At 64.9% G+C, this 53,803-nt stretch carries 63 protein-coding genes (1 of these 63 running past the window's edge); 25 read left to right on the forward strand and 38 right to left on the reverse strand.

Annotated elements, in window-relative coordinates:
* Positions 1-442, reverse strand: partial view of a COQ9 family protein gene (locus I8N54_RS17255; RefSeq protein WP_140196710.1) — the 5' portion only. The gene continues 260 nt to the left of window position 1, outside the view; only the first 442 of its 702 coding nucleotides appear in the window; it begins with the start codon at positions 440-442; the stop codon falls past the left edge of the window.
* Positions 443-555: 113 nt separating this feature from the next.
* On the opposite strand from I8N54_RS17255, the gene rpsU reads away from it, so the two are divergent.
* The gene (gene rpsU, locus I8N54_RS17260) at positions 556-762 is read left to right on the forward strand and encodes a 30S ribosomal protein S21 (RefSeq protein WP_007255353.1); all 207 of its coding nucleotides are present in this window, start codon (positions 556-558) and stop codon (positions 760-762) included.
* A gap of 88 nt (positions 763-850) precedes the next feature.
* Here the strand turns inward: rpsU and I8N54_RS17265 are convergent, their stop codons facing one another.
* The 4 genes from I8N54_RS17265 to I8N54_RS17280 form a co-directional block, all read right to left on the reverse strand.
* Complete coding sequence (locus I8N54_RS17265; RefSeq protein WP_140196712.1) at positions 851-1,276, reverse strand: hypothetical protein; 426 nt, start codon at positions 1,274-1,276, stop codon at positions 851-853.
* Positions 1,236-1,805, reverse strand: a complete 570-nt coding sequence (locus I8N54_RS17270; RefSeq protein ID WP_140196714.1) for a copper chaperone PCu(A)C — start codon at positions 1,803-1,805, stop codon at positions 1,236-1,238. Before I8N54_RS17270 ends, I8N54_RS17265 begins: the two co-directional genes overlap by 41 nt.
* Positions 1,806-1,870: 65 nt before the next feature.
* On the reverse strand, positions 1,871-2,476 hold the full coding sequence (locus I8N54_RS17275) for an exopolysaccharide biosynthesis protein (RefSeq protein WP_140196716.1): 606 nt from the start codon (positions 2,474-2,476) through the stop codon (positions 1,871-1,873).
* Between the two features lie 71 nt (positions 2,477-2,547).
* Positions 2,548-3,102, reverse strand: coding sequence for a thioredoxin family protein (locus I8N54_RS17280; RefSeq protein ID WP_140196718.1), 555 nt, complete (start codon positions 3,100-3,102; stop codon positions 2,548-2,550).
* 117 nt (positions 3,103-3,219) lie between these two features.
* Between I8N54_RS17280 and yghU the strand changes: the two genes are divergently transcribed.
* Complete coding sequence (gene yghU, locus I8N54_RS17285; RefSeq protein WP_140196720.1) at positions 3,220-4,050, forward strand: glutathione-dependent disulfide-bond oxidoreductase; 831 nt, start codon at positions 3,220-3,222, stop codon at positions 4,048-4,050.
* A gap of 47 nt (positions 4,051-4,097) precedes the next feature.
* On the opposite strand, the gene mscL is transcribed toward yghU, so the two are convergent.
* On the reverse strand, positions 4,098-4,532 hold the full coding sequence (mscL, locus tag I8N54_RS17290; protein WP_140196722.1) for a large conductance mechanosensitive channel protein MscL: 435 nt from the start codon (positions 4,530-4,532) through the stop codon (positions 4,098-4,100).
* Between the two features lie 135 nt (positions 4,533-4,667).
* Here mscL and I8N54_RS17295 point away from each other — a divergent pair, with 135 nt between their 5' ends.
* Positions 4,668-5,369, forward strand: coding sequence for a glutathione S-transferase family protein (locus I8N54_RS17295; protein WP_140196724.1), 702 nt, complete (start codon positions 4,668-4,670; stop codon positions 5,367-5,369).
* 81 nt (positions 5,370-5,450) lie between these two features.
* Here the strand turns inward: I8N54_RS17295 and pheT are convergent, their stop codons facing one another.
* The 10 genes from pheT to pyk form a co-directional block, all read right to left on the reverse strand.
* On the reverse strand, positions 5,451-7,850 hold the full coding sequence (pheT, locus tag I8N54_RS17300) for a phenylalanine--tRNA ligase subunit beta (protein ID WP_140196726.1): 2,400 nt from the start codon (positions 7,848-7,850) through the stop codon (positions 5,451-5,453).
* A 120-nt stretch (positions 7,851-7,970) separates the two neighbouring features.
* Positions 7,971-8,252: a YrhK family protein gene (locus tag I8N54_RS17305; RefSeq protein ID WP_140196728.1), complete on the reverse strand. Its 282-nt coding sequence runs from the start codon at positions 8,250-8,252 to the stop codon at positions 7,971-7,973.
* 58 nt (positions 8,253-8,310) lie between these two features.
* Positions 8,311-8,718 carry a hypothetical protein gene (locus I8N54_RS17310; protein WP_140196730.1) on the reverse strand — a complete coding sequence of 136 codons (408 nt, stop codon included), beginning with the start codon at positions 8,716-8,718 and terminating at the stop codon, positions 8,311-8,313.
* 74 nt (positions 8,719-8,792) lie between these two features.
* Positions 8,793-9,863 carry a phenylalanine--tRNA ligase subunit alpha gene (gene pheS, locus I8N54_RS17315; protein ID WP_140196732.1) on the reverse strand — a complete coding sequence of 357 codons (1,071 nt, stop codon included), beginning with the start codon at positions 9,861-9,863 and terminating at the stop codon, positions 8,793-8,795.
* A gap of 256 nt (positions 9,864-10,119) precedes the next feature.
* Positions 10,120-11,490 carry an aminotransferase gene (locus I8N54_RS17320; protein WP_140196734.1) on the reverse strand — a complete coding sequence of 457 codons (1,371 nt, stop codon included), beginning with the start codon at positions 11,488-11,490 and terminating at the stop codon, positions 10,120-10,122.
* Positions 11,491-11,684: 194 nt separating this feature from the next.
* On the reverse strand, positions 11,685-12,299 hold the full coding sequence (locus I8N54_RS17325) for a DedA family protein (RefSeq protein ID WP_140196736.1): 615 nt from the start codon (positions 12,297-12,299) through the stop codon (positions 11,685-11,687).
* 108 nt (positions 12,300-12,407) lie between these two features.
* Complete coding sequence (gene rplT, locus I8N54_RS17330; protein WP_140196738.1) at positions 12,408-12,770, reverse strand: 50S ribosomal protein L20; 363 nt, start codon at positions 12,768-12,770, stop codon at positions 12,408-12,410.
* Between the two features lie 14 nt (positions 12,771-12,784).
* Positions 12,785-12,985 carry a 50S ribosomal protein L35 gene (gene rpmI / locus I8N54_RS17335; RefSeq protein WP_140196740.1) on the reverse strand — a complete coding sequence of 67 codons (201 nt, stop codon included), beginning with the start codon at positions 12,983-12,985 and terminating at the stop codon, positions 12,785-12,787.
* A gap of 110 nt (positions 12,986-13,095) precedes the next feature.
* Positions 13,096-13,320 carry a hypothetical protein gene (locus I8N54_RS17340; RefSeq protein ID WP_140196742.1) on the reverse strand — a complete coding sequence of 75 codons (225 nt, stop codon included), beginning with the start codon at positions 13,318-13,320 and terminating at the stop codon, positions 13,096-13,098.
* A gap of 34 nt (positions 13,321-13,354) precedes the next feature.
* On the reverse strand, positions 13,355-14,800 hold the full coding sequence (gene pyk / locus I8N54_RS17345) for a pyruvate kinase (RefSeq protein ID WP_140196744.1): 1,446 nt from the start codon (positions 14,798-14,800) through the stop codon (positions 13,355-13,357).
* Between the two features lie 128 nt (positions 14,801-14,928).
* On the opposite strand from pyk, the gene I8N54_RS17350 reads away from it, so the two are divergent.
* Complete coding sequence (locus tag I8N54_RS17350) at positions 14,929-15,669, forward strand: N-formylglutamate amidohydrolase (protein ID WP_140196746.1); 741 nt, start codon at positions 14,929-14,931, stop codon at positions 15,667-15,669.
* A gap of 78 nt (positions 15,670-15,747) precedes the next feature.
* Complete coding sequence (locus I8N54_RS17355) at positions 15,748-16,059, forward strand: DUF1244 domain-containing protein (RefSeq protein WP_140196748.1); 312 nt, start codon at positions 15,748-15,750, stop codon at positions 16,057-16,059.
* Here I8N54_RS17355 and I8N54_RS17360 read toward each other — a convergent pair.
* The gene (locus I8N54_RS17360; protein ID WP_140196750.1) at positions 16,056-16,619 is read right to left on the reverse strand and encodes an NADPH-dependent FMN reductase; all 564 of its coding nucleotides are present in this window, start codon (positions 16,617-16,619) and stop codon (positions 16,056-16,058) included. The two genes, I8N54_RS17355 and I8N54_RS17360, sit on opposite strands and share 4 nt — an antisense overlap.
* Positions 16,620-16,766: 147 nt before the next feature.
* Between I8N54_RS17360 and I8N54_RS17365 the strand changes: the two genes are divergently transcribed.
* On the forward strand, positions 16,767-17,264 hold the full coding sequence (locus I8N54_RS17365; RefSeq protein ID WP_140196752.1) for a superoxide dismutase family protein: 498 nt from the start codon (positions 16,767-16,769) through the stop codon (positions 17,262-17,264).
* 235 nt (positions 17,265-17,499) lie between these two features.
* Entirely contained in the window at positions 17,500-17,787 is a 288-nt protein-coding gene (locus tag I8N54_RS17370; RefSeq protein ID WP_198571735.1) for a hypothetical protein, read from the forward strand.
* Positions 17,788-17,989: 202 nt separating this feature from the next.
* Here the strand turns inward: I8N54_RS17370 and I8N54_RS17375 are convergent, their stop codons facing one another.
* The 5 genes from I8N54_RS17375 to ubiA form a co-directional block, all read right to left on the reverse strand.
* A complete protein-coding gene (locus I8N54_RS17375; RefSeq protein WP_140196756.1) occupies positions 17,990-18,847 on the reverse strand; it encodes a D-amino-acid transaminase in 858 nt (285 codons plus the stop codon).
* A gap of 95 nt (positions 18,848-18,942) precedes the next feature.
* Positions 18,943-19,338, reverse strand: coding sequence for a rhodanese-like domain-containing protein (locus tag I8N54_RS17380; protein ID WP_140196758.1), 396 nt, complete (start codon positions 19,336-19,338; stop codon positions 18,943-18,945).
* Between the two features lies 1 nt (position 19,339).
* A complete protein-coding gene (locus I8N54_RS17385) occupies positions 19,340-19,669 on the reverse strand; it encodes a hypothetical protein (protein ID WP_140196760.1) in 330 nt (109 codons plus the stop codon).
* Positions 19,662-21,587, reverse strand: coding sequence for an OmpA family protein (locus tag I8N54_RS17390; protein ID WP_140196762.1), 1,926 nt, complete (start codon positions 21,585-21,587; stop codon positions 19,662-19,664). The genes I8N54_RS17385 and I8N54_RS17390 overlap by 8 nt, the downstream gene beginning before the upstream one ends.
* A 61-nt stretch (positions 21,588-21,648) precedes the next feature.
* Entirely contained in the window at positions 21,649-22,608 is a 960-nt protein-coding gene (gene ubiA / locus I8N54_RS17395; RefSeq protein ID WP_140196764.1) for a 4-hydroxybenzoate octaprenyltransferase, read from the reverse strand.
* 12 nt (positions 22,609-22,620) lie between these two features.
* Between ubiA and I8N54_RS17400 the strand changes: the two genes are divergently transcribed.
* From I8N54_RS17400 to I8N54_RS17420, 5 genes are all read left to right on the forward strand, one after another.
* Complete coding sequence (locus I8N54_RS17400) at positions 22,621-23,337, forward strand: 16S rRNA (uracil(1498)-N(3))-methyltransferase (protein WP_140196766.1); 717 nt, start codon at positions 22,621-22,623, stop codon at positions 23,335-23,337.
* Entirely contained in the window at positions 23,334-24,173 is an 840-nt protein-coding gene (locus I8N54_RS17405; RefSeq protein ID WP_140196768.1) for a GNAT family N-acetyltransferase, read from the forward strand. Before I8N54_RS17400 ends, I8N54_RS17405 begins: the two co-directional genes overlap by 4 nt.
* The gene (locus tag I8N54_RS17410) at positions 24,166-24,684 is read left to right on the forward strand and encodes a hypothetical protein (RefSeq protein WP_140196770.1); all 519 of its coding nucleotides are present in this window, start codon (positions 24,166-24,168) and stop codon (positions 24,682-24,684) included. The genes I8N54_RS17405 and I8N54_RS17410 overlap by 8 nt, the downstream gene beginning before the upstream one ends.
* 96 nt (positions 24,685-24,780) lie before the next feature.
* Entirely contained in the window at positions 24,781-26,151 is a 1,371-nt protein-coding gene (locus I8N54_RS17415; protein WP_140196772.1) for a glutamate--cysteine ligase, read from the forward strand.
* A gap of 93 nt (positions 26,152-26,244) precedes the next feature.
* Positions 26,245-26,514 carry a hypothetical protein gene (locus tag I8N54_RS17420; RefSeq protein WP_140196774.1) on the forward strand — a complete coding sequence of 90 codons (270 nt, stop codon included), beginning with the start codon at positions 26,245-26,247 and terminating at the stop codon, positions 26,512-26,514.
* Between the two features lie 62 nt (positions 26,515-26,576).
* Here I8N54_RS17420 and I8N54_RS17425 read toward each other — a convergent pair whose 3' ends face one another.
* Positions 26,577-27,584 carry a membrane protein insertase YidC gene (locus tag I8N54_RS17425; protein ID WP_140196775.1) on the reverse strand — a complete coding sequence of 336 codons (1,008 nt, stop codon included), beginning with the start codon at positions 27,582-27,584 and terminating at the stop codon, positions 26,577-26,579.
* 29 nt (positions 27,585-27,613) lie between these two features.
* Positions 27,614-28,084, reverse strand: a complete 471-nt coding sequence (gene greA, locus I8N54_RS17430; RefSeq protein ID WP_140196777.1) for a transcription elongation factor GreA — start codon at positions 28,082-28,084, stop codon at positions 27,614-27,616.
* Between the two features lie 193 nt (positions 28,085-28,277).
* On the opposite strand from greA, the gene I8N54_RS17435 reads away from it, so the two are divergent.
* The 3 genes from I8N54_RS17435 (at position 28,278) to I8N54_RS17445 (ending at position 32,627) form a co-directional block, all read left to right on the forward strand.
* Positions 28,278-29,927 (forward strand): electron transfer flavoprotein-ubiquinone oxidoreductase, encoded by a 1,650-nt coding sequence (locus tag I8N54_RS17435; RefSeq protein WP_140196779.1) that lies wholly within the window; start codon positions 28,278-28,280, stop codon positions 29,925-29,927.
* Positions 29,928-30,058: 131 nt separating this feature from the next.
* On the forward strand, positions 30,059-31,762 hold the full coding sequence (locus I8N54_RS17440; protein WP_140196781.1) for a tetratricopeptide repeat protein: 1,704 nt from the start codon (positions 30,059-30,061) through the stop codon (positions 31,760-31,762).
* Positions 31,746-32,627, forward strand: coding sequence for a 4-(cytidine 5'-diphospho)-2-C-methyl-D-erythritol kinase (locus I8N54_RS17445; protein ID WP_140196783.1), 882 nt, complete (start codon positions 31,746-31,748; stop codon positions 32,625-32,627). The genes I8N54_RS17440 and I8N54_RS17445 overlap by 17 nt, the downstream gene beginning before the upstream one ends.
* Here the strand turns inward: I8N54_RS17445 and I8N54_RS17450 are convergent.
* The gene (locus I8N54_RS17450) at positions 32,620-33,618 is read right to left on the reverse strand and encodes a polyprenyl synthetase family protein (protein WP_140196785.1); all 999 of its coding nucleotides are present in this window, start codon (positions 33,616-33,618) and stop codon (positions 32,620-32,622) included. The two genes, I8N54_RS17445 and I8N54_RS17450, sit on opposite strands and share 8 nt — an antisense overlap.
* A gap of 50 nt (positions 33,619-33,668) precedes the next feature.
* On the opposite strand from I8N54_RS17450, the gene I8N54_RS17455 reads away from it, so the two are divergent.
* From I8N54_RS17455 to I8N54_RS17465, 3 genes are all read left to right on the forward strand, one after another.
* Complete coding sequence (locus I8N54_RS17455) at positions 33,669-33,878, forward strand: putative signal transducing protein (RefSeq protein ID WP_140196787.1); 210 nt, start codon at positions 33,669-33,671, stop codon at positions 33,876-33,878.
* An 88-nt stretch (positions 33,879-33,966) separates the two neighbouring features.
* Complete coding sequence (locus I8N54_RS17460) at positions 33,967-34,641, forward strand: tRNA1(Val) (adenine(37)-N6)-methyltransferase (protein WP_332872146.1); 675 nt, start codon at positions 33,967-33,969, stop codon at positions 34,639-34,641.
* Positions 34,642-34,767: 126 nt separating this feature from the next.
* Positions 34,768-34,932, forward strand: coding sequence for a YdcH family protein (locus I8N54_RS17465; RefSeq protein WP_140196791.1), 165 nt, complete (start codon positions 34,768-34,770; stop codon positions 34,930-34,932).
* A gap of 312 nt (positions 34,933-35,244) precedes the next feature.
* Here I8N54_RS17465 and phbB read toward each other — a convergent pair whose 3' ends face one another.
* From phbB to I8N54_RS17485, 4 genes are all read right to left on the reverse strand, one after another.
* A complete protein-coding gene (gene phbB, locus I8N54_RS17470; protein ID WP_140196793.1) occupies positions 35,245-35,970 on the reverse strand; it encodes an acetoacetyl-CoA reductase in 726 nt (241 codons plus the stop codon).
* A gap of 25 nt (positions 35,971-35,995) precedes the next feature.
* Positions 35,996-36,832, reverse strand: coding sequence for a patatin-like phospholipase family protein (locus I8N54_RS17475; RefSeq protein ID WP_140196795.1), 837 nt, complete (start codon positions 36,830-36,832; stop codon positions 35,996-35,998).
* Between the two features lie 54 nt (positions 36,833-36,886).
* Complete coding sequence (locus I8N54_RS17480) at positions 36,887-38,062, reverse strand: acetyl-CoA C-acetyltransferase (RefSeq protein ID WP_140196797.1); 1,176 nt, start codon at positions 38,060-38,062, stop codon at positions 36,887-36,889.
* A gap of 142 nt (positions 38,063-38,204) precedes the next feature.
* A complete protein-coding gene (locus tag I8N54_RS17485; RefSeq protein WP_140196799.1) occupies positions 38,205-38,999 on the reverse strand; it encodes an EAL domain-containing protein in 795 nt (264 codons plus the stop codon).
* Between the two features lie 82 nt (positions 39,000-39,081).
* Between I8N54_RS17485 and I8N54_RS17490 the strand changes: the two genes are divergently transcribed.
* Positions 39,082-39,648, forward strand: coding sequence for a DNA-3-methyladenine glycosylase I (locus I8N54_RS17490; RefSeq protein WP_140196801.1), 567 nt, complete (start codon positions 39,082-39,084; stop codon positions 39,646-39,648).
* 3 nt (positions 39,649-39,651) lie between these two features.
* On the opposite strand, the gene I8N54_RS17495 is transcribed toward I8N54_RS17490, so the two are convergent.
* The 9 genes from I8N54_RS17495 to I8N54_RS17535 form a co-directional block, all read right to left on the reverse strand.
* Positions 39,652-40,092 (reverse strand): molybdenum cofactor biosynthesis protein MoaE, encoded by a 441-nt coding sequence (locus tag I8N54_RS17495; protein ID WP_140196802.1) that lies wholly within the window; start codon positions 40,090-40,092, stop codon positions 39,652-39,654.
* Complete coding sequence (moaD, locus tag I8N54_RS17500; RefSeq protein WP_140196804.1) at positions 40,092-40,340, reverse strand: molybdopterin converting factor subunit 1; 249 nt, start codon at positions 40,338-40,340, stop codon at positions 40,092-40,094. The genes I8N54_RS17495 and moaD overlap by 1 nt, the downstream gene beginning before the upstream one ends.
* Positions 40,337-40,915 carry a CDP-diacylglycerol--glycerol-3-phosphate 3-phosphatidyltransferase gene (pgsA, locus tag I8N54_RS17505; RefSeq protein ID WP_140196806.1) on the reverse strand — a complete coding sequence of 193 codons (579 nt, stop codon included), beginning with the start codon at positions 40,913-40,915 and terminating at the stop codon, positions 40,337-40,339. The genes moaD and pgsA overlap by 4 nt, the downstream gene beginning before the upstream one ends.
* Before the next feature lie 48 nt (positions 40,916-40,963).
* Positions 40,964-42,829, reverse strand: coding sequence for an excinuclease ABC subunit UvrC (uvrC, locus tag I8N54_RS17510; protein WP_140196808.1), 1,866 nt, complete (start codon positions 42,827-42,829; stop codon positions 40,964-40,966).
* Between the two features lie 270 nt (positions 42,830-43,099).
* Positions 43,100-43,894 carry an SDR family oxidoreductase gene (locus I8N54_RS17515; RefSeq protein WP_140196810.1) on the reverse strand — a complete coding sequence of 265 codons (795 nt, stop codon included), beginning with the start codon at positions 43,892-43,894 and terminating at the stop codon, positions 43,100-43,102.
* Positions 43,891-44,853 (reverse strand): calcium/sodium antiporter, encoded by a 963-nt coding sequence (locus I8N54_RS17520; protein ID WP_408635375.1) that lies wholly within the window; start codon positions 44,851-44,853, stop codon positions 43,891-43,893. Before I8N54_RS17520 ends, I8N54_RS17515 begins: the two co-directional genes overlap by 4 nt.
* Before the next feature lie 171 nt (positions 44,854-45,024).
* The gene (locus I8N54_RS17525; protein WP_140196817.1) at positions 45,025-45,816 is read right to left on the reverse strand and encodes a S49 family peptidase; all 792 of its coding nucleotides are present in this window, start codon (positions 45,814-45,816) and stop codon (positions 45,025-45,027) included.
* 55 nt (positions 45,817-45,871) lie between these two features.
* Positions 45,872-46,633: an ABC transporter permease gene (locus I8N54_RS17530; RefSeq protein WP_140196819.1), complete on the reverse strand. Its 762-nt coding sequence runs from the start codon at positions 46,631-46,633 to the stop codon at positions 45,872-45,874.
* Positions 46,630-47,559, reverse strand: coding sequence for an ABC transporter ATP-binding protein (locus tag I8N54_RS17535; protein ID WP_140196821.1), 930 nt, complete (start codon positions 47,557-47,559; stop codon positions 46,630-46,632). Before I8N54_RS17535 ends, I8N54_RS17530 begins: the two co-directional genes overlap by 4 nt.
* A 177-nt stretch (positions 47,560-47,736) precedes the next feature.
* On the opposite strand from I8N54_RS17535, the gene I8N54_RS17540 reads away from it, so the two are divergent.
* The 6 genes from I8N54_RS17540 to I8N54_RS17565 all read left to right on the forward strand — a co-directional run bounded on the left by I8N54_RS17540 (position 47,737) and on the right by I8N54_RS17565 (position 53,784).
* The gene (locus I8N54_RS17540; RefSeq protein WP_140196823.1) at positions 47,737-48,426 is read left to right on the forward strand and encodes an HAD family hydrolase; all 690 of its coding nucleotides are present in this window, start codon (positions 47,737-47,739) and stop codon (positions 48,424-48,426) included.
* On the forward strand, positions 48,423-49,379 hold the full coding sequence (locus tag I8N54_RS17545; RefSeq protein WP_231592713.1) for a sugar-binding transcriptional regulator: 957 nt from the start codon (positions 48,423-48,425) through the stop codon (positions 49,377-49,379). Before I8N54_RS17540 ends, I8N54_RS17545 begins: the two co-directional genes overlap by 4 nt.
* 181 nt (positions 49,380-49,560) lie before the next feature.
* Entirely contained in the window at positions 49,561-50,877 is a 1,317-nt protein-coding gene (locus I8N54_RS17550; RefSeq protein ID WP_140196825.1) for an ABC transporter substrate-binding protein, read from the forward strand.
* A 171-nt stretch (positions 50,878-51,048) separates the two neighbouring features.
* Entirely contained in the window at positions 51,049-51,924 is an 876-nt protein-coding gene (locus I8N54_RS17555) for a carbohydrate ABC transporter permease (protein WP_140196827.1), read from the forward strand.
* Between the two features lie 12 nt (positions 51,925-51,936).
* Positions 51,937-52,767 (forward strand): carbohydrate ABC transporter permease, encoded by an 831-nt coding sequence (locus tag I8N54_RS17560; protein WP_140196829.1) that lies wholly within the window; start codon positions 51,937-51,939, stop codon positions 52,765-52,767.
* A 12-nt stretch (positions 52,768-52,779) separates the two neighbouring features.
* Complete coding sequence (locus I8N54_RS17565) at positions 52,780-53,784, forward strand: ABC transporter ATP-binding protein (protein WP_140196831.1); 1,005 nt, start codon at positions 52,780-52,782, stop codon at positions 53,782-53,784.
* Positions 53,785-53,803: the final 19 nt, after the last annotated feature.

Consider the following 53,803-nt stretch of genomic DNA (forward strand, 5'->3'; position numbering starts at 1 on the left):
ACATGCGCTTCGTGTACCAGTTCAGATCGTCGGAACTGTCGCCAAGCGTGGTCCAGATCATGTCCGCCGTACCCCAGATCAGCCGGGAGCCTTCAAGCGCGAGATGCGGCAGCGAGAACATCGCCGTTCCGCGCCGGACCGCCTCCTTGTCGGTGATCGCGTCGATTCGCACCCGGACGGCGCGGGCCACCTTGTCGCGGAACCGCAGCGTCGACAGGTCCTCTTTCATGAGGTCTGCGCGCGCAGCCTCATCGCCGCGGCGATGATAGTCGGCGGCGAGGTCCACGGCACCCTTTGGGCAAAGCCGACGCGCTTCGGCCGGGGTAACACCGACGGTCGAGATCGCTTCTCGGAAGGCCTTTTCGGACCAGCCGTCGAAAGCGACGTGGGGCAGGATAGCGTCGAGGAGTTCGACGCGTTTCGGGTCTGGCGGGGCGTTCATCTGAGACGTCCTTTCGTCATCCGGCTCTTGCTGGACAAGCTAGGTCTTCGTTGATATATGGCCACCTCCTGCAAGTCCTTGCAACTTCAACCCAGAAAGGTGGTGACAACCACATGCAGGTCAGTGTTCGCGACAACAATGTCGACCAGGCGCTCCGCGCCCTGAAGAAGAAACTTCAGCGCGAAGGCGTTTTCCGCGAAATGAAGCTCAAGCAGCATTTCGAGAAACCGTCGGAGAAGAAGGCGCGCGAGAAGGCTGAGGCGATCCGCCGCCAGCGCAAACTCGCCCGCAAGAAGGCCCAGCGCGAAGGGCTTCTCTGAGCGTACTGCTGGAACACTTCTAGTGTTTTGACGACCCCCGTGGCACTTGCCCGGGGGTTTGTCGTTTCAGGGGTCCGCGTTCGGCGGATCAGTTCGTCAGGACGGGACGCGCACCGACCAGCCGGACGGCCTGATAGGTCTGGGGATCGTCCACCAGTTCGAGCGTGCCGGTGACCGAAACTTCGGTTGCCTCGGGCACGTCGGGCATCGGCTCGTCGAGAAACACCTCGAGCGTGACGCCATAGCCGCCGGATCCGCAGAACGGGCAGTCAGCGGGATCGGGCACCAGCAGGAAGTTGGTGGTGTAGGCTTCCGCTTCGATCGGAACGTAGAAGCCGCTGATGGTTAACTGGCCGCCGGCCGCATCGACGAGTGCCGCCGGCACTTCCTTGATCACCGTCCACTCACCGTCGTTCTGTTCCTCGAGATACCTGATCTCGTTGATAAGGTCCCAGCTGTCGGCGAGCGCCGCACTACTCGTGCATGTGGCCAGCATGAGAATGCTGCTGAGCATTCTCCGCTTCCACGTCGACATTGACGTGAAGATGTCCAAGCTCTTCGAACTCCAGTTCCACTTCGAAGGCATCGCCTTCGGCGAACGGGCCGTCGATGCCTTCAAGCAGAATGTACACAGTGTCGGGACGCATGTCGAACATGGTGCCACCGGCGACCTCGAGCATCTCGAGCGGCAGCGGATCACCGCCGGCGTTGATCGGAGCGCCGACAAGCGAGGCGGAGTCGGCCATCTCGGCCTCAGCACCGGACAGGACGGCGATCTGTTCGCCGTCATTGTCGATGCTCATGAAGACGAGCGCGTCCGGCCCGGACGTCGCGCGGGACCAGGCGTGGAGCACGCGAAGATCGCCGAGTTCGGAGACGTGACCGTCGTCGTCATGCGCGTGGTCTTCCTGATGGTCATGGGCATCGTCCGCCGCGTGGGCTTCCTCATGCTCATGGTCATGATGCTCTTCCTCATGCTGATCGTCCTGCGCGAAAGCGACGACGGGTGACAGGAGAAGGGCGACGGCGAGAAGATGGCGCATGGGACAGATCCGTAACTGAGTTCGAGACGTCGTGTAATGTTATAACGTCACAGATCTATGACAGGTCACTGAGCCACCATCAACCAGATGAATACCGGCACCAGCGACGCCAGCGCCATGAAGGCCATGCCGCCGATCACGTAGAAGCCGTCCCGGGCAAGGAAGCTGACCGAGAAGAACAGCACGGCCATACCGAGGATCGAGGAGGAAAACGGAAGCAGCTCCAGCATCGGCATCGACGCGCCGCAGATCATCGCCAGCGCCTGCGGGATCTTCACGCCGGGGTTTGTGCAGAGGAACAGGAGCCGGTCCCGGCTGTGTCCGTCGATCCAGTCCGCGACCCGCGCGATCCGTGACATGGCCCGGCCGAGCTGCCAGCCCCTGATGCTGCGCCGCATCAGGACCTCCGGCAGCCAAAGGTGCTCGCGATGCAGGATCATCTGCAGGGCCACCAGCGCGATGGTTATCCCGCAGACGGACGAGAAGAACGGAATCCCCGACAGGGGCGACACCACGAGGATGGCAGGGATCATCAGTCCGGGAACAAAGGAGGCGGCGCCGAAGGCCTCCAACAGGTCCCCCAGCGACAGCCAGTCGCGCTCGGAGGCCGCCTCCAGCCGCTCAACGATGTCCCGCACAGGGTGCTTCGACTGAAACGTGAAATCCGACACGCGGGGACGTCCTTGATGACTTCTCCGCTAGATGTGCCCAAACCCCGTCACTTGCAACGGCGCAGCCTCCGTCAGGCGGCTTTCCACTTGATCGAACAGCCCATCGAGGGGACCTGCTCGCGCGGGCCCTGCCCCGTCTCGGCGACCTGCTTCATCGCTTCGAACAGGTCGCGGCGCAGGTCTTCGGGGCCCGCCTTGTTGCGCGACGCGTCGAGGCGACCGCGATACTGAAGCTCCAGGTCCTTGTTGAACCCGAAGAAGTCGGGCGTGCAGGCCGCGTCGTAGGCGCGGGCGACCGACTGATCTTCGTCATGCAGGTAGGGGAAGAAAAACCTGTTCTGCTTCGCGAAGGCCTGCATATTCTCGTAGGAATCGTCCGGGTGGCTTTCGGGATCGTTCGAACAGATCGCCGCGAAGCCGACGCCCAGTGGTGCGAGGTCCCCGGCATCGCGCACGATCCGGTCAATGACCGCTTTCACATAAGGACAGTGATTGCAGATGAAGGCCAGAACGAGCCCGTTCTCGCCCTTCAGATCGTCCAGCGAATAGAAGTGCGTGTCGGTCGCGACGAGCCGGAAATCCGGCGCCTTCCAGCCGAAGTCGCAGACGGGCGGTGTGGCGGCCATGGTCTCTCTCCCTCATTGCCTTGGTTCGGGCGCACAGGTAGTGCGCCGCTCCCCGGTTGCCACGGACGCAGGCAGGCATAAGGTGCCCCCGAACCGATGATCCCCGAGGAGTAGGACATGAGCGATACCTATACGCCCCCCAAGGTCTGGACGTGGGACCGCGAGAATGGCGGCCAGTTCGCCAGCATCAACCGCCCGATCGCCGGGCCGACGCACGACAAGGAATTGCCGGTCGGCGAACATCCGTTTCAGCTCTACTCGCTCGGCACGCCGAACGGGCAGAAGGTCACGATCATGTTCGAAGAGCTGCTCGCCGCCGGTCACACGGGTGCCGAGTACGATGCGTGGCTCATCAACATCGGCGAGGGTGACCAGTTCGGGTCGGGCTTCGTCGAGATCAACCCGAACTCCAAGATTCCCGCGCTGCTCGACCGGTCCGGACCGGAGCCGGTGCGGCTGTTCGAATCCGGGTCGATGCTGATCCACCTCGCCGAGAAGTTCGGCGCGTTCCTCGCCTCCGACGGCGCGGCGCGGGTCGAGACGATCAACTGGCTGATGTGGCAGATGGGCAGCGCCCCGTTCGTCGGCGGCGGCTTCGGCCACTTCTATGCCTATGCGCCCGAGAAGTACGAATATCCGATCAATCGGTACGCGATGGAGACGAAGCGGCAGCTCGACGTGCTCGACCGGGAGCTCGCGGACAAGCCCTACATCGCTGGCGACGAGTACACGATCGCCGACATGGCGATCTGGCCGTGGTACGGAAACATGGCGCTTGGCGGCGCCTACAACGCGGGCGAGTTCCTCGACGTTGCGAGCTACACCAACCTCGTGAAGTGGGCGGAGAAGATCCGGGACCGTCCCGCTGTCGAGCGCGGCCGCCGCGTGAACAAGGGCAATCCCGAGGAAGGCATCAAGGAGCGGCACTCGGCCGCCGACCTCGACTGACGGCGACAGGTAGGATGGGGGTCTGCCCCCATCCTACGCCAGAGGGCTCATGGCTTGCTGAGCGAGTCCCGGATCTCGATCAGAACATCCAGCTCGGACGGGCCGGTCTTCACCTCGGGCACCACATCGTCGGGCTTTTCGGCCGCGGACTTGATGCGGTTCACGCTCTTCACGAGCATGAAAACCACGAAGGCTATGATCAGGAAATTGATGCAGGCGGTGATGAAGGCGCCGTAGGCGAAGACCGCCGCGCCGCTCTCGCGCGCGACCTCGAGACCCGGACGCGGATCAGGGACATCGCCGGACAGCACGACATACATCGAGGTAAAGTCGATCCCGCCAAGGATCAGGCCGATCACCGGGTTGATCAAATCGTTGACCAATGACTGCACGATCGCAGTAAAAGCCGCCCCGATGATGATACCGACCGCAAGGTCCATCACGTTGCCCTTGGCGATGAAGTCCTTAAATTCCTTGATCATTCCTATGCCCCGCTGGTTGTCATGATCCTGTTACCCTGCACATCCGCACAGGCGGGTTCATCCTGTTCACAACCCGGCGGCTTTATCAATTGACATGGCTGCCTACGTGAAGGGTTCCCCTAACCGGAGTTCGTCATGTCCGACCTTTCAGATTTCGCCGTCACTTCGAAGTGGCCCGTGGACGATCCGTCCAAACTGCAGCTCTTCTCCTACCCGACCCCGAACGGTCAGAAGGTGTCTATCCTTCTCGAAGAGCTCGGCCTGCCTTATGAGCCGCATCTCGTCCCGCTCGGCGACGACTACGTGAAGAGCGCGGAGTATCTGTCGCTCAACCCGAACAACAAGATCCCCGCGATCATCGACCCGGACGGCCCGGACGGCAAACCGCTCGGCCTCTGGGAAAGCGGCGCCATCCTGATCTACCTCGCCGAGAAGACCGGCAAGCTGATCGGCAAGACTCCTGCCGAGAAAGCCGAGATCATCCAGTGGGTGATGTTCCAGATGGGCGGCGTTGGTCCGATGTTCGGGCAGCTCGGCTTCTTCTACAAGTTTGCCGGGGCCAAGATGGAGGACAAGACCGCGCAGGATCGCTACATCGGCGAGGCGAAGCGCCTGCTGGCCGTGGTCGAGAAACAGCTTGAGGGGCGCGACTGGCTCTGCGGCGACTACTCGATCGCCGACATCGCGCTGGCGCCATGGCTGCACGCGCTCGATTTCTACGGTGCCAAGGACGTCACCGGCTACAACGAGCTGACCAATGTGCCGGCCTATGTCGAGCGGTTCTACGCCCGCCCCGCAGCCGCCAAGGGGCGCAATATTCCAGACCCCAAGGGCTGAGAGGGCGCGAGGGGGCTGTCTGCCCCCTCCTGGCCTGCGGCCAGTTCACCCCCGAGACGTATTTCCGGCCAGATGACGGGCTCACCCGCGCAGGGTGCCGCCCGTCGCCTTCGTGACCTTCTCGACGACCTTCCAGCCGACGGCCTCGATCTCGGCCTCTGTCAGGGTCGACTCGGTCGGCTGAAGGCGCACGGTGATGGCGAGGCTCTTCTTGCCGTCGCCGAGGCTGCCGCCGACGAACTCATCGAAAACGCGGACCTCGTCGATCAGGGCCTTGTCGGCCCCGGCGGCGGCGTTCACCAGCGTCAGGGACTCGACGTCGGCATCCACCACGAACGCGAAGTCACGCTCGACCGCCTGAAGATCGACGGCGGTCAGTGCGCCACGGGCATGGCCGGTCTTGCGCGGCTCGGGCACCTCGTCGGGCCAGAGGGTGAAGGCCACTGCCGGACCCTTCACGTCGAGTGCCTTCAGGACCTTCGGGTGCACTTCGCCGAAGATGCCCAACACCTTCTTGGGCCCAAGGCAGATCTTGCCGTGCCGGCCGGGGTGCCACCAGTCGTCTGCGCCGCGCAGGATCTGCACCTTGGCGGGCGCGCCGATGGCGGCGAGCGCGGCTTCGGCGTCGGCCTTCACGTCGTAGAGGTCGACCGCGCGCGAGGCGCCGTGGACGTCTTTCGGTCCGGTACGTCCGACCAGCAGGCCGGAGACCTGCAGGCCCATGTCCTCTGGCTCGCCCCCGGCAAATGTGGCGCCGACTTCGAAGAGCGCGAGGTCCGTCGCGCCCCGCGCCTGGTTGCGGGCGGCGGCCTGCAGCAGACCGGCCAGCAGGGTCGGTCGCATGTGGCTCATCTCGGAGGAGATCGGGTTCTCCAGCCGCGTGTCGTCGGTGCCGCCACCGAACAGCGCAGCAGAGCGGCTGTCGATGAAGCTGTAGGTCACGCACTCGTTGTAGCCGAGTGCAGCGACGGTGCGGCGCACGATCTGCTGGCGCTTCTGGCTGGTGGTGAGGATCGGCTTCGGCACGCCCGGTTCGGTACGCGGCAGGGGCTTGCCCTTCAGCCTTGTCAGCGAGGCGATGCGGGCGACTTCCTCGACGAGGTCGGCCTCACCCAGCACGTCGGGACGCCACGTCGGCGCGTAGGCCATGTCACCTTCCATCCGGAAGCCGAGCGCTTCGAGCGAGGCGCGCTGCTGCTCCGCAGGGATTTCCATGCCGACGAGGCTTTCGACCCGCGCGGTGTCGAGCCGGTAGCCCCGCGTCGTGTCGGGCACTTCACCCGCGACCACCACTTCGGACGCTTCGCCACCGGCAATGTCGACGATCATGCGGACCGCGCGTTCCATCCCCTCCGGCGTGAAGGCGGGGTCGATGCCGCGCTCGAACCGGTAGCGGGCGTCGGAATTGATCTTCAGCGCGCGGCCCGTGTAGGCGGTCCGCACGGGATCGAAGTAGGCGGCCTCGACGAAGACGTTCACCGTCTCGGGCTGACAGCCGGTGCGGGCACCGCCCATCACGCCGGCCATGCTCTCCACCCCTTCGGTGTCGGAGATCAGCGTCATGCCGGGCTCGAACGTGTAGTCCTTGTGATCGAGCGCGGTCAGCGTCTCGCCCCCTTCGGCGCGATGGATGCGCAGGGAGGACCCGCGCAGCTGGTCAGCGTCGAATACGTGCAGCGGGCGGTTCAGGTCGTAGGTGAAGAAGTTCGTCACATCGACGAGGAAGCTGATCGGGCGCAGACCTATCGCGCGCAGACGGTCCTGCAGCCATTCCGGCGAAGGGCCGTTCGTCACGCCGCGGATGTAACGGCCATAGAACACCGGAGCCTGCCCGAGCGTGTCGCCGTCGATCGTCACGGTCACCGGGTTCGGGAAGGCCGCCGGGACCATGTCGAACGGGATCGGTTTCAACGTGCCGAGGCCACGGGCGGCGAGGTCGCGCGCCACGCCGCGCACGCCGAGCGCATCGGCACGGTTGGGCGTGATCGCGATCTCGATCACGGGGTCGACCTTGGAGGGCTGGTTCGCGGCGAGCCAGTCTGTGAACCGCTCACCCACCTCGCCGGACGGCAGTTCGATGATACCGTCATGTTCGTCTGACAGCTCCATCTCGCGTTCGGAGCACATCATGCCGTAGCTCTCGATCCCGCGGATCTTGCCAACGCCGATGGTCGTGTCGATGCCAGGCACGTAGGTGCCGGGCTTGGCGACCACGACGGTAATCCCTTCGCGCGCGTTCGGGGCACCGCAGATGATCTGTGTCTCGCCCTCGTCGGTCAGGACCTGGCAGACCTTGAGCTTGTCGGCGTCCGGGTGCTTCTCGGCCTTCACCACCTTGCCGATGGTAAAGTCGGACAGGCGTCCGGCCGGGTTCTCGACGCCCTCGACTTCGAGCCCGAGGTCGGTCAGCGTTTCGAGGATGTCGTCGAGCGAGGCCTCGGTTTCGAGGTGGTCCTTCAGCCAGGACAGCGTGAATTTCATCTTGGTGCTCCGGTCGCCGGATTGGTCGCCGGCCTCTTAGCCCATCGCCGGGGCAGGGAAAAGCAGGAGCGCGCCTCGCAACCGTGACTGACGTTTACCGCCCTGCCCGCACGGCGCCGGTCAGTTGCCGTAGCGGTCGGCGAGGTCCTCGTCGTCGCCGAGCCGGGCGAGCTTGATTTCCCGCGCGAGGCGCAGGGACGGTTTCACACCGAACAGGATGGAGCCGAGCACGAAGAACCAAGTCGCCGAGAACATCAGGCTCTCCCAGAAGAACATGATCGAGCCCACCAGGAAGAACATCGCCGCCGTGAAGTCGACGGCGGTGTAGACAAGTTCGAACACGGCGTAGATATGCCGCGACTTCTGGGATTTCTCGCGGTTGTAGTGTCGGAAAAGGGCCATCGGTCATTCCTTCTGTCGGGGTCCGACATCCGGAATGCCCTATTCCATCGGCAGAGATCTACCCGGCAGCGAGGCTGGCGCGCAGGATACCGTCCGGATCCGCCATGCAATTCCCCATCAGGGCGGTCCATCCGGTCGGATATTCCGCGCGATCAAAGACGAGCTCGACACGACCCCAGCTGTAGCTCGCCCGGCCATCGGGACCGGACAGTGCCGCGCCGCAACCGGTGGAGGTCGGCCCGCCGATCCAGAAGCCGTCGTGCATCGAGCGTTCGTAGTAATTGCCCGCGAGTTCGGGGAAGTAGAGGTACACGTCCTCACCGTTCCAGGGGGCTGAGAAGATCGCGAAGCCGTCCTGCTCCGCCTGGTAGACGAGCTGGTCACCGGTCGGGCTGTACCAGACCTCGTCCGCAATGGCCGGCAGGGTTGTGAGCGCGACGAGCGCGGCTGTCATGATGGTGCGCATGGGTGTCCTCCCCGTCTCATGCCGGACAAGGAGACACTGCGCCTTTACCAAAGGTCAAGCGCGGTCGTGGGCCGTCAGCCGGCGGTGCCGCCGCGCAGCGTCGGCACTTCCATCGGGCCGAAGCCGTAATGGCGCAGCCAGCGCAGGTCGGCATCGAAGAAGGCGCGCAGATCGGGGATGCCGTATTTCAGCATCGCGATCCGGTCGATCCCCATGCCGAAGGCGAAGCCCTGCCATTGGTCCGGATCGACCGAAGCGGCGGCCAGCACCTTCGGATGCACCATGCCGGAGCCGAGAACTTCGAGCCAGTCGTCGCCCTCGCCCACCTTCACGGTGCCACCTTCGAACGAGCATTGGATGTCGACCTCTGCCGACGGCTCGGTGAAGGGGAAGTGGCTGGCGCGGAAGCGGGTCTTCACGGTCGTGCCGAAGTAGGCGGTGAAGAACTCTTCCAGCACCCACTTCAGGTTTGCCATCGAGATGTCCTTGTCGATGGCGAGGCCCTCGACCTGATGGAACATCGGCGTATGGGTCTGGTCGTAGTCGGCGCGATAGACGCGGCCCGGCGCGATGATCCGGCAGGGGGCTCCGTGGGCCTCCATGTGACGGATCTGGACGGGCGAGGTGTGGGTGCGCAGCACGTGGGGCGGGCGATTGTCGCCGTCCTTGCGGTGCATGTAGAACGTGTCCATCTCGGCCCGCGCCGGGTGGTGACCGGGGATGTTCAGCGCGTCGAAGTTGTACCAGTCGGTCTCGATCTGGGGGCCTTCCGCGACAGAGAACCCCATGTCGGCGAAGATCGTCGTGACCTCTTCCCAGACCTGGCTGATCGGGTGGATCGTGCCCATGCGACGGGTGCGGCCGGGCAGCGTCACGTCGAGCCACTCGGCCCGCAGGCGCTCGTCCAGCGCGGCATCCTCGAGGCCCGCCTTCTTGGCGGCGATGGCCGAGGTGATCTCGTCCTTCAGTGCGTTCAGCCGGGGGCCGGCCTCCTTGCGCTCTTCCGGAGTCATCTTGCCGAGCTCGCGCATGGCGAGGCTGACTTCGCCCTTCTTGCCGATGGCCTGCACGCGCAGGTCTTCGAGCGCGGATTCGTCCGCGGCATCGGCAATCAGTCCAAGGTACTTGTCGCGAAGATCGTCCATCGCCAGCCTCTTTGTCTGCTCGCGCACGCGTTACGAGATTGGGGGGATGGGTGCAAGCGCGGGGCGGGTCGGAGAGGGACGCCAAGTAGCCGGATCTGGCGCGGCGCGACGAGCCCCGGGCCGCCCCCGCCTCTCCTCCCGGGAGCGCGCATTTCACCGTCGAACACCGAAAAGACGTCGTCCGATAGCGAGAGATAATGCGCTCAGCGGCGGTGTCGGGAGCGCCCGCCCGAGGGTCGGGCGCGTCCCTGTTTTCTCAGCTCCCGAAGGTGCCCTTGATCGCCTTGGCGGTCTTCTCGGCCACTTCCTCGGCCTCCGCCTTTGTCAGGCAGAGCGGCGGTGCGAAGCCGATGGTGTCGGAATGTGGCATCGCCCGGCCGATCACGCCGTCGGCAAGTAGGCGGGCGACGGCGGTCACGGCAGGCTTCTGATCGTCCCAGCCGGCACGGGTCTCCCGGTCGGAGACAAGCTCCACCGCGCAAAGCATCCCCTCGCCCCGAATGTCACCGACGTTCGGGTGGTCACCGATCGCATCGGACATCGCCTTGCGCAGGTGCGCCCCGACCGTGGCGGCGTTCTCGAGCAGGCCGAGGTCATCGACCAGCTTGAGGTTCGCGACACCCGCCGCGGCACCGATCGGGTGCGCGGAATAGGTCCAGCCGTGGCCGATCGGCCCCATCTCGTCGGTCCCCTGCTCGAGCGCGGCCCAGACCTTCTTGCTCACGATGGATCCGGAGAGCGGCGCGTAGGCCGAGGTGAGCCCCTTCGCGATCGTGATGATGTCGGGCTTCATCCCGTAGTGTTCGGAGCCGAACATCGAGCCGAGCCGCCCGAAGCCGGTGACGACCTCGTCAGCCACCAGAAGGATGTCGTACTTGTTCAGGACTTCCTGGATCGCGGCCCAGTAACCTTTCGGCGGCGGTACGATGCCGCCGGTGCCGAGCACCGGCTCACCCCAGAAGGCGGCGATCGTCTCGGGCCCCTCCTTCAGGATCATCTTCTCGAGTTCGGAGGCGCAATAGGCGCTGAACGCCTCTTCCGACATGGAGACGTCCGGGCGGCGGTAGTAGTAGGGTGCCTCGGTGTGCAGGATCGGCACGAGCGGCAGGTCGAAGGCGTTGTGGAACGCCGCCAGCCCGGTGAGCGACCCCGACATCAGGCCGGAGCCGTGGTAGCCGCGCCAGCGGGAGATGATCTTCTTCTTCTCGGGCCGGCCGAGGATGTTGTTCATGTACCAGATCAGCTTGATGTTCGTCTCGTTCGCGTCCGACCCGCCAAGGCCGAAGTAGACCCGGCTCATGTGGTCGGGCGCGCGGTCGAGGATCATCTTGGCGAGCGTGACGGACGCCTCGGTGCCGTGGCCGACATAGGAGTGATAGTAGGCCAGTTCCTTCGCCTGAGCGGCGATGGCATCGGCGATCTCCGTCCGACCGTAGCCGACGTTCACGCAATAGAGTCCCGCGAACGCGTCGAGCAGGCGCTTGCCCTCGCGGTCGACGATATGGCTGCCTTCACCGGACGAAATGATCCGATGCACCGCCTTGCCCCGCGCGAAATCGGCCCAGTGGGTCGACGGATGCAGGAAAGTATCGCGGTCCCATTGCTCGAGCGGATCGTTCTTCAGCATGGCGTCACTCCTGTAAACCTATGGAGCAGCCCTATCGCAGTCTGCCCCAAGCGAACAGGGGGCTGCCGTACTGCTGCACGGCGACGAGCCGGCAACGGGGAGCGCACGGGCAAGGCCTCCGTCAAAAATGCAGGACGATGTTCGGAGCGCGTTATGAAACCTGTCGCGAAGCTACGGCGAAGACCATGGCCCGGCTACTCAGTCTCGCGGCGCAGGCGTTTGCCGAAGGTCGCGACCCGGTAGAGGTACAGCGCGACGATCAACAGGACGACGCCGGTGGAGACCGGATTGAGCCAGGCCTCGACAAGGTCGTACTGGCTGCCGAGCAGATAGCCCGCCGCGGCAAGCAACGCTGTCCAGATCGCGGTGCCGATCAGGCTGTAGATCAGGAACTTCGGCACCGGCATGCCGGCAACGCCGGCGGGGACCGAGATGAAGGTGCGCACCGTCGGAATCAGGCGGCCGAAGAAGACGGCTTCGCCGCCGTGCCGGCTGAACCAGTCGGCAGAGCGTTCAAGCTCGCTGGGGGTCAGGGTCAGCCAGCGGCCATGATTGCGGGCGAGCTTCTTCAGCCGCCTCATCCCGATGGCTGCGCCGATCCAGTACCAGAGGGCGGCCCCGGCGACCGACCCGACGATCCCGGCGAGTAGGACGCCGATGAAGGACATGTCGCCCTGCTGTGCGTTGAATCCCGCGAGCGGCATGATGAGTTCCGAAGGAATGGGCGGGAAGACGTTCTCGAGGAACATCAAAAGGGCGACCCCGACCGGGCCGACCGCGTCGATGATGTTTGTGATCCAGTCGAACATATGTCTCGCCTCTTGCTTTCCCGCTTCAACGTTCCGGGCCGCGGACGGTTCGGGAAAAGAAAAAGCCGCCCCGTGGGGCGGCTCTCGATCGTGTCACCTGGCCTGAATTCAGGCCGGCAGCGCGGCTTTCGCCTTTTCGACGATCGTGCCGAACGCTTCGGGTTCGTTCACGGCGAGGTCGGCCAGCACCTTGCGGTCGACTTCGATCCCGGCAAGGCCGAGCCCGTTGATGAACTTCGAATAGGTCAGCGACTCGTCGTGCGACCGGACAGCAGCGTTGATCCGCTGGATCCAGAGCGAACGGAAGTTGCGCTTCTTGTTGTGACGGTCACGGGTTGCGTACTGGTTGGCCTTGTCGACGGCCTGCTTGGCAACCTTGAAGGTCGTGGACCGGCGGCCGTAGTAGCCTTTGGCCGAATCGAGGACCTTCTTGTGACGACGATGGGTGACGGTTCCGCCTTTGACTCGCATTGATCAGGCCTCCTTCAGCGCGCGTAGGGCATCATCGGCTTGATGATCTGCTCATCAGCCTTGGACAGCACGGTCGTGCCGCGAGCGTCGCGGACGAACTTGTTGGTGCGCTTGATCATGCCGTGGCGTTTGCCGGCCTGACCGGCCTTGATGCGGCCGGAGGCGGTCACCTTGAACCGCTTCTTGCAGCTCGACTTGGTCTTCATCTTGGGCATTTCGGTCTCCTTTACGGGAACGTGCGAACATTCGGAAAGGCATGCCACATAGCCCGCCCGAACGGATTGGAGCCGGCCGTATAATTCCGGCCGGCTCCGCTGTCCAGAGATTAGTTGATGTAGCGCCCGACCACCCGGACGAAGACGTCCGGAATCTCGGCAATGTCATAGCCCGCGCCACTTTCGGAGATAGCAAGGGCGAGGAGTCCGCCGCCGATCATGAACATGATGGCCGCCGTGCGGGGCGGCCGTCCGTCCGTGAACGCCCCGATCACCGCAGGCACCGCGAAACCGGAGACAAGCAGCCCGATGAGAAATATGAGATCAGTATCCATGACGTAGCGTCATAGACACCGAATATGACCTCAGTTAGCCGGGTTCCTGTCGGAATATGAGCCGTTCTTCGCAAGGGGCGACGCGCAGGATGTTGGTGGAGCCCGGCGTGTTGAACGGGACACCCGCGACGACGATGATGTTGTCCTCATCCTTGGCTTCGAGCTCCGCCTTGGCGGCGCGGACGGCGTAGACCACAGCCGTCTTGAAGCGGTCGATGTCGCCGGTCAGCACCGTCTGGATGCCCCACGACAGACAGAGGCTCCGCGCCGTGTGAGTCGAGGTCGTCATCGTGATCGTCGGCACCTTGGGCCGCTCGCGCGCGATCAGCAGCGCGGTCGTGCCGCTTTCGGAGAAGCAGCAGATCGCCAGAACGTCGGTGCTTTCCGCGATTTCGCGGGCAGCGGCGACGATACCGTCGGCGACGCTGGTGCGTTCGATCGCGCGGCTGGCGACCATGATTCCGCGGTAGTTCGGGTCGTTCTCGACCTCGATCGCGACGGCGTTCATCGTCGTCACCGCCTCTACGGGGTAATCCCCGGCGGCACTTTCGGCGGACAGCATGATCGCGTCGGTGCCCTCATAGATGGCAGTGGCGACGTCGCTCACCTCGGCCCGGGTCGGCATCGGGCTTTCGATCATGCTTTCGAGCATCTGTGTCGCGACGATCACCGGCTTGGCGGCCGCGCGACACTTGCGAACGAGCTGCTTCTGGATCGGCGGGACGTTCTGCACGGGCAGTTCGACGCCGAGGTCGCCACGGGCGACCATGATGCCGTCGGACGCTTCGAGGATCTCGTCGAAGGACTTCACTGCTGCCGGCTTCTCGATCTTCGACAGGATGTCGGCACGGCCCTTGGTGAGTGCGCGCGCCTCTTCCACATCCGCGGCACGCTGCACGAAGGACAGGGCCAGCCAGTCGACGCCAAGCTCGCACACGAACTCCAGGTCCCTGCGGTCCTTCTCCGACAGCGCGGCAAGCGGCAGCACCACGTCGGGCACGTTCACGCCCTTGCGGTTGGAGATCGTGCCGCCGACGGTCACTTCGCAATCGGCGAAGTCCGCGCCACAGTCTTTGACCTTCAGACGAATCTTGCCGTCGTTGACCAGAAGCGACGCGCCGGGTTCGAGCGCGTCGAAGATTTCCTTGTGCGGCAGCTGGACGCGGCTGTTGTCGCCGGGTGTCTCATCGAGATCGAGCCGGAACATCTGGCCGATCTCGAGCTCTTCCTCGCCGTTGGCGAACTTGCCCACACGGAGCTTCGGCCCCTGAAGGTCGGCGAGAACACCAATCGGGCTGCCGACATCCTTCTCAACCTGGCGGATGATCTTGTGACGCGCCTCGATCTCGGCGTGATCGCCGTGGCTCATGTTCAGGCGGAACACGTCGGCCCCGGCTTCATGTAGCTTGCGGATCACCTCGTAACTGCTGGAGGACGGCCCCAGTGTTGCGACAATCTTTACGCTGCGTTGACGTTTCATTGCGGCCCTCCGTCTGCTCGGCTCGCCGTGCGGGCGTTACCGCTAACTGCTTGGTCGGCGCCCTTATTGCGTAATTCACTTCCGCCGACAACTAGCCTAAGCCCCGTGAAAAATGAATGACAGGAATTATGACCGAGCCGTCTTTCGAGATCGTGAACCCGGGCAGCAACAGCCGATGGCTCCTGACATGCGACCACGCGAGCAATTTCGTCCCCCTCGACGTCGCCGGAGGTGACCTCGGCCTGCCCCCGGGCGAGATGGCACGCCACATCGCCTATGATGTGGGCGCCGCCGGAGTGACGCGGCGGCTCGCCGACCTGCTGGACGCGCCGGCGGTGCTGTCGCGATTCTCCCGGCTGGTGATCGATCCGAACCGGGGGGCTGACGATCCGACGCTTCTGATGAAGCTTTACGACGGCACGATCATTCCGGCGAACCGTCATGCCGACGAGGCCGAGAAGGTGCGCCGGCGCGAGATGCTCTACGAGCCCTACCACGCCGCGATCGATGAGTTCGCGGATCGGCGGGACGACATTCTCTACCTCGCGATCCATTCCTTCACGCCGCGCCTCGTCGGGCGGCGGCCGAGACCCTGGCACATAACGGTGCTGCACGCGTGGGACGAGCGGCTGTCGCGCCCGCTGATCGACCGGTTGTGCGAAGAGCGTGACCTCGTCGTCGGCGAGAACGAGCCCTACCCCGGCCACCTGCCGGGCGACGCGGTCGATCGCCACGCGCTGCGCGCGGGCCGTCACAACGCGCTGATCGAGATCCGTCAGGACCTCATCGCGACTGAAAGCGGTCAACGCGAATGGGCCGAGCGGCTTGCGCCGATCCTCGAGGATGCCCGAAAGCGGCTGGAAGACTGACGAATCCTGCGCCCAGCGCTTGATGCGGGCGGGCGGGCGCAACATCTCTAGCGACAGACGCACCGAATGGAGGCTCTCATGGACGACCAGACCCGCACCGAACTGGAGGCCGCCGCCTTCCGCCGCCTGCGCCAGCACCTGATGGAAGAGCGGCCCGACGTGCAGAACATCGACCTGATGAACCTTGCCGGGTTCTGCCGGAATTGCCTCAGCCGCTGGTATCAGGAAGCCGCGAATGAGCGCGGCATCGATATGACGAAGGACGAGGGGCGCGAGATCTTCTACGGCATGCCCTATGACGACTGGAAGGCGCGCCAGCCCGAAGCCGACGCGGACAAGCAGACGGCCTTCGAGAAGAGCTTCGCCGAGAACGTCGCCCGCAAGATTTAGCCGCGCATCGGCTTCAGCGCCTCCGCCCAGCGGAGCAACTCGGCCAGCATGATCCCGGCGCCTTCCGACATCGGCTCGGTGGGCGTGAAGGTTTCGCCCTCGATATGCGTGGCGAAGAAGGGCAGCGGGACGGTCTTGGTCAGCGGCACCATGTCGACGTTCGCCAGCAGCGTGCGCAGCACCTGCGTCGCCCTCAGACCGCCGGACACACCGCCGTAGCTGACGATTCCGGCCGGCTTCTTCGACCATTCCTTCAGCAACGTCTGGACCGCGTTCACCACGACGGCGGGCGGAAAGTAGTTGTATTCGGGAATCACGAAGACGAAGGCGTCGGCGTCCGAGACGATGTTGCTCCAGCTTTTCGTGTGAGCGTGCTCATAGTTCTGCATCGCGGGGTGCGCGGCTTCATCGAGCAGCGGCAGGCCAACGTCGGCAAGGTCCACGAACTCGACATCGAAACCGTCGACGTCTCGCGCCAGACCCTCGATCCACCTGGTAACCGGCAGGCCCTTGCGACCGGGACGTGTGCTGCCGTGTATGATCTTCAGCTTGAGAGCCATCGGTGGGTCCTTTCCTTCGCCATCAGAAAGCCCCGAGGTAATCCCGGCCCCGTTACCTGCAAGAAGTAACCCCGATGTAATCACCCCCCCGTCGGAACACAGGGTTCGCGTCGCAGGTTGGTCGGAGAGGATAGAAAGGATCATCCCATGTTCATCCGCACCGCCACCGCCATCGCCTGCCTGTTGCCTGTCGCCGCCTTCGCTGCGGAGGCCGACGCTCCCGTGACCAGCGTGGACGGGGCCGAACTCGGCATCGTCCAGGTGATCGACACGCCCTCCGGCGTCGCCCATGTCATCATCAGCCTGACCGGCATCCCGGAGGGCGTGCATGGCATTCACCTACACGAGACCGGCGATTGCTCGGCCGAAGACTTTTCTTCTGCTGGTGGCCACATTGCCGGGGATGCCGAGCATGGCATCATGAGCGAGAACGGCCCGCATCCGGGGGATCTCCCGAATGCAACAGTCCAGGCCGACGGAACGCTTCAAGCGGAATATTTCCTGCCGGACTTCTCGGTCGAGGAATGGCTGGCCGACGATGACGGCGCCGCTTTCATCGTCCACGCCGGGTCCGACGATTATGAGAGCCAGCCCGCCGGGGACGCCGGGGACCGGTTCGCCTGCGGCGTCTTCGAACTCCAATGACACATTCCGCGCGACTCGGACGAGATTCGGGCAGATTCGGGGAGGCATCGTGCCGGAACTGCCCGGATTAACCCGCCATTAACCACGGTTAGCGCGTCAATCTCGGACTATTGGGGCAGCCGTCATCCTTTGGGAAACGACGGCTGCCCCAAGTTTGACACGATCCGCCACAATTCCGTATCTCATTGCTCGTGGGGGCGACGTCGGCAGGGCCGGCAACGCCAAGGGAATTGAAATGATGGACTTCGCACTGCGCCCCACCCTCCTCGGGACTCTCACAGACTTTGTGGCCGGTGCATTTGGTTCGTCCGACAGCGCGGAGCCTGCTCTGGTCCGCGGTTTCAACCCCGACCGCGAAACGCTTACCCTGACAATCGACGACGCCCGCGAAGGCGACGAAATCCGGTTCCGTGACAGCCGTCGCGGCTGCCGGATCGAGATGCAGGGCAAGGTCATCGCCATCATTGCCGGGGTGACCTCGTCCGAGCTCGACAGCAACTCCATCCGCTTCCGGAGCGCCTGACATGCTGGCGGTCTGGTTTCCGATGCTGATGATCTTCGCAACGCTCATTGTCCTGCCGGCCCTCACGATCGGGCTCAGGGCGACGAAACAGGCTGCCCCGCACCGCGTGCGGAGCAGCTGACCCGAATACATCCGGCCGGCGCGCGCGGTCGGGATGGTGGGGATGACGGGCCGTGGCGGCGACGCTGCGGCCCGTTGTCGTTCAGGTGGCGGCCTTGCGGCTTTCCTCGAGGTAGATTTCGCGCAGACGCTTCGCCACCGGTCCCGGCTCTCCGGTGCCGATCTTCTGGCCGTCCATCTCCACGACCGGCATCACGAAGGTCGATGCGGAGGTGATGAAGGCCTCGTCGGCGTTCTTCGCCTCTTCGAGGGTGAAGCCGCGCTCCTCCACTTTCATCTGCGCCTCGCGGGCGAAGCGCAGGACGGCGGCACGGGTGATTCCGTGCAGGATCTCGGTGCCGAGATCGCGCGTGATAATCGTACCGTCCTTGACGATATAGGCGTTGTTCGAGGTGCCCTCGGTCACCTTGCCGTCCTCGACCATCCACGCGTCGTCGGCACCGGCGGCCTTGGCCATCATCTTGCCCATGCTGGGATAGAGCAGTTGCACCGTCTTGATGTCGCGGCGGCCCCAGCGCTGATCCTCGATAGAGATCACCTTGATCCCGACCTTCGCGGCGGGGCTGTCGGCAAGGCCCGGCTTGTTTTGGGTGAACAGCACGATGGTCGGCTCGACGTCGGCGGCCGGGTAGGCGAAATCGCGGTCAGCGGGCGCGCCACGTGTGATCTGGAGGTAGATCATGCCATCTTCGATGGAGTTGATCTCGACCAGTTCGCGGTGGACCGCCAGAAGCTCGTCCTTGTCGACGGGCGCTTTCATGTCGAGCTCTCTCAACGACCGCTCGAGACGGGTGGCGTGACCGTCGAAGTCGATCAGCTTGCCGCCGAGCACACTGGTCACTTCGTAGACGCCGTCCGCGAACAGGAACCCGCGATCGAAGACAGAGACCTTCGCCTCCCCTTCCGGGACGAACTGACCGTTCACGTAGACCGTACGCATATGCGCCTCCATTCATTGGCTTGGATCGTGGTCTCCGAAAGCGGCGGTAGGGTCAAGCAGCCCTTGCGGAGGACCGCCGTGCACGGCGACCTGGTTCAGCCCTTCGGCTGGACCTGCTCCACCTCGCCCCCGGCCTCACGCCAGGCGGAGAACCCGCCCCCGACATGAGCGACGGGTGAGAGCCCCATGTCCTGCGCCGTCTTGGTGGCCAGCGCGGAACGCCAGCCGCTCGCGCAGTAGAAGACGAAGCGCTTCGGCTCCGCGAAGAGTGGCTTGTGGTAGGGGCTTTCCGGGTCGATCCAGAATTCCAGCATCCCGCGCGGACAATGGAACGCGCCGGGAATGCGGCCTTCCCGTTCCAGCTCGCGCCGGTCGCGCAGGTCGACGAAGCGGACGTCCGGGTCCTGCAGCGCGGCGATGGCGTCGGTTACCGGGAGCGTCTCGATCTCGGCCTCGGCCGCGTCGATCATCTGCCGGTAGCCGACCTTCATCTCAGGCGCCCACGTTGTGGCGTTCGATGTAGCTGCGCAGCTCTTCGGCCTCGTGCCGCGCTTCGCGGAGGCCATCCATCGCGGCGCGAAGCTCCGCCTCGGTCTGGGTGAGTTGGTTGGTGATCTCCGCCTCGCGCTGCTGGAGGTAGGTGATCGCCTGATCGCGGGTTTCTTCAGCTTCGTGCAGGGCCTGCGCCATGCGGTCGAGTTCGCCGATCTCTGCTTTCGTCACGCGGGTGAACCGGTTGATGAGCCAGGAGGCGAACCATCCGAGGCAGAACGCGATGAACAGGATGACCGCCGTCGCAACTATGAATTCAGTTCTATTCATCGTCCCCGTCTTGGTCGTCCGCGGCGGTGTCGTCTTCACCCTCCGCCGCGTCGCCGTCGTCCGTCGCCTCGTCCTCGACCTGTTCGAGGCCCGTGGGCTCTTCATCGCTACCCGGTTCGATCAGCCGGAATTCGATCCGGCGGTTCGCTTCCCGGCCCTCTGCGGTGTCATTATCCGCAATCGGGTCGACTTCGCCATAACCAACTGCATCGAAACTTGCCACCGGGACCCGGCGCACGCGCAGGGCGGCCAGAACGGCCTCGGCCCGGCGCTGGCTGAGTTCCTGGTTCATTTCCTCGCGACCCTGACTGTCGGTGTAGCCCGCGACCTCGACCCTGAGGTCGGGGCAGCGGCGCAGGATCTCGGCGATGTCGTCCACGACCGCCTGCGACTCGCCTGTGATGTCGTCAGACCCCGGTTCGAACGTGATCTTGCGGCCCGCGGAGACGACCCCGATCTGCTGGAGGCATTCCTCCGGCGTCGGAAGCGCCGCGATCGGATCGAGCGATTCCTCGTAGGTCACGTCGATCTCGAAGTCGGCGTCCTGTCCGAGCTTTTCGATCAGCATGCGGGAAATGTCGCCGCTTGCCTCCTGGTTGCCGCTGACGCCCCGCACATCGACCGAGTCCGGCTCGACCACGACGGACCCGTGCGACAGTTCCGACAGCGCCTGGATCCCGGCGAGCACGCGGACCGACCAGCCTTGCGGCAGTTCTTCGGCGATGCGCGTTCCCATCGTGATCTCGGAGCCGACGAAGCGGGCGCGGGCGTAGTTCTGGGCCGTCGTGTTCATCAGGTCGTCCTCGACCCGACCGCGAAGCTGGACCAGCCCCTCGGGGCTGCGCGTCGCGGTGAACTGCGGCGGGCCTTCCTCGCTGACATCCGGGGCGACGGGCAGCACGGCTTCCAGCGCGAAGACGTCGGGGAGGCTGTTCTCCAGTTCGCCCACGATGCGATCGAATTCGCCCTGCTCGGTCCCCTCGCGGGCGACAAGCAGCACGTCAGCGTCGGACACGGTAACGGTTCCGCCGCCGAGGTCGTTCACGGCGAGGATCGAGCGGGAGACGGCATCGCTCCAGCTGCGGGAGGGCGTGCCGAGGCCGAGGGGACAGTTGATCTCTCCCTCGAACCCGGCCGACGTGGCGGCGGCGGCGATGCGAGCCTGCGCGCGATCAGTGTCGGCGGCGCAGGCATCGAAGCGGGCACCGGAGTCGTCGAGGATGAACCGCGTCGTGAAGGGCGTGATGACCGGACGGGGCGCGCTGATCTCGATCGCGACCTCGACGCCCTGCGGCAACCGCTGGTTCAGCCGTGTTTCGAGTCGCGCCTTCGCTTCGGGAGAGTCGGCGTTGGCAATGATGTCGACATGTCCGGGCGTCACGGAGATCTTTGAGCGGGGCAGTAGCTCCAGCGCCGTCAGCGCATGTTCGAGCGCGCGATCCCAGCCTTCCGGCACCGGGTGATCCGCGGTCTCGAGCAGGTCGGTGACCGGCATGTCCTCGGCCGCGGCAGCGATCCGGGCGGCGACGTCCTCGCGGTCGGTGTTGGCGGGGACGAGGCCGATCAGGGAGATGCCGGAGTCGTTTCGCAGCATCTCGATCACGAACTCGGGCGGCTCGATCCGGTCGGGGTCGGCGACGGACATGTTGTCGATCACACGGCTCGCATCAACCTGTGTCCCGGCGATGGTGATGGAGCGGAAACGGACCGCCTCGCTCGGCGCCTCGCCTTCGAGGATCACCTGCAGGCCATCGCCAAGCACTTCGACCCAGGCCTGGCCCTCGTCCGTGAGCGCCTCCCGCACCGCGATGACCGAGCGGTCCTCCACAACGCTCACCGCTGCCCGGGCGCCGATCACCGACAATAGTGCGGCGAGGACGAAAGTTACGGCGACGGTGGCAATGCTCTTGAGGCGCATAGGGGATCAACTGGTCGTTTCAGGGTCCGGTATCATTATTCCCGCTGCCCCCTCGCTGCAATCAGACCAGCCCGGCGACGGCGAAAAACAGCACCGGGATCAGGCCGGCATTCCGGTTCGATCGAAACAGCGCCAACAGCCTGTCATTGTTGGTCGAATCGAAGCGGACGAGCTGCCACGTCAGGTGCCAGCCCATCGCCCAGCAGCCGCAGACGGCGATCACAAGACTGAGCACGCTGCGGTCGATCGTCGCGAGGATCGTGGCGAAGCTCAGGAGAATCACCGTACCCACGAGGAATCGCCGGAGCCACGTCGGAGCCGTGTCGCCGAACAGCCGGGCGGTGGATTTCACCCCGATCAGCGCGTCGTCCTCCGCATCCTGGTAGGCGTAGACGGTGTCGTAGAACAGCGTCCAGCAGATGCCGCCGATGTAGGCCACGACCGCAGGCCAGCCGAGATACCCGGTCGTCGCCGTGAAGGTCAGCAGCGCGCCCCAGTTGAAGGCGAGGCCGAGGAACACCTGCGGCCACCATGTGAAGCGCTTGGCGAAGGGATAGACCGCGACCGGCAGGATCGACAGGAAGCCGAGCAGGATCGCCGGCCAGTTGAAGGTCAGCAGGATCAGCAAGGCGACCAGCGACTGCGCCAGCATCCAGCCGAGCGCCATGCGCACCTTAACCTGCCCCGACGGAATCGGCCGCTTCGCCGTGCGCGACACAGATCCGTCGATGTCGCGGTCGGTGATGTCGTTCCAGGTGCAGCCCGCACCGCGCATCAGAACCGCTCCGATGGCGCAGCCGATCCCGATCCAGAGGTCGTATATCGTGAAGCTGCCCTTCTGCAGTGCGCCGAGGCCGAGCCCCCACCAACAGGGCAGCAGCAACAGCCACGTCCCGATCGGCCGGTCGATCCGGCTCAGGCGCAAGTAGGGCCGAAGCGCTGCGGGTGCCTTGTGGTCCACCCAGTTGCCCTTGACCGCGTCGGCGACGCTATCGTCTGGAACCGCCCTCTCGTCGGTCATATGGTCCACCCCATGTCCGATGTCCGGCTCTGTGTAGACCACCCCCTGCAGGAGGGGCAAACCATTCCGCTCTCGCGGGAGCAGGCGCATTATCTGTTTGGCGTCATGCGCTTAGCTGTGGGTGCGCAGATCATGCTGTTCAATTCCCGCGATGGCGAGTGGCGTGCGGAGGTCGCGGAGGCCGGCAAGCGTGGCGGGACGCTGGCGCTGGCGGAGCAGACCATGCCGCTGCGGATGCCCCCCGATGTCTGGATGATGTTCGCCCCGGTGAAGAAGGCTCGCACCGATTTCATCGTCGAAAAGGCGGTGGAAATGGGCGCCCGGCGCATCTGCCCGGTACAGACCGAATTCACCAACTCGGAACGGATTCGCCGTGATCGCCTGCAGGCCCACGCGACCGAAGCCGCCGAGCAGTGCGGAGCGACTTTCGTGCCGGAGGTCGACGATCTGGTCCGCCTCGACCGGCGGCTTGCCGACTGGCCCGGCGACCGGCGGCTGATGTTCTGCGACGAGGCGATGGATGGCGATGCCGGCCTGCCCGAAGCCGCTCCCGGTCCCTGGGCGATCCTGATCGGGCCGGAGGGCGGCTTTTCCGAGCGTGAACGGGCGAGCCTGCGCGGCGCGGCCTTCGCGGTGCCGGTCAGCCTTGGCCCCCGGATCCTGCGGGCCGACACGGCCTCTGTCGCGGCGATGACGCTCTGGCAGTCGAAACTTGGAGACTGGCAATGAGACGCGTGACGACCGTGGACCTTCCTGCTGTCGAGGCGTTCCTGCGCACACGGCTGCCACTTGCGATGTTCCAGCTGTCGAACCTCGACCGGTTCGGGCTCGACGGCGACCACGCCTACGCGCCCCGGATGTGGGTGGCCGAGCGGGACGGACAGGTGTCCGACGTGCTCACTGTCGCGACGAACGGGACGGTCATGCCCGCTCTCACGTCTGGCGACTGGCAGGCGGCGGCAGAGGTTCTGGACGGTATGGAGATCACCGCCGTGCTCGGCCCGGCGCAGGAAGCGCGTCCGATGATGAAAGCCGCCGGCCTTGATGGCGGCGAGACCGCGATCGACAACGACGAACCGCAGTTCGCGCTGGACCTCGCGCAACTGGTGATTCCGGATGGGCCGGGCACCCTTCGTCCGCTGGCGGCCGCCGACCGGGACCAGATGATCCGCTGGCGCGCGGATTACGAGATCGAAGCACTCGGCTCCGACGCCGAGACAGCCGAGGTCGAGGGCCGGGCGTCCTATGAGGGCTACATCGCCGCCGGGTCCCACCGGGTCCTGATGGAGGGCGGCACCGCGCTCGCCACCACCGGCTTCAACGCGCGGCTGCCCGACGCGGTGCAGATCGGCGGCGTCTACACCCCGCCCGAGTTGCGCCGCAAGGGTCACGCCCGCCGCGCTGTCGCGCTCCACCTCGAGGAAGCCCGCGACGGTGGTGCGACGGAAGCCACGCTTTTCGCGGCGAGCGAGAACGCCGCACGCGCGTACATTGCGCTCGGTTTCGAGCGAATCGGCGACTGGACCCTCTGCCTCTACCGGACGCCGCAGGTGGCCCGTGCGTGACCTGATCCGCCCGGAAGTCCGCACCGTCCTGCGCAAATGGAGCGAGGTGATCCTCGCCGGCCTGATCGCGCTGGTCGGCCTCTGGTGGGGCCTCGGCAGCTTCGGCATCGTCCGCTGGATCGGCTGGACGCTGGTCGTGGTCGGCGCGGGACTGGCGGTTGCCGCGCTCCAGCGGATGCGGTTCGCCCAAGGCGGCGGCGGTGCCGGAATCGTGACGATCGACGAACGTCGCGTCGTCTATTACGGCCCGTTCGACGGAGGCGTCGCCGACTTCGACCTGCTCTCGCGGCTGGAGCTCGACCCGGGCGCGAGCGGCGAAGCCTCGTGGCGCCTGACCTCCGAGACCGGTGAAACACTTGCGATTCCGGTCAATGCCGAAGGTGCTGACGGGCTGTTCGACCTGTTCGCCGCGCTCCCCGGCATCCACACCGAAGAGATGCTGGAGGCGCTGCGCAACCGCCCCGACAGGAGCGTGGTCGTCTGGGAGGCGCCGCAACGTCGGTTGCATTGATGCGCAGCCTCCGGCACGTCGCCGCACATTGACACCTGCCGCGCGTGACGCCACGAGAGAACCGCTCGTAACGGCAAATCAACGGAGCCCTCGTCCATGTCGATACCTCAGTCCGGCGGCGGCCCGATCGAAAGCCGCGACCAGCTTGCCGCCTATCTCGAAGCCGGCTGCCGGCCCAAGGAAGACTGGCGCATCGGCACCGAGCACGAGAAGTTCGGCTACTGCCGCGACAGCCTCCTGCCCCTGCCCTACGACGGCGAGCGGTCTATTCATGCCGTGCTCCAGGGCCTGCGCGACGCCTACGGCTGGCTCCCGGTGGAAGAGGCCGGCAAGCTCATCGGTCTCGAGAAGGACGGCGCAAACGTCAGCCTCGAACCCGGCGGCGCGCTGGAACTGTCGGGGGCTCCGCTCGAGACGATCCACCAGACCTGCGACGAGGTGAACAACCACCTGCGCGAGGTAAAGGACATCGCCGACAAGATCGGCGTCGGCTTCATCGGTCTCGGCGCCGCGCCGGACTGGACGCACGAGCAGATGCCGCTGATGCCGAAGGGCCGCTACAAGCTGATGGACGCCTACATGCAGCGCGTCGGCACGACCGGCCGGATCATGATGCGGCGCACCTGCACGGTGCAGGTGAACCTCGATTTCGGCTCCGAGGCGGACATGGTGAAGAAATTCCGTGTCGCGCTCGCACTGCAGCCTGTCGCGACGGCGCTGTTCGCCAATTCGCCCTTCTTCGAAGGCAAGGTGAACGGGCTGAAGAGCTTCCGCTCGCGCGTCTGGCGCGATCTCGACGCCGACCGGACGGGTATGCTTCCCTTCGTGTTCGAGGACGGCTTCGGGTTCGAGCGTTACGTCGACTACGCGCTCGATGTGCCGATGTATTTCGTCTATCGCGACGGCGAGTATGTCGATGCGCTCGGCCAGTCGTTCCGCGACTTCCTGAAGGGCGAGCTGCCGGCGCTGCCGGGAGAAATTCCGACGCTCAGCGACTGGGCCGATCACCTGACGACGATTTTCCCCGAGGCCCGGCTGAAGAAGTTCATCGAGATGCGCGGCGCGGACGGTGGCCCGTGGCGCCGGCTCTGCGCCCTGCCCGCGCTGTGGGTTGGCCTGCTCTACGATCAGGGCTCGCTCGACGCGGCATGGGACCTCGCCAAGGACTGGGACGCCGAGACGCGCGAAGCGTGGCGGGTCGAAGCTTCGATCGGCGGGCTCGACGCGGAAGTCGGGGGCGTGAAGATGAAGGACCTCGCGACCGAGGTCGTCGCCATCGCGCGCGAAGGTTTGAAACGCCGGGCACGTCCCGGGCTGGGCGGCATGGTCGCGGACGAGCGTCACTTCCTCCACGCGCTCGAGGACAGCCTCGAGACCGGGCAGACGCAGGCGGACGAGTTGCTGGCGCTCTACCACGGCGAGTGGAACGGCGACCTGAGCCGCATCTACCCGGAATTCAGCTACTAGGCCGCCACCGAGGTCAGGCTTTCGCTACTTTCTGCCCTGCGCCGCCTCGCGCAGGGTGCTTCCACGTGAAATTTCCAATGCGTGGAGCACAAGATGCGCGATTTTTTCATCAACGCCTTTGAAAAGCTGGTGGGCGTTCTCGTCATTCTCATGATCATCGGGGTGGTGCTGGCGACAGCCGGAGCGGCGACGGGCATGTATTCGCAAATGCCGGGCGCGCCGTCGCCGATCATCGCCGCGATCATGGTGTTCGTCGGTGGCAGCCTCTACGTGATCCTGTTCGCAGGGCTGATGTATCTCGGGCTCGGCATCTACCAGAACACCCGCCGGACCGCCGAGGCGCTCGCCAAGGGCCCGCTCTGAGCGGCGGCGCAGGCAAGCCCGAACATTGCGGCAAGGCCCGATCTTGGGCCTTGCCCTTCCCGTCAGTCGAAAGTCCCGGCGACCCGGCCGAGCAGCATGAACGCCCGTGACGTACGAGTGTCCGACAGGGCGACGACTTCCTCGTCGCTCGCTTCCTTTTCGAACGTGACGAGCGCCTGATCGAACTTGCGCAGGAAGTGGTGCGCGGCATCGCGGAAGATCGTGTCCTCCCGCATCCGCCCGGCCGTAAGCGCGAGGCTCGACCTGTCGCGCACGCCGCCCAGCGCCGCGATGGCGCGGCCGCGCTCACCGTTGGCGAAGCGCCGCCAGACTTCGGGCCGGGCCAGATCCGGATGCAGGTCATCCATGTAGATGCCGTCCTGGCTGAGCAGGGTCAGAACGTCCTGGCTGCTGCGGATCAGCTGGCGGGCATTACGGTCCTTCAATGCCGCACGCAGCGCCGCGAAGCCGGCCTCGTCCCGTTCGTTGTCGGGAAAGTTCAGCGCCCGGATCAGGTCGCCGCGCGGCAGGTCCGGGCCGGGGTCCTCGGCCGTGCCGCCGAAGGCGAGGCTCGGCTGTTCTTCCGCCGGCGGGCGTTCGGAGATTCTCGCTGGCGGTACCGTCCGGCGCTGTTGCGTGCGGGCGGTGGCGAAGGTCGCGACCGCCGGCTCCGACTTGACGGCGGCCTGCGCGATCTCGGTCAGGCGACGCTCGATCGACTGGTCGAGCGTCCCGCTGCCACGTTGACGGTCCTCGATATATGACTTTCGCAGCGCGTCGATTGCTGCCTGAAGGCGGGCACTTTCCTCGCGCATGATGCGGCTCGACCGCATGGCAGAGGCACCGACCCAGATCATCGCAACCGGCAGGAAGATCGCCATAAGCGTGAGGACGAAGCGCAGCGGATCGCTGCCCTCCCCTGACGGGGCGAGCATGAAAAACCCGGCGACGACCGCGATCCAGAGCAGGCTCAGCAGGATCGCGCCCAGTTCGACGGGCGTCACGCTGCCGCCGTCCGGCCCGGTGGAGGCCGCAAGGGGGCTGCGATCCGATTTGGTTTGCTCATTCATGCCGAGCAAGCCCTTTCCCGAACGGGATGTCAGACGTAGGACACCTTGAGGATCTCGTAGGCGCGATCACCACCCGGCGTCCGGACTTCCACGCTATCACCCTCTTCCTTGCCTATCAGGGCACGGGCGAGCGGCGATTTCATGTTCAGCTTGCCGTTCTCGATGTCGGCCTCGTACTCGCCGACGATCTGGTAGGTCCGCTCTTCGTCGGTGTCCTCGTCGACCAGCTCGACGGTCGCGCCGAACTTGACCGGGCCGGACATGCGCGTGACCTCGATCACGTCGGCAAGCGACATCACACCTTCGAGCTCCTTTATGCGCCCTTCGATGAACGACTGCTTTTCCTTGGCGGAATGGTACTCGGCGTTCTCGCTGAGGTCGCCGTGCTCACGCGCTTCGGAGATCGCCCGGATGATCTCCGGACGTTCGACCGATTTCAGGTGCTTCAGCTCTGCATCCAGCTTCGTGAAGCCGGCACGGGTCAGCGGTATCTTTTCCATGATGCGCTATGCTCGCAGTCGGAGTGGACGTTCAATCGGACGTTCATAACGTGGTCCGCGCCGGGAGTGTCAAGTGCAGGGACCGCTCTTTCGCGACGTGAGGGTGGGACGCCCGGTCGCGATTGCGCCGGTGAAGCGTGTTCTGTAACCGTGATCCGCAATTATCTTGCGCCGGAAAGCGAAAGGGCACCCGATGGCCGAAATCGAACGCGAGACGATGGAATTCGACGTGGTGATCGTCGGTGCGGGGCCTGCTGGCCTGTCCGCCGCGATCCGGCTCAAGCAGCTCGACGCCGACCTCAATGTCGTCGTGCTGGAGAAGGGCTCAGAGGTCGGGGCGCACATCCTGTCGGGCGCCGTGCTCGATCCCTGCGCGCTGAACGAGCTGATCCCCGACTGGCAGGAAAAGGGCGCGCCGATCACTGTCCCGGTGAAGCGCGACCAGTTCTACATCTTGGGCGAAGCCGGCGCCGCGCGGGTGCCGAACATCGCCATGCCGCCGCTGATGAACAACCACGGCAACTACATCGTCTCGATGGGCAACGTCTGCCGCTGGATGGCCGAGCAGGCCGAGGAGCTCGGCGTCGAGATCTTCCCCGGCTTCGCCTGCTCCGAGCTGGTGTTCGACGAGTCCGGCACCGTGAAAGGTGTCGTCGCCGGTGTCATGGGCCTGAACCCCGACGGCACGCCGGGCCCGAACTACGAGCCGGGGATGGAGCTGCACGGCAAGTATGTCTTCCTGTCCGAAGGCGTGCGCGGGAGCCTGTCGAAACAGGTGATCGAAAAGTACGACCTCGCCGCCGGATCCGAGCCGCAGAAATACGGTCTCGGCATGAAGGAAATCTGGGAGATCGACCCGGAGAAGCACCGCGAAGGCACCGTGACGCACACGATGGGCTGGCCGCTCGGCGGCAATGCCGGCGGCGGCTCCTTCATCTATCACCTTGACAACAATCAGGTTTACGTCGGCTTCGTCGTCCATCTGAACTACAAGAATCCCTACCTGTTCCCCTACATGGAATTCCAGCGGTTCAAGCATCACCCGATGGTCGCCGAGCTGCTGAAGGGCGGCAAGCGCGTCGCCTACGGTGCCCGCGCGATCACGGAGGGTGGCTGGCAGTCCATCCCGCAGACCGCCTTCCCCGGCGGCGTCCTGCTCGGCTGTTCCGCGGGGCTGGTGAACGTTCCCCGCATCAAGGGCAACCACAATGCGATGTACTCGGGCATCCATGCCGCCGAAGCCGCCGTTGAGGCGCTGAAGGCAGGGCGTGAGAGCGATGTGCTCACCGAATACGACACCGCCCTGAAGTCCGGGCCGGTCGCCGCCGACCTGAAGAAGGTACGCAACGTGAAGCCGTTCTGGTCGAAGTACGGCCTGACCGCGTCTCTCGCGCTTGGCGGGGTCGACATGTGGGTGAACAACCTCTTCGGCTTCTCGCCCTTCGGCACGCAGAAACACGGCAAGTCCGACGCGGCCGCGACGGAGCCGGCGGCCAGTCACAAGCCGATCGACTATCCCAAGCCCGACGGCGTCCTGTCCTTCGACCGGCTGACCAACGTGAGCTTCTCGATGACGAACCACGAGGAAAGCCAGCCGTCGCACCTCAAACTCAAGGACCCGGCGATTCCGGTGGCGAAAAACCTGCCCGAATACGCGGGCCCCTCGGCGAGATATTGCCCGGCCGGCGTGTATGAATTCGTCGGTGAAGGGGCGGACACGAAGTTCCAGATCAACTTCCAGAACTGCGTTCACTGCAAGACCTGCGACATCAAGGATCCCGCGCAGAATATCGTCTGGACCACGCCGCAGGGCGGAGACGGACCAAACTATCCCAATATGTAGGCAGTTGGGCGCCGGCAGCGCCCAACCTGTGCATCAATCCGCCTCCGGTAGAATTGTGAACACCGGACGGATTGATGCGCTCGCGACTGTTCGTCTAACCTCGCCTGACAGGACAAGAACGGGACAGTGACGTGAGAAAGAGCAGCCTTTGGGGCACGGCCATGGCCGTCGTGCTCAGCCTCTCGACGACTTACACCGCCACCGCTGAAGGAAACTCGGGGGCCTACCTCGCGGGGCAGCACGCCGCGCATGAGGGGGACTTCCGCTCGGCGGCCCGGTATTTCACGACTGCCCACCAACATGACCGGGACAATCCGTACCTGATCGAGAATGCGATCGCCGCGCTCGCCGCGCTTGGCGACTTCGATCAGGCGGCCGAACTGTCCGTTACCGCGCGCGACCTTGGCGTCTCGAGCCAGATCGCCAACATGGTCACGCTGACCGCCGCCGCGAAGGCGGGCAACTGGGACGCGATCTTCACCGCGATCGAGAACGGCCAGAGCGTCGGGCCGCTGGTCGACGGGCTGGTGCAGGCCTGGGCCTTCATCGGCAAGGGTGAGGCGGGCAATGCCGCCGACGCCTTCGACGCCGTCGCGGCTTCGCCGGGCCTCCGCTACTTCGGCATGTATCACAAGGCGCTTGGCTATGCCGTCACCGGCGACTTCGAATCGGCGGAAGGCGTTCTCTCGCTCTCGCCCGAGCAGGGGATGCAGCGCACGCGGCGGTCCACCATCTTGCGCGCCGAAGTGTTGAGCCACCTTGGCCGCAACGGAGAAGCGATCCAGCTGATCGACGCCAGCTTCGGCGCCAGCATCGATCCCGGCCTGACCTTGCTTCGCGACGCGCTGGAGAAGGGCGACGCCGTGCCGCTGTCGATCGCCGCCGACCCGAAGGAAGGTTTCGCGGAGGTCTTCTTTTCCGTCGCCAGCGCCGTCGATGGCGAGGTCGCCGACAGCTATACGCTGCTCTACACCCGCGTCGCGCAGTTCATGTCGCCGAACCACGACGAGGCGACGCTGAAGTCGGCGGAGCTTCTGGAACGGCTCGACCGGTTTCAGCTTGCCAGCGAAGCCTACGACAGCGTGCCGGAGACGAGCCCCGCGTTCCTCGCGGCGGAGCTTGGCCGCGCCAGCGCCCTGCGTGAGGCCGGCGACCAGGAAGAAGCGGTGGTCGTGCTTCAGGCACTGGTCGAAGAGCACAACACGGCGATGGTGCAGGCCTCGCTCGGCGATGTGCTCCGCCAACTTGGCCGCTACGATGAATCGAACGAAGCCTATACACAGGCCCTCGCCCTCAGTGATGAGAACAGCCCGTCCCGCTGGTTCGTGCATTACACCCGCGGCATCACGTATGAGCGGCTCGGCCAGTGGGAACAGGCGGAGGCCGACTTCCGCACGGCGCTCGAACTTGAGCCGGGTCAACCGCAGGTCCTGAACTACCTCGGCTATTCGCTGGTCGAGAACGACAGCAACCTCGACGAAGCGCTCGACATGATCCGCACCGCCGCCGAGGCGCGTCCCGAGAACGGGTCGATTGCCGACAGCCTGGGATGGGTGCTCTACCGCCTCGGCCGTTACGACGAAGCGGTGGTCGAGCTGGAACGCGCGGCGGAGCTCGATCCGATGCACGCGGTGATCATCGATCACCTCGGCGACGCCTACTGGGCCGTCGGTCGCAAGACCGAAGCACATTTCATGTGGCGGCGCGCCTTCTCCTTCAAGCCGGAGGACGACGTCGCGGCGCGCATTCAAGACAAGCTTGAACATGGACTCGATGTCGTGCTCGAACGCGAGGGTACGACACTGATCCGAGTGGCCCATGGCGATAGCCAATAGACCGGGTGATCCCCTCCGGATTACCGCCCCTGCCAAGGTAAACCTCACGCTGCACGTCACCGGGCAGCGTGCGGGTGGCTATCACGACCTCGACAGCCTCGTCGCCTTCGCCGGCATCGGGGACGAGATCACTGCGCGCCCGTCGACGGACCTGAGCATCCATGTCACCGGTCAGTTCGCGGAAGGTGTCCCGGCGGACGAGACGAACCTCGTCTACCGCGCCGCGGAAGCCTACCGGGAGCGCCACCAGGTCGCTGTCGGCGCAGCGCTGACCCTCGACAAGGTGCTGCCGCATGCCGCCGGCCTGGGCAGCGGATCCTCCGATGCCGCCGTAACGTTGCAGCTCCTGTCGAAACTCTGGTCCGTGCCGCCGCTGGAACATGGCGACCCGATCCTCGCCTCGCTCGGCGCGGATGTGCCGGTCTGTTATGCCGGCCCTGCCCCGCTCAGGATGAGCGGGATCGGCGATCGCCTGTCCTACCTGCCGAAGCTGCCCGATTTCGCGCTCGTCCTTGTCAATCCGCGAGTCAGCGTGCCGACGGCGGAGTGCTTCGAAGCGATGGAAAAGCGGAACAATCCCGAGATGGACGCCGTGCCGCACGACCTAGATTTCGACGGTCTGTGCGAATGGCTGAACCGTCAGCGTAACGACATGACCGCCGCCGCGACCGGAATCGCGCCCGAGATCGGCACCGCGCTGGATCGGCTGCGCCGCCAGCCACTTGTGAAATACGCCACGATGTCCGGGTCCGGCGCGACCTGCGTCGGCGTGGTCAAGGACATGGACCACGCCCGCCGCGCCGCGCGCGCGATGCAGGTGGCCGAGATGAGCTGGTGGGTCGCCCCGGCGCCGGTGCTCAGCTGATCCGGGCCACGACGTAGTCGGCCAGGTCGGCGAGCATGACCTTAAGTTCGCTGTCGGGCAGCACGGCCAGTGCCTCTTTCGCCCGCTGCGACCATGCGATCGCCTCAGACCGAGTCGCTTCCAATGCTCCGTGCTTGCCAAGCAGACCGATGGCCGTCTCAAGGTCGCCGTCTTCCTGCTTGCCACGCTCGATCGTGCGCTGCCAGAAGGCCCGTTCCTCGTCGTCGGCGGCGGCCACCGCCTTGATCACCGGCAGCGTGATCTTCCGCTCACGGAAGTCGTCGCCGACGTTCTTGCCGGTCGCATCCGTGCCCCAGTAGTCGAGCAGGTCGTCGACGATCTGGAAGGAAATGCCGAGCGCGTCGCCGTAGTCCCGCAGCGCCGTCACCGTCGCCTCGTCCTGCCCGGCGATCACGCCCCCGACTTCGGTCGCGGCAGAGAACAGCGCGGCGGTCTTGCCGCGGATCACGCGCAGGTAGATCTCTTCGCTGGTCGACAGGTTCCGGGCAGCGGTGAGCTGCAGAACCTCGCCCTCGGAGATCGTCGCGGACGCGGCGCTGAGGATGCGCAGCACCTCGAGGTTGCCGCACTCGACCATCAACAGGAACGATCCCGCGAACAGGTAATCCCCGACGAGGACCGAGCTCTTGTTGTCCCACAGCAGGTTCGCCGTCGGGCGACCGCGCCGCTGCGCGCTCTCGTCGACCACGTCGTCATGCAGCAGCGTCGCGGTGTGGATGAACTCCACCGTCGCGGCGAGGTGGATATGATATGGCCCGTCGTAGCCACAGAGCCGGGCCGCCGCGAGCGTCAGCATCGGGCGCAGGCGCTTGCCGCCGGCCTCGACAAGGTGGGCGGTGACTTCGGGAATGCGCGGCGCATGTTCCGACGCCATCCGCTCCCGGATCAGCGCGTTGACCGCCGTCAACTCTTCCGACAGTGCGTCTGCGAGCCGCTCGTGGGGCTTGCTGGCGGCATGATCGAGGCTCATGATTTTCCTCGTGATAGACTTCGGCGCCTCGGCACATTAGGTCAGATCGAATGAAAGAACTGCTCCGCAGCAACGATCCGACCGTAATTGCCTTCGCCAAGGCCTTGCTTGGCGGCGAGGGTATAGACTGCTTCGAGATGGACGTAAACATGAGCGTCCTCGAGGGATCCATCGGCATTTTGCCACGGCGGCTGATGGTCGCGTCCGCGGACTACGACCGCGCCGCACGTGCCATGCGGGACAATGACATCGAGCTTTGAACCGGCTCCGGAGGTGCCGCTGACCTGCGACGCCTTCCTGGGCGGCCGACTGAGGATCTGGCAGCCCGCGCAGGGATACAGGGCCGGTGTGGACCCCATCCTACTCGCCGCCGCGGTGCGCGCCCTGCCCGGCCAGTCCGTACTGGAGCTTGGCTGTGGCGTGGGTACCGCCATCCTCGCCCTTGCCAGCCGTATACCCGGCGCCCGCTGCGATGCGCTCGAGATCCAGCCTTTCTATGCCGATCTGGCCCGGCGCAACGCGGTCGAGAACGGTCTGGCGCTGAACGTGGCGGTCGGCGACGTCGCGCAGCCGCCGGTCGAGGTTCGGTCCCACAGCTACGACCAGGTCCTGATGAACCCGCCCTATTTCGAGAGCCGCTTCGGCACCGGGTCGGCGGATACCGGCAGGGACGTCGCGCTGCGCGGTCCAGCCCCGATGGCCGCGTGGATCGAGACGGCGGTGCGCCGCCTGTCGCCGAAAGGTGAACTGACACTCATCCAGCGAATCGAACGTCTGCCGGAAACGCTTGCCGCACTGGACAGCCGGATGGGGCGGGTGCAGGTCCTGCCGCTCGCCGCGCGGGCCGACAGGGCGCCGCATCTCTTTATTCTGAAGGCCCGGAAAGGTGCGCGGACGCCGTTCGAGCTTTGCCCGCCGCTCGTCATGCATGACGGTGCGCGCCACCTTCAGGATGGTGACGACTACCGCCCCGAAATCCGCGCGGTCCTGCGCGAAGGGGCAGAATTGTCTTTTCCACATTAATGTTTCGGCAAGGATTGGATGATTATCCTCGGCGATGCGCGGTGCGCTGCCGTGCAGCGTGACAGATTCATGAAACTGTGCTGCACTGGCAATGCTACCAGCAACAGCCCCATTGAGGAGACGCCCATGAGCTTGAGTTCTCACCTTGTCGAGCTGAAGAAGAAGCACCAGACCCTCTCGGACGCCGTGGAAGCGGCGCAGAGAAGCCCCTCCACAGACGATCTCGAAGTTGCGACGCTGAAGAAACAGAAGCTCCAGATCAAGGAACAGATCCAGAGGCTTTCCGCCTGACTTCCTGATCTTCGGAACAGCTGTCGAGGCCGCCCTGGCGGCCTCGGCCCAGTTGCCCGGACCATTCCTCACATCATCGACCGATCCGGCAGCCTTGCACCTGATGCAATGACGGGCTGCAGCATGAGCGTTTGCTGCATTGCAGCGTCAGGCGCATATTGCGGCGAGGGAGGCGACCACAGACAGGAATGAGCCCATGTTCGAGACAGTCACCGACGCCCGCACCCGCAATGCGATCCGTGCCGCGCACCAGGCCCGTGGCCAGATGATACGCGACACGGTTACTCGCATCTTCAGCCGCCGGAAGTAACCTCAGACCAAGTACTGGCCACCGTTCGCGGTCAGGGTCGAGCCGGTGATGAAGCCGGCATCCTCAGACGCGAGGAAGACCACGCAGCGCGCAACCTCTTCCGCCTCGCCGAGGCGGCCGACCGGAATCGCGGGCAGGATCACCTCGTTCATCACCTTTTCAGGAATCGTGCTCATCATCTCGGTGTTGATGTAACCCGGTGCGATGACGTTCACGGTGATCCCGGCCCGTGCGCCCTCCTGCGCGAGCGCCTTGGTAAAGCCGATGTCGCCGGCCTTCGCGGCGGCGTAGTTGGCCTGCGCGAACTGGCCCTTCTGACCGTTGATCGACGAGATGCTGATGACGCGCCCGAACTTGCGCTCGCGCATACCGGGCCAGACGTTGTGCGTCATGTTGAAGAGCCCGCTGAGGTTGGTGTCGATCACCTCGGTCCACTGCTGCGGCGTCATCCGATGGAACGGTGCGTCGCGAGTGATGCCGGCATTGTTGACCAGAACCTCGACCGGGCCCATCGCCTCCTCGACTTCGGCGATGCCGGCCTTGCAGGCCTCGTAGTCCGAAACGTCCCACTTGAACGTGCGGATCCCGGTTTCGTCCGTGAAGGCCCTCGCCTTCTCGTCGTTGCCCGCGTAGGTCGCCGCGACGTCGTATCCCGCCTCCTTCAGCGCCTTGCTGATTGCTGCGCCGATGCCGCGGCTGCCCCCGGTAACGAGTGCGGTGCGTGCCATGTTGTCTCCTCCCATGGTCCGGATTTCAGTATCCGTTTTCCTTCAGAAATCGCCGGCCATCCTCCACACCGGCGTCCCAAGTGTCGCGCAGTTTCTGCGGATCCGTGAAGTCTATCTTGTCGGCCGGTGTCTCGGCCCCCGGTTGGATGTAGAAACGCCCCTCCACGGGCTCCAGCCCATCGTAGACGCGGGTCAGCATCACGAGGGTTTCGCCCTCGTGCGGATCAGGCATCGGCGCCTGGTCCGACATGCCGCCGTCGATCACGGGCTTGCCGTTCCAGAGCGGCGGCTCGAAGACAGGCGGGATCGTTGCGGCGGCGCAGACGAGATCAAGCAGCGTCCCGTCGCGGGCCGCCTGGTTCGCATTCACGAAGGTTGTGGTGACACCGAACTTCTCCGCCCAAGAGAAATGGGGCGAACCGACAGAGTGCAATTCCGCCTCGTAGGCGACCGCCGCGGCGCTGCCGGACCACTTCGGTGCCTTGTGAACCGGCGGGTGACCGATGAGGATCTGTGCCGGGCGCCCTTCAGCCACGTCGCGCAGGACGTGGTCGTCGATGACCTGCGCCATCGCTTCGCGATACATGCGCTGGTGCGGGGTCAGCCCGTCCTCGCCCATGGAGTCCCAGGCGATGTTGGTGTCCCGATCCGCGAACCGGTCGCACATCACGTCCAGCACCTGAGGCCCACGGCGCGACATGAAGCCGACCAGCGTCATCGCTCCGCCCGAAACGCCGGCCAGGCGATCGGGCTCGAGCCCAATCACATCGCGCACCTCGTCGAGGAAACCGCCCTGCCAGAAACAGCGCAGCCCCCCGCCGGAGAAGACGAGCTGATCGAAGCGGGGGAGTGTTCCGGCCATGGCGAACTTCCGGCGGGTCTGAAACCCGCCGGTCCTTGGGTCATCTATCCGGGCTCAGGGACGCTCGAGACACATGGCGACGCCCATGCCGCCGCCGATGCAGAGCGTGGCGAGGCCCTTCTTCGCACCGCGCCGCTTCATCTCGAACAGCAGGGTGTTGAGGACGCGCGCGCCCGAGGCCCCGATCGGGTGACCGATGGCGATTGCGCCGCCGTTGACGTTCACGATGGACGGGTCCCAGCCCATGTCCTTGTTCACGGCACAGGCCTGCGCTGCGAACGCCTCGTTCGCTTCGACGAGGTCGAGGTCGTCGACGGACCAGCCCGCCTTTTCCAGCGCCTTGCGGCTCGCCGGGATCGGGCCGGTGCCCATGATCGACGGGTCGAGGCCGGCCGTCGCGTAGGATGCAATCCGGGCCAGCGGTTCGATCCCGCGCTTCTCGGCCTCGTCGGCGGACATCAGCAGTGCACCGGCGGCGCCGTCATTGATGCCGGACGCGTTGGCGGCGGTAACCGTTCCGTCCTTCGTGAAGGCCGGGCGCAGCTTCTGCATCCCTTCGATGGTCGCGCCGTGGCGGATATACTCGTCTTTGTCGACGACCGTGTCGCCCTTGCGGCCCTTGATCGTGTAGGCGATGACCTCGTCGTCGAACTTGCCGGCGTTCTGCGCGGCCTCGGCCTTGTTCTGAGAGGCGAGGGCGAATTCGTCCTGCTGTTCGCGGGTGATCTGCCACTGCTCGGCCACGTTCTCCGCCGTCTGGCCCATGTGGTAACCGTTGAAGGCGTCCCACAGGCCGTCGCGGATCATCGTGTCGATGTAGGTGACGTCGCCCATCTTGTGGCCTTGCCGCAGGTTCTGGGCGTGGACCGACATGGACATGTTTTCTTGACCGCCGGCGGCCACGACCGAGGCATCGCCGAGCATGATGTGCTGCGCGCCCAGCGCCACGGCGCGGAGGCCGGAGCCGCAGACCTGGTTGATGCCCCAGGCGGCGCTTTCCTTCGGCAGACCGGCGTTGATGTGGGCCTGACGCGCCGGGTTCTGGCCCTGCGCGGCGGTCAGGACCTGGCCGAGGATCGTCTCGGAGACGTCGGCCTTGTCGATCCCGGCGCGGGCGACGAGCGCCTCAAGTACGGCGGCGCCAAGATCATGCGCGGGGGTATTGGCGAAGCTGCCACCGAAGCTCCCCACGGCGGTCCGGGCGGCGGACGCGATGACGACGTTGGTCATTGAAGTCTCCTCTGCACTTGTGCCGGAGGGGACGTGACGTGCGCCCAAGGGCGGGCCACCCTCCCGCTGTCTGAGGTTCTTGTTAGGGGCTCCGACCTGTCTTCACAACGCGATTCGCGGTGAAGGCACCGTTCCGCCGCCGCTAAAGGGAGAAGCGGGGCGTGCCGATCCAGTACCCCTGCAGGCAATCCATACCGGCCGATCGGAGCCATCCCGCCTCCTCCTCCTTCTCGACGCCGGTGGCGACGGCGAACATGTCGAATTGATGTGCGATGGACAGAAGTGCCTGCACCATGACCTGGTTGTCTGCATCGCGGTGGATGTTGGCGGTGAAGCTGCGGTCCAGTTTCACGAGGTCGAAGTAGAAGCGTTTCAGGTGTCGGAAGGATGTCGCGCCGGACCCGAACTCATCCAGCGCGAAGGCGACGCCGCGCGGCTGCATCTCCTCCATGAAGCGCAGGACCAGTTCCGGCAAAAGCATCGCGGACCGTTCGGTAAGCTCCAAGATCAGCCGCTCGCCAAGCATCGGGTGGCTCGACAGGTTGTCCTCGAGCGTGCGCCGCCAGGCCCGGTCGCCGAGCGACCGCGCGGAAACGTTGACGGAGAGCCGCATCCCGCCGTTCTCCCGCAGCATGTCGAAGGCGAGACGCAGTGCGAGCGTGTCGAGGTCGCGCCCGATCTCCGTCTCTTCGACCGCGTCGATGAAGGCGGCGGCGGGCAGCAATCGGCCGCTGTGATCCTTCAGGCGGATCAGCCCTTCGTAGAAGGCCGTCGCCTCATCCTCCCGTCGCTTGACGGGCTGATAGGTCAGCGCGCAATTGCCCGCCGCGATCGCGGCCGTCACCATCCGGGGCGTATCGAACTCCCGCCAGCCGAGGGCGAAGCTCAACGGATCGGGCGCCTCTCGCGCGACTGAAGTGTCTTCGAATTCGATCATGTCCGGGCCTCCGACCTGTTCTGGCAGACTGGCCTCTCTCCGACTAATCTCCGGTTAAGGTTCGAGTTTTAGGAGTCTCCATATGGAACGTTGTGCCTGGGCCGGGCCGGAACAGATTTACATCGACTACCACGACACCGAGTGGGGTGTGCCCGAACGGGACGCCCGCGCCCTGTGGGAGAAGCTGATACTGGACGGATTCCAGGCCGGGCTGTCGTGGATCACGATTCTCAAGAAGCGCGAGAATTTCCGCAGCGCCTTCGCCGGGTTCGACCCCGAAGTGATCGCATCATGGGGGGAGCCGGAAGTGGCCCGCCTGCTCTCCGATCCCGGCATCATCCGCCACCGGGGCAAGATCGAGGCGACCATCGGGAACGCGCGCGCCTACCTCGCCATCGCGGAGCAGGAAGGGTTCGACCAGTTTCTCTGGAAATATCTCGACGGCACACCGCTTCAGAACAGCTTTGCCACGCAAGCGGAGGTCCCACCGTCGACCGACCTTTCGACGCGAATCTCGAAGGACCTGAGGAAGGCGGGCTTCCGGTTCTGCGGACCGACGATCGTCTACGCGTTCATGGAAGCCTGTGGGCTCGTGAACGACCACCTCGTGACCTGCCACCGGCACGGCCCCTGCGCGGCCATGGCCTGACGCTCACCAGCGGGACAGGGCGTCCTCGTCCGCGGACTTCGACGCCACCCAGTCCTCGCCGTCAGCGGTGACTTCCTTCTTCCAGAAGGGTGCGCGGGACTTGAGGAAGTCCATCAGGAATTCCGCGCTCAGGAAGGCGTCGCCACGGTGTGGCGCAGCTGTGCAGACCATCATGATCAGTTCGTTCGGACCCAGGCGTCCGTAGCGGTGGATGACCAGAGCATCGACCAGGGAGAACCGCGTCATCGCGTCCCCGACCATGTCGCGGATCGCCCGCTCGGTCATGCCGGGGTAATGCTCGATCTCCATGTGAGCGAGGCCACCGGAGACGTCGCGCACGATGCCGGAAAAGCTGACCACCGCACCCGCCCCGTCGACGGAGGCGGTGAAGGCGTTCAGCTCCGCGCCCGCATCGAACGGGTCAGCCTGAACGCGGACCTGCATCAGCCCCCCGTCATCGGGGGGAAGAAGGCCACTTCGCGAACGCCGGAGAGGGAGGCGTCGAACTCCGACAGTTCCTGGTCGAGCGCGACACGCAGCGCGGCGGTGTCGGAGAAAGCGAGGTCATAGCGATCCTCCCGCGCGCGGAGTTCCGCGACGAGGTCGGCGACCGTGGCCGCGTCCGTCTCGACCTGTTCCTTCGGCAGGCCGATCCGCTCCCTCACCCATGCGAAGTAGAGCACGTCGATCATGCCGGCTCCTTCAGGTAAGGCAGCGACTTGCGGAAGTAGTCATAGCCGGTGACCAGCGTAAGCACCGCCGCGATCCAGAGAAGCGTGACCCCCAAACCGCCGACCCACGCCGCCGCTGTATCGGCGCCGTGGTTGATGAAAATGCCTTCGCTGAACAGCACGGCGATGGAGACCATCTGCACGGTGGTTTTCCACTTGGCGAGCACGGTCACCGAAAGCTTCACGCCGCCGCCGACATATTCACGCAGGCCGCTGACGAAGACCTCGCGGAAGACGATCAGCGTGGCCGGCATGACGATCCACGGCGACATGGCCGAATAGCCGGCGATCACCAGCAGGGCGATCAACACCATCGCCTTGTCCGCGATCGGGTCCATGGCAGCGCCAAAGCGCGTCTCCATCCCCCAGGCGCGGGCGAGTCGGCCGTCGATCCAGTCGGTCAGGGCGACCGACGCGAACAGGATCAGCGCCACCCAGTCCGCGAAGGGGCGATTGAAATACAGAAAGATGACCGCGATGCCCGGAGCGGCAATGAGGCGACCGATGGTCAGGATATTCGGGAGGGTCCAGCGCATGGACCTCATCTAGTGCATCTGGTGGGGGCCGGGAAGGGCAGCGGCCGTTCAGTTTCCCTCGTGGAAGTGCGCATAGATCTTTTCCGCCAATCCTTCGGAGATGCCGTCGACCGCTTTAAGGTCGGCGAGGTTGGCACGGCTGACACCTTTTGCCGACCCGAAATGCGCCAGAAGCGCCCGCTTCCGCGAGGCCCCGACCCCGGCGATGTCATCGAGCGGCGTTGCGCCCACGGCCTTCGCGCGCTTGGCACGGTGGGTGCCGATGGCGAAGCGGTGCGCTTCGTCCCGCATACGCTGGACGAAATAGAGAACCGGGTCGTTGTGGCGGAGCGCCATTACCGTACGGCCGGTGCGGTGGAACTCCTCCTTGCCGAGGTCGCGGTCCACGCCCTTGGCGACACCGATCATCGGCACGTCCTCGACCCCAAGCTCCGCCATGATCTCGTGCACGGCGCTCACCTGCCCCGCGCCACCGTCAATCAGCAGCAGGTCGGGCCACATGCCGCTTTCGCGGTCGGGATCCTCTTTCAGCAGGCGCTTGAAGCGACGGGTCAGAACTTCTTTCATCATGCCGAAGTCATCGCCGGGGGTCAGCTCTTCGCCCTTGATGTTGAACTTGCGGTACTGACCTTTGATGAAGCCGTCCGGCCCCGCGACGATCATCGCGCCGACGGCGTTGGTGCCCATGATGTGGCTGTTGTCGTAAACCTCGATCCGCTGCGGCACCGCCGGAAGTTCGAACGCATCCGCGAGACCTTTGAGCAGCTTCCCCTGCGTCGCCGTCTCCGACATCTTCCGGGCGAGGCTTTCGCGCGCGTTGCGGAGCGCGGAGCCGACAAGCTCCGACTTCTCGCCCCGTTGGGGCACGCTGATCTCGACCTTGGCGCCACGCTGCTCGGTCAGCGCCTCGGCCATCAGCTCGGGGTTCTCGAGGCCGTTGGACAACAGCAACAGCTTCGGCGGCTCGCGGTTAGCGTAGAACTGGCCGACGAAGGCTTCCATGATCTCGCCAATGTCCTCTTCACCGGAAATCCGCGGGTAGTAGTCGTGGTTGCCCCAGTTCTGGTTCGAACGGATGAAGAAGACCTGAACGCAGGCCTGCCCGCCTTCGGTGTGGAGCGCGATGACATCGGCTTCGGTCGTGGTCTGCGGGTTGATGCCCTGGCTCGACTGGACATGAGTAAGCGCACGAATGCGGTCGCGCAGGGCGGCAGCGCGCTCGAACTCCATCTCTTCCGAGGCCTTCTGCATCTCCGTCGCCAGTTGTTCCTGCACGGCGGTGGTCTTGCCCGACAGGAAGCGCTGTGCATCGGCGACGAGCCCGGCGTAGTCCTCCTGGCTGATGTGCCCGACGCAGGGCGCGGAGCACCGCTTGATCTGGTAGAGCAGACAGGGTCGCGTCCGGGTTTCGAACGTGGAATCCGTGCAGTTGCGCAGCAGGAAAACCTTCTGAAGCTGGTTCAGCGTCCGGTTTACCGACCCGGCAGAGGCGAAAGGCCCGTAGTAGTCGCCCTTCTCCTTCTTGGCACCGCGGTGCTTCTTGATCTGCGGGAAGTCATGCTCCTTGCTGACGAGGATGTTGGGAAACGACTTGTCGTCCCGCAGGAGCACGTTGAACTTCGGCTTGAGCTGCTTGATGAGGTTCTGCTCGAGCAGCAGCGCCTCGGTCTCCGTCCGCGTCGTCAGGAACATCATCGACGCGGTATCGGAAATCATCCGCGCGATGCGTGGCGAATGCTGCGGCGAGGGCCGCGAATAGCTGGACACCCGTGACTTCAGGTTCGCGGCCTTGCCGACGTAGAGAACGCGACTCTGGTCATCGAGCATCCGGTAGACGCCGGGCGATCCGTCGAGCGTCTTCAGGTAGGAACGGATGCGAGCGTAACCCTTTGGCCCGGTCGAGACTTCAGACATGGGTGTTTTATCACGATTCTTGGTTACAGCCGCAACATCGGCGGCGATTGGCAAGGCTCAAGGTGTCCACCGAAGTTGGGGATAACCTTGGGGACCGTTAAGGCGCATCGGCAAATTTGTGAACGAAATCTGACGGCTCCTCGCCTTGCCTTATTTTTGGTCACCATTGTAACACGCTGTTATTGGGCGAAAAAATTTTATTGGCCGGCGGAGACGGCTGATTTCATTACATTTTCGTTACACTTCGGTCGGGGCGCCCCGGCCTTGGGACTATTCCGCAGGGTCAATCGCCGTGCGCCGCTCATCCGGGGTCTGCCAGATCAGATGCTGCCCACCGTCGACACAGAGCAATTGCCCCGTCACCGCTGGTGCGTCGAGGAAATAGCCAAGCGCCGCGCAGATGTCCGACGGGTTCGCGCCACGGTTCAGGACCGCGCTCGCACGCTGCTTGTCGAAGTGCTCCTGCGGCTGCATTTCGGCGATCAGCGTCGGGCCGGGGCCGATGGCGTTGACGCGCATCTTCGGTCCTGCCGCTTGCGCCGCGGTCTGCGTGAAACACCAGAGCCCGAACTTCGCGATCGTGTAGCTCATGTGGCCGGGCGTCAGCTTGCGGATCTTCTCGTCCAGCATGTTCACCACCAGCGCCTGCGACACCGGCTCTCCGTTGTCGTCATCGACCGGTTCGGGTGCGTGGGCGGCGACGGCCTGTGACAGCACCACGGGCGCGCGGAGGTTGCTCTCCATGTGCTTGTCCCAGCTTTCGCGCGTGCCATTGAACAGCGTATCGTATTCGAAGATCGACGCGCTGTTGACGAGGCAGGTGATCGGCCCGCCCAGCGCCTCCATGGCGGACGGGACGAGAGCCTGCATCTCGGCTTCGACCGTCAGGTCGGCCTGCAACGTCACGGCAGTCCGGCCCTTGTCACGGATCATCTCGGCCGTTTCCTCCGCACCGTCGGCGGAGGTGGCGTAATGCACGGCCACGTCGAAGCCACGATCAGCAAGGTAGACCGCCATCGCACGACCAAGCCGTTTGCCGGCGCCGGTGACGAGCGCGTTCTTCACAGGGCCACCACGGTATAGATGTAGGCAAGATAAAGGGCCGTCAGGATCACGCCCCAGAGCCGGTTGATGTCGACCTTGAAGAAGACGAACGGGATCAGCAGCAGCGACGATCCAAGCATGATCCAGAGGTCGATCGTGAGGAACCGCTCCTCGACCGGGATCGGACCGACGAGCGACGCCACGCCGATGATCCCGAGCAGGTTGAACATGTTCGACCCGATGACGTTGCCGATCGCGACGTCCGCCTGCCGGCGAAGCGCGGCCATCACCGTCGTCGCGAGTTCCGGCAGCGAAGTGCCGACCGCGATCAGCGTCAGCCCGATTACCGTCTCGGACACGCCGAAGGTCAGGGCGATGTTCGTCGCACCGTCGACCAGCAGATCCGCGCCGAGGGGCAGACCGACGAGGCCAAGCGCGAGGTAAAACAGGATCATCGGCCAGCCGAGGTTCGGATCGGCGCCCTCGACCTCTTCCTCTTCGGCATCCGCCGCGGCGCACTTGCTGGCGGAGCGGTGCTTCTTCGCCGCGACGCCTGCGTGGGTCAGCATACCGGCCAGCGCGATCAGAAGGATGATCCCGTGCCACCATGTGATCGGCCCGAAGAAGGCGAGCACGATGAAGAGGACCGTCGCCGCGATCATCTGCATGTAGCTGTCGCGGCTATCGCAGCTCGCGGTATGCATCGTCGCGAGCAGCGCGGGAATACCGAGGACCAGCAGGATATTCGCCGTGTTGGAACCGACCACGTTGCCGAGCGCGATGCCCGGAACGTCGTCGAGGATCGCCCCGACGGAGATCAGCAATTCCGGCGCGGAGGTGCCGAAGGCGACAATCGTCAGCGATACGATCAGTGCGGGGATACCGATCCGCAGAGCGAGGTTGACCGCCCCCTTCACGAGGCTGTCGCCCGCCAGCAGCAGGATCACGAGACCCAGCCCGACATAAATCCAGTCCCAGATCACGTGCCGCCCTTCCCGCAGGGACAGGGCCCCTTGCCGATGCGAGGACGCCCGCAGTTGCGGCACTTCGCGGTCGACAGCCGTTTGGCCGGACCGGGCAGGCGCAGTTTACCGAACATGGCGAGAACGCCCATGCCGATGAGAAAGAGAAGGACGATCTTTACGATCACGTCAGAGCCCGAACCGTGCGTAGGCCGCGCGCTCGTCCAGTTCTGCCATCGCATCGCCGAGGATGCGGCTGCCGAACCTCTGGAACAGGGTCTTCTTGGTGCCGAACACCTTGAACTTGGTCTTGTCGCCGAAGCGCGACTTCATCTCTGGCACGAGGTGACCGACGCCGTCGGCGAGGCCCTGCTTCACGGCGTTATCGCCGATCCAGACCTCCCCTGTGAATAGCTCGTCGGATTCGACGAGCCTCGCGCCGCGACGTTCCTTCACGTGGTCGATGAAGTTGACGTGGATCTCGTCCAGCATCCGGTTGAGCCGGGCGACATCCTCTTCCTTTTCGGGCCGGAAGGGGTCGAGGAACGACTTCGACTTGCCCGCCGTATGGACCCGACGTTCGATGCCGTGCCGCGCGATGAAATCCTGAACGCCGAACGTCGCCGCGATCACGCCGATGGAGCCGACCATCGACGAGCGGTCGACGAAGATTTCGTCAGCCGCGGCGGCGAGCCAGTAGCCGCCGGAGGCCGCGACATCCTCGACGAAGGCATAGACCGGGATCCCCTTGTCCTCGGACAGGCGGCGGATGCGCGCGCCGATGAGGGACGATTGCACCGGCGACCCGCCGGGAGAGCTGATAGACAGCGCCACCGCCTTCGGCTTGGCGCGGAAGGCTTTCTCGATGGCGGGGGCGATGCCCGCGTCGTTCAGGCTGCGGTTGCCCATGCCGATCGTGCCGTGGAGGCGAACGACCGAAACCCGCGGAATGTCGGGGAGAAAAGGTATACGTCGGCTCATGCCCTGTCACATAGGCTCGCCCCCGGAGTGTAGCAAGGCGGGCGCACCGGCTTTGCTACTGACGAAGCCGCCACCCGGTCTTGAAGATCCGCCAGATGATGAAGAGACAGATCGCGGTGAACAGCGCGATCGCCAGAAGGCTGACGCCAACCGGCACGTCGGACATGCCGAAGAACGACCACCGGAACCCGGATACGAGGTATACGACGGGGTTGAACAGGGCGATGGTCTGCCACCCTTCCGGCAGCATATCGATGGAATAGAACGACCCGCCGAGGAACACGAGCGGCGTGATGACGAGCAGCGGAATAAGTTGAAGTTGCTCGAAATTTTCCGCCCAGATTCCGATGATGAAGCCCAGCAGCGCAAAGCTGATGCAGGTCAGGAACATGAAGGCGATCATCGCCGGCCAGTTCTGTATCGTCAGGTCCACGAACAGCGACGCCGTAGCCAGGATCACGATGCCGATGAACAGCGCCTTGGTCGCCGCCGCCCCGACATAGCCGATGGTGATCTCGATGAAGTTGATGGGCGCGGAAAGCTGCTCGTAGATCGTGCCGATGAACTTCGGGAAGTAAATTCCGAAGCTCCCGTTGGAGGTCGATTGCTGCATGATCGACAGCATGATGAGCCCCGGCACGATGAAGGCGCCATAGGGCACGCCCTCCACCTCGTCGATGCGGCTGCCGATGGCCGCGCCGAACACCACGAAGTAGAGCGACGTTGAGATGACCGGAGAGATGAAGCTCTGCAGGATCGTCCTGAAGAAGCGCGTCATCTCGTAGATGTAGATCGCGCGAACTGCGTTGAGGTTCATGACGGCTCCTTCACGAGATCGACGAAGATTTCCTCGAGCGTGGACTGCCTCGTCTGCAGGTCCTTGAGCTGGATTCCGGCGGACTGGAGGTCGGAAAGCAGGCGGGTGATCCCGGTCCGCTCTTCCGTGCGGGTGTCGTAGCTGTAGATCAGTGCGGTTCCGTCCGGTGCGCGCTCGAGGTGGTCGCGCTGAAGCTCGGGCGGAATGGTGTCGATCGGCTCGTTGAGCTCGATCCGCAGTTCCTTGCGGCCGAGGCGGGACATCAGGTGCGCCTTCTCCTCGACCAGCAGGATTTCACCCTTGTTGATGACGGCGACGCGGTCGGCGATCGCCTCCGCCTCTTCGATGTAATGAGTGGTCAGGATGATCGTGACGCCCTGCTTCTTCAGCTCCGACACCACCTGCCACATGTCCTTGCGCAGTTCGACGTCGACCCCGGCGGAGGGTTCGTCGAGGAACAGGACCGTCGGCTCGTGGCTCAACGCCTTGGCGATCAGAACGCGGCGACGCATGCCGCCGGACAGTTCCTTGACCCGCGACTTGCGCTTGTCGGACAGGGACAGCTTCTCCAAAATCTCGTCGATCAGCTTCGGATCGCGCTTCAGCCCAAACAGGCCGCGCGAGTAACTGACCGTGTTGAACACTGTCTCGAACGGTTCGAGCGAGATTTCCTGCGGCACGAGACCGATCATCGACCGGGTCTGGCGAAAGTCCTTTATCACGTCGTGACCACCGACGGTGATCGTGCCGGACGTGGGGACGGCGATGCCGCAGATCGTCGAGATCAGCGTGGTCTTGCCGGCACCGTTGGGGCCGAGAAGCGCAATGATCTCGCCCTCCTCGATGTCGAGGTTCACCCCGTTCAGCGCGGTGAACCCGTTGTCGTAGCTCTTGGTCAGCGATTTGACGGACACGATCACGGACATCGGCAGCCCTCCTGTTCTGAGCGGCAGATAGGGCGTGTTCCTCTCGAAAGCCACAAGCAAGAATGCACAGGTTGGTCCGCTACCCTGCAGCTGGTGTGCATTTCATCAAGGTCTGGCGTATCTCGCGTGCTTTCCAATATGGGTATGTGCCACGGAGGGCATGCGGAGGAGCTGGCCATGACCGGGATTGATACGTCGCGCGTCGACCTCGTGATCTTCGATTGCGACGGCGTGCTGATCGACAGCGAGATCATCAGCGCCGCCGTTCTGATCGAACAGGCGGCCGCGCTCGGCATCCGGTTCGACTTCGACTACGTGCGCCGCCATTTCATCGGGCGCAGCTTCCCCACGGTGGCGAAGACGATCCGCGAGGATTACGACCGGTCCCTTCCCGCCGATTTCGAGCAACGTTACCGCGCGGCGCTGCTCGAACGGTTCGAGACGGAGCTCCACACCACCGAGGGTATCGAGGCGCTCCTGCCGCGGCTTGGCGTCATGTCCTGTGTCGCGACCAGCTCCAGCCCGCCGCGCGTGCTGCGGTCGCTGTCGATTACCGGGCTCGACCGGTTCTTCGGACATCGGGTCTACACCGCCAGCCAGGTGGAGCGCGGCAAGCCCGCGCCGGACTTGTTCCTGTTCGCGGCGCAGTCGATGGGTGTTGCGCCGGAGCGCGCGCTCGTGATCGAGGATTCCTTCCCCGGAATTGATGCAGCGCAGGCCGCCGGGATGCAGCTTCTGCTCTATACGGGGGGCGGTCATTTCTCCGGCTCGAGGCTGGACCTGCCGCCCGGCGTCCTGTCTTTTGACCACTGGCGCGATTTTCCGGTGCATCTTCTGCGCCCGGAGCAAGAGGAGTTTTCCCAGTGACAGCCGACCGATCGCTGACCGAAGCGAGCCGACTCGACGACGCGGCACGGGCCGGCTGGCTCTACTACGTGGCCGGCAACACCCAGGACGAGATCGCCAGGAAGCTCGGCGTCTCGCGGCAGAGCGCGCAGCGCCTCGTTTCGCTCGCCGTGTCGGAACGGCTGGTGAAAGTCCGGATCGACCACCCGATCGGCGCCTGCATGGACCTCGCCCGCGAGCTGACCGACCGCTACGGGCTGGACTATTGCGATGTCGTGCCCAGCGATCCGGACGCGCCGGAACTCCTCACCGGTCTCGCCATCGCGGCCGCGAACGAGCTGACCCGGGTGCTGAAGGACCCGGAGCCGCGGATCATCGCGCTCGGCACCGGGCGGGCGTTGAAGGCCTGCGTGCGCCAGCTTCCCCAGATGGACTGCCCTCAGCACCGGCTTGTCTCGCTGCTCGGCAATATCATGTCCGACGGCTCCGCCACGCCCTACAACGCGACGATCCGCATGGCCGACCGCGTCGGCGGGCGGCACTACCCGTTCCCGCTTCCGGTGGTCGCGCGCGATCCCGAGGATCTGGCCCACCTGAAGGAGCAGGAAGCGGCGCGCAGCACCTTCGACCTTTGCGCCCGCGCCGACCTGGCGCTTGTCGGGATCGGTCAGATGGACCGCTCCGCCCCGCTCTTCGTCGATGGCTTCCTGTCGGAGAAGGAATGGTCGGACCTCGCCGCCAATGGCGCTGCGGGGGAGATCATCAGCTGGATCTTCGACGATGACGGTCAGCTGGTGGATTGCGACTTCAACCGGCGCGTCGCCAGCGCGCCGCTTCCGGACCCGAGCCGTCAGAGGATCATCGCCGTCGCCGCCGGTGCCGCGAAGATCCGCGCTATCCGGGCCGCGCTGAACGGGCGACTCATCAACGGCCTGATCACGAACGAGGCTACGGCACGCGCCTTGCTTCCGTGAACAGGTCGGCCGAAACGGCCCGATCGTTCCGATTTTAACAGAAATTTAACCGAACAAATCCACTGCTTTGCCAGCGAAAGCTGACTGGCGAGTTAATCGCTGTTGACAGACTCACCTTCACGAGCGAGTATTTGTCAGTCACGTGAGCAAATGCCCACCGTAGACTCTTGGGAGGATCTCTATGACCATGACAATGCGCGCCCTTTTGGGCGCTACGGCTCTGTGCACCGCGGCTTCTGTCGTGTCCGCACAGGAAACCACCCTGACGATCGCGACCGTGAACAACGGCGACATGATCCGTATGCAGGGTCTCACCGAAGACTTCACCGAACAGCACCCGGAAATCGCTCTCGAGTGGGTGACCCTCGAAGAGAACGTTCTGCGTCAGCGCGTTACCCAGGACATCGCCACCAACGGCGGCCAGTTCGACGTGATGACCATCGGCACCTACGAGGTTCCGATCTGGGGGCAGCAGGGCTGGCTGGTTCCGCTTGACGACATGCCGGAAGGCTATGACGCCGATGACATCCTGCCTGCCATTGCCGGTGGCCTGACCGTCGACGGCACGCTCTACGCCGCGCCGTTCTACGGCGAATCCTCGATGGTGATGTACCGCACCGACCTGATGGAAGAAGCCGGGCTCGAAATGCCCGACGCCCCGACCTGGGAGTTCATCAAGGAAGCCGCGGCGGCTATGACCGACGAGGAAGCCGAAATCTACGGCATCTGCCTGCGCGGCAAGGCCGGCTGGGGTGAGAACATGGCGTTCCTGACGGCCATGGCGAACTCCTACGGCGCGCGCTGGTTCGACGAGGAGTGGAACGCCCAGTTCGACACCGAAGCCTGGTCGAACACGCTGACCGACTACCTGGACATCATGACCAACTACGGTCCTCCGGGTGCGGCCAACAACGGGTTCAACGAGAACCTGGCGCTGTTCCAGCAGGGCAAGTGCGGCATGTGGATCGACGCCACCGTCGCCGCGTCCTTCGTGACCAACCCCGATGAATCCGAAGTCGCCGATTCCGTCGGCTTCGCCCTTGCGCCCGACAACGGGCTCGGCAAGCGCGGCAACTGGCTGTGGGCATGGTCCCTCGCCGTTCCGGCCGGCTCCGACGCGCCTGACGCGGCGAAGACCTTCATCGCCTGGGCCACGTCCAAGGAGTACACCGAGCTCGTCGCCGAGAACGAAGGCTGGGCAAACGTGCCTCCGGGCACCCGCACGTCTCTGTACGAGAACCAGGAATACCTGGACGCGGCGCCCTTCGCCCAGATGACGCTCGAGTCCATCCAGGCTGCCGACCCGACCAACCCGGCCGTCGATCCGGTGCCCTACACGGGTGTCCAGTTCGTCGCGATCCCGGAATTCGCGGGTATCGGCACCCAGGTCGGCCAGGAGTTCTCCGCAGCGCTCGCCGGACAGCAGTCCGCCGAAGAGGCGCTGTCGAACGCCCAGGCTCTGACCGAGGACGAGATGTCGGCCGCCGGTTACAACTGATCCGGCTTTGAGACCGGAGGGGTCGACCCTTCCTAACGACCCCTCCCCGTCCCGCGCGACCTGACCGCCGCGCGGGACATCCGGGCCACGCTGGCCCGACCCCATGAATATGATCGAGGCTTGAGCAACGCTCCGTTTCGCGGCTCGCCTCTACCGTTGCAGGAGCTCGTCATGGCGACCCAACACTCCCGATCCGCAGCCCGGCTGATGATGTCGCCCGCGGTGATCCTGCTGCTCGGCTGGATGCTCGTCCCGCTGATCATGACGCTCTACTTCTCCTTCACCGACTACCGCCCGGTGGCTCTGCCGCCGACCGTCGCAGAGTGCTGTGTCGGGTTCGAGAACTACGTCCGCTTCTTCACGGCGAGTGCCTTCATGGACTCGGTCTGGACGACGCTCATCATGGTGGGTGGCATCCTCGCCATCACCGTCGTCGGCGGCATCCTACTCGCCATCCTGCTCGACCAGCCGATGTGGGGTCAGGGGGTCGTCCGCATCCTCGTGATCGCGCCGTTCTTCGTCATGCCGACCGTGTCGGCGCTGGTCTGGAAGAACATGTTCATGGACCCCGTGAACGGCCTGCTCACCCACCTGTGGGAGTTCTTCAACGCCACGCCGATCAACTGGCTGACCGACGTGCCGCTGTTCTCGATCATCATGATCGTGAGCTGGCAGTGGCTGCCCTTCGCGACGCTGATCCTGCTGACCGCGATCCAGTCGCTCGACTCCGAGCAGCTGGAGGCGGCCGAAATGGACGGCGCGCCGGCAATCAAGCGGTTCTGGTACATCATCCTGCCGCACCTGGCCCGCGCCATCACCGTCGTGATCCTGATCCAGACGATCTTCCTGCTGTCGATCTTCGCCGAGATCTTCGTCACCACGAACGGCGCCTTCGGCACCCGGACGCTGACCTACCTCGTCTACCAGCGCGTGCTCGAAAGCCAGAACGTCGGACTCGGCTCCGCGGGCGGCATCCTCGCCGTCATCCTCGCCAACATAGTCGCGATCTTCCTGATGCGGATCGTCGGCAAGAACCTCGACGCGTAAGGAGCGAACGATATGGCCCGCGCCGTCACGACACAGAAAAAGGCGATCTACACCGTCGCCGCATGGGGGATCGGCCTGCTGATCTTCTTCCCGATCCTCTGGACCTTCCTGACCTCGTTCAAGACCGAGGGCACCGCGGTCGCCGATCCCCCCGTGTTCCTGTTCTTCGACTGGACGACAGACAACTACACCGTCGTGCAGGAGCGCTCGAACTACATGCGCTACCTCTGGAACTCGGTGGTGATCGCCGGCGGTTCGACCCTGCTCGGCGTGATCATCGCGGTCCCCGCGGCCTGGTCGATGGCCTTCGTGCCGGGCAACCGGACCAAGGACATCCTGCTGTGGATGCTGTCGACCAAGATGCTGCCCGCCGTCGGCGTGCTCTACCCGATCTACATCGTGCTCATCAGGCTGGGCGTGCTGGATACCAAGGGGGCGCTGATCGTCGTCGTGATGATGATCAACCTGCCAATCATCATCTGGATGCTCTACACCTACTTCAAGGAGATCCCGGTCGACATCCTCGAGGCGGCGCGCATGGACGGTGCCAGCCTGCGGAACGAGATCATCCACGTGCTCACGCCGATGGCCATTCCCGGCATCGCGTCGACCATCCTGCTGAACGTCATCCTCGCCTGGAACGAGGCGTTCTGGACGCTGAACCTCACGGCCGACGACGCTGCGCCGCTGACGGCCTTCATCGCCAGCTACTCGTCGCCCGAAGGCCTGTTCTACGCGAAACTCTCGGCGGCCTCGACCATGGCGATCGCCCCGATCCTCATCCTCGGCTGGTTCAGCCAGAAGCAACTTGTCCGCGGCCTCACCTTCGGCGCCGTGAAATAAGGAAACAGACCAATGGGACGCATCACGCTCGACAAGGTGACCAAGAGCTTCGGGGACGTTAACGTCATCCCGCCGCTGGACCTGACCATCGAGGACGGCGAGTTCGTGGTCTTCGTCGGCCCCTCCGGCTGCGGCAAGTCCACGCTCCTCCGTCTGATCGCAGGTCTGGAGGACGTGTCCTCCGGCGAGATCCGGATCGACGGCACGGACGCCACCAACCTGCCCCCGGCCAAGCGCGGCCTCGCCATGGTGTTCCAGAGCTACGCGCTCTACCCGCACATGTCGGTCCGCAAGAACATCGCCTTCCCGCTGAAGATGGCGGGGCTGTCGCAACAGGAACAGGACGACCGGGTCAATCGCGCCGCCGAGGTCCTGAACCTGAAGGACTATATCGACCGCCGGCCCGGCCAGCTGTCGGGCGGCCAGCGCCAGCGGGTCGCCATCGGCCGTGCCATCGTGCGCGAACCGTCGGCCTTCCTGTTCGACGAGCCGCTCTCCAACCTCGACGCCGCCCTGCGCGTCGGGATGCGGCTGGAGATTTCCGAGCTGCACAACCGGCTCGAGACGACGATGATTTACGTCACCCACGACCAGGTCGAAGCCATGACCATGGCCGACAAGATCGTCGTCCTCCGCGCCGGCAATATCGAGCAGGTCGGCTCCCCGCTGGAGCTCTACCGCACGCCGCGCAACCTGTTCGTCGCCGGCTTCATCGGGTCGCCCAAGATGAACCTGATCGGCGGTGCCGAGGCTCAGAAGCACGGCGCGACCACGATCGGCATCCGGCCCGAGCATATCACCGCCTCGACCGAGTCCGGCGAGTGGACTGGCACCGTCGGCGTGGCGGAGCATCTCGGCTCCGACACCTTCTTCCATGTCCATGTCGAGGGCTGGAAAGAACCGATCACAGTGCGAGTGGATGGTGAGCTGAGCCTGCGCCACGGAGACAAGGTGATGCTGACGCCCCAGGCCGAACGCATCCACAAGTTCGACGCGAACGGTCTTCGGGTCGAGTGAGCTGACCGGCGCGCCCGCG

The organism is Pelagovum pacificum, assembly GCF_016134045.1.
In the GTDB taxonomy this organism is placed as follows: domain Bacteria; phylum Pseudomonadota; class Alphaproteobacteria; order Rhodobacterales; family Rhodobacteraceae; genus Oceanicola; species Oceanicola pacificus_A.

Excerpts from the sequence above, each read along its gene's own strand:
- rpsU (WP_007255353.1), top strand. The coding sequence starts at position 556 with ATGCAGGTCAGTGTTCGCGACAACAATGTCGACCAGGCGCTCCGCGCC.
- I8N54_RS17265 (WP_140196712.1), bottom strand. The coding sequence starts at position 1,276 with ATGCTCAGCAGCATTCTCATGCTGGCCACATGCACGAGTAGTGCGGCG.
- I8N54_RS17270 (WP_140196714.1), bottom strand. The coding sequence starts at position 1,805 with ATGCGCCATCTTCTCGCCGTCGCCCTTCTCCTGTCACCCGTCGTCGCT.
- I8N54_RS17280 (WP_140196718.1), bottom strand. The coding sequence starts at position 3,102 with ATGGCCGCCACACCGCCCGTCTGCGACTTCGGCTGGAAGGCGCCGGAT.
- yghU (WP_140196720.1), top strand. The coding sequence starts at position 3,220 with ATGAGCGATACCTATACGCCCCCCAAGGTCTGGACGTGGGACCGCGAG.
- mscL (WP_140196722.1), bottom strand. The coding sequence starts at position 4,532 with ATGATCAAGGAATTTAAGGACTTCATCGCCAAGGGCAACGTGATGGAC.
- I8N54_RS17295 (WP_140196724.1), top strand. The coding sequence starts at position 4,668 with ATGTCCGACCTTTCAGATTTCGCCGTCACTTCGAAGTGGCCCGTGGAC.
- pheT (WP_140196726.1), bottom strand. The coding sequence starts at position 7,850 with ATGAAATTCACGCTGTCCTGGCTGAAGGACCACCTCGAAACCGAGGCC.
- I8N54_RS17305 (WP_140196728.1), bottom strand. The coding sequence starts at position 8,252 with ATGGCCCTTTTCCGACACTACAACCGCGAGAAATCCCAGAAGTCGCGG.
- I8N54_RS17310 (WP_140196730.1), bottom strand. The coding sequence starts at position 8,718 with ATGCGCACCATCATGACAGCCGCGCTCGTCGCGCTCACAACCCTGCCG.
- pheS (WP_140196732.1), bottom strand. The coding sequence starts at position 9,863 with ATGGACGATCTTCGCGACAAGTACCTTGGACTGATTGCCGATGCCGCG.
- I8N54_RS17320 (WP_140196734.1), bottom strand. The coding sequence starts at position 11,490 with ATGCTGAAGAACGATCCGCTCGAGCAATGGGACCGCGATACTTTCCTG.
- I8N54_RS17325 (WP_140196736.1), bottom strand. The coding sequence starts at position 12,299 with ATGTTCGACTGGATCACAAACATCATCGACGCGGTCGGCCCGGTCGGG.
- rplT (WP_140196738.1), bottom strand. The coding sequence starts at position 12,770 with ATGCGAGTCAAAGGCGGAACCGTCACCCATCGTCGTCACAAGAAGGTC.
- rpmI (WP_140196740.1), bottom strand. The coding sequence starts at position 12,985 with ATGCCCAAGATGAAGACCAAGTCGAGCTGCAAGAAGCGGTTCAAGGTG.
- I8N54_RS17340 (WP_140196742.1), bottom strand. The coding sequence starts at position 13,320 with ATGGATACTGATCTCATATTTCTCATCGGGCTGCTTGTCTCCGGTTTC.
- pyk (WP_140196744.1), bottom strand. The coding sequence starts at position 14,800 with ATGAAACGTCAACGCAGCGTAAAGATTGTCGCAACACTGGGGCCGTCC.
- I8N54_RS17350 (WP_140196746.1), top strand. The coding sequence starts at position 14,929 with ATGACCGAGCCGTCTTTCGAGATCGTGAACCCGGGCAGCAACAGCCGA.
- I8N54_RS17355 (WP_140196748.1), top strand. The coding sequence starts at position 15,748 with ATGGACGACCAGACCCGCACCGAACTGGAGGCCGCCGCCTTCCGCCGC.
- I8N54_RS17360 (WP_140196750.1), bottom strand. The coding sequence starts at position 16,619 with ATGGCTCTCAAGCTGAAGATCATACACGGCAGCACACGTCCCGGTCGC.
- I8N54_RS17365 (WP_140196752.1), top strand. The coding sequence starts at position 16,767 with ATGTTCATCCGCACCGCCACCGCCATCGCCTGCCTGTTGCCTGTCGCC.
- I8N54_RS17370 (WP_198571735.1), top strand. The coding sequence starts at position 17,500 with ATGATGGACTTCGCACTGCGCCCCACCCTCCTCGGGACTCTCACAGAC.
- I8N54_RS17375 (WP_140196756.1), bottom strand. The coding sequence starts at position 18,847 with ATGCGTACGGTCTACGTGAACGGTCAGTTCGTCCCGGAAGGGGAGGCG.
- I8N54_RS17380 (WP_140196758.1), bottom strand. The coding sequence starts at position 19,338 with ATGAAGGTCGGCTACCGGCAGATGATCGACGCGGCCGAGGCCGAGATC.
- I8N54_RS17385 (WP_140196760.1), bottom strand. The coding sequence starts at position 19,669 with ATGAATAGAACTGAATTCATAGTTGCGACGGCGGTCATCCTGTTCATC.
- I8N54_RS17390 (WP_140196762.1), bottom strand. The coding sequence starts at position 21,587 with ATGCGCCTCAAGAGCATTGCCACCGTCGCCGTAACTTTCGTCCTCGCC.
- ubiA (WP_140196764.1), bottom strand. The coding sequence starts at position 22,608 with ATGACCGACGAGAGGGCGGTTCCAGACGATAGCGTCGCCGACGCGGTC.
- I8N54_RS17400 (WP_140196766.1), top strand. The coding sequence starts at position 22,621 with ATGTCCGATGTCCGGCTCTGTGTAGACCACCCCCTGCAGGAGGGGCAA.
- I8N54_RS17405 (WP_140196768.1), top strand. The coding sequence starts at position 23,334 with ATGAGACGCGTGACGACCGTGGACCTTCCTGCTGTCGAGGCGTTCCTG.
- I8N54_RS17415 (WP_140196772.1), top strand. The coding sequence starts at position 24,781 with ATGTCGATACCTCAGTCCGGCGGCGGCCCGATCGAAAGCCGCGACCAG.
- I8N54_RS17420 (WP_140196774.1), top strand. The coding sequence starts at position 26,245 with ATGCGCGATTTTTTCATCAACGCCTTTGAAAAGCTGGTGGGCGTTCTC.
- I8N54_RS17425 (WP_140196775.1), bottom strand. The coding sequence starts at position 27,584 with ATGAATGAGCAAACCAAATCGGATCGCAGCCCCCTTGCGGCCTCCACC.
- greA (WP_140196777.1), bottom strand. The coding sequence starts at position 28,084 with ATGGAAAAGATACCGCTGACCCGTGCCGGCTTCACGAAGCTGGATGCA.
- I8N54_RS17435 (WP_140196779.1), top strand. The coding sequence starts at position 28,278 with ATGGCCGAAATCGAACGCGAGACGATGGAATTCGACGTGGTGATCGTC.
- I8N54_RS17445 (WP_140196783.1), top strand. The coding sequence starts at position 31,746 with ATGGCGATAGCCAATAGACCGGGTGATCCCCTCCGGATTACCGCCCCT.
- I8N54_RS17450 (WP_140196785.1), bottom strand. The coding sequence starts at position 33,618 with ATGAGCCTCGATCATGCCGCCAGCAAGCCCCACGAGCGGCTCGCAGAC.
- I8N54_RS17455 (WP_140196787.1), top strand. The coding sequence starts at position 33,669 with ATGAAAGAACTGCTCCGCAGCAACGATCCGACCGTAATTGCCTTCGCC.
- I8N54_RS17465 (WP_140196791.1), top strand. The coding sequence starts at position 34,768 with ATGAGCTTGAGTTCTCACCTTGTCGAGCTGAAGAAGAAGCACCAGACC.
- phbB (WP_140196793.1), bottom strand. The coding sequence starts at position 35,970 with ATGGCACGCACCGCACTCGTTACCGGGGGCAGCCGCGGCATCGGCGCA.
- I8N54_RS17475 (WP_140196795.1), bottom strand. The coding sequence starts at position 36,832 with ATGGCCGGAACACTCCCCCGCTTCGATCAGCTCGTCTTCTCCGGCGGG.
- I8N54_RS17480 (WP_140196797.1), bottom strand. The coding sequence starts at position 38,062 with ATGACCAACGTCGTCATCGCGTCCGCCGCCCGGACCGCCGTGGGGAGC.
- I8N54_RS17485 (WP_140196799.1), bottom strand. The coding sequence starts at position 38,999 with ATGATCGAATTCGAAGACACTTCAGTCGCGCGAGAGGCGCCCGATCCG.
- I8N54_RS17490 (WP_140196801.1), top strand. The coding sequence starts at position 39,082 with ATGGAACGTTGTGCCTGGGCCGGGCCGGAACAGATTTACATCGACTAC.
- I8N54_RS17495 (WP_140196802.1), bottom strand. The coding sequence starts at position 40,092 with ATGCAGGTCCGCGTTCAGGCTGACCCGTTCGATGCGGGCGCGGAGCTG.
- moaD (WP_140196804.1), bottom strand. The coding sequence starts at position 40,340 with ATGATCGACGTGCTCTACTTCGCATGGGTGAGGGAGCGGATCGGCCTG.
- pgsA (WP_140196806.1), bottom strand. The coding sequence starts at position 40,915 with ATGCGCTGGACCCTCCCGAATATCCTGACCATCGGTCGCCTCATTGCC.
- uvrC (WP_140196808.1), bottom strand. The coding sequence starts at position 42,829 with ATGTCTGAAGTCTCGACCGGGCCAAAGGGTTACGCTCGCATCCGTTCC.
- I8N54_RS17525 (WP_140196817.1), bottom strand. The coding sequence starts at position 45,816 with ATGAGCCGACGTATACCTTTTCTCCCCGACATTCCGCGGGTTTCGGTC.
- I8N54_RS17530 (WP_140196819.1), bottom strand. The coding sequence starts at position 46,633 with ATGAACCTCAACGCAGTTCGCGCGATCTACATCTACGAGATGACGCGC.
- I8N54_RS17535 (WP_140196821.1), bottom strand. The coding sequence starts at position 47,559 with ATGTCCGTGATCGTGTCCGTCAAATCGCTGACCAAGAGCTACGACAAC.
- I8N54_RS17540 (WP_140196823.1), top strand. The coding sequence starts at position 47,737 with ATGACCGGGATTGATACGTCGCGCGTCGACCTCGTGATCTTCGATTGC.
- I8N54_RS17550 (WP_140196825.1), top strand. The coding sequence starts at position 49,561 with ATGACCATGACAATGCGCGCCCTTTTGGGCGCTACGGCTCTGTGCACC.
- I8N54_RS17555 (WP_140196827.1), top strand. The coding sequence starts at position 51,049 with ATGGCGACCCAACACTCCCGATCCGCAGCCCGGCTGATGATGTCGCCC.
- I8N54_RS17560 (WP_140196829.1), top strand. The coding sequence starts at position 51,937 with ATGGCCCGCGCCGTCACGACACAGAAAAAGGCGATCTACACCGTCGCC.
- I8N54_RS17565 (WP_140196831.1), top strand. The coding sequence starts at position 52,780 with ATGGGACGCATCACGCTCGACAAGGTGACCAAGAGCTTCGGGGACGTT.